The organism is Xanthobacter sp. 91 (assembly GCF_000702385.1).
Classification (GTDB): domain Bacteria; phylum Pseudomonadota; class Alphaproteobacteria; order Rhizobiales; family Xanthobacteraceae; genus Xanthobacter; species Xanthobacter aminoxidans.
In genome coordinates this window covers 1,517,334-1,572,127 of sequence record NZ_JNIB01000001.1, presented here as the reverse complement: position 1 = coordinate 1,572,127, position 54,794 = coordinate 1,517,334, and the positions used below count along the sequence as shown (strand labels likewise).

General features: G+C 68.6%; 58 protein-coding genes (1 of these 58 only partly in view). 30 read left to right on the top strand and 28 right to left on the bottom strand.

Translation table 11 applies throughout. The annotated features are described in order from the left end of the window. Window positions 1–10: 10 nt before the first annotated feature. The gene (locus tag A37E_RS0107535) at window positions 11–631 is read right to left on the bottom strand and encodes a ribonuclease D (RefSeq protein ID WP_024276851.1); all 621 of its coding nucleotides are present in this window, start codon (window positions 629–631) and stop codon (window positions 11–13) included. Between the two features lie 227 nt (window positions 632–858). Here A37E_RS0107535 and A37E_RS0107530 point away from each other — a divergent pair, with 227 nt between their 5' ends. The 4 genes from A37E_RS0107530 (at window position 859) to A37E_RS0107515 (ending at window position 5,116) form a co-directional block, all read left to right on the top strand. After that, a complete protein-coding gene (locus A37E_RS0107530) occupies window positions 859–2,019 on the top strand; it encodes an acyltransferase (RefSeq protein ID WP_029556041.1) in 1,161 nt (386 codons plus the stop codon). A 188-nt stretch (window positions 2,020–2,207) separates the two neighbouring features. After that, the gene (locus A37E_RS0107525) at window positions 2,208–2,864 is read left to right on the top strand and encodes a CVNH domain-containing protein (protein ID WP_029556040.1); all 657 of its coding nucleotides are present in this window, start codon (window positions 2,208–2,210) and stop codon (window positions 2,862–2,864) included. Window positions 2,865–2,942: 78 nt separating this feature from the next. Beyond that, entirely contained in the window at window positions 2,943–3,914 is a 972-nt protein-coding gene (locus A37E_RS0107520) for a CVNH domain-containing protein (protein WP_038192756.1), read from the top strand. Between the two features lie 71 nt (window positions 3,915–3,985). Next, window positions 3,986–5,116 carry a CVNH domain-containing protein gene (locus tag A37E_RS0107515; RefSeq protein ID WP_029556038.1) on the top strand — a complete coding sequence of 377 codons (1,131 nt, stop codon included), beginning with the start codon at window positions 3,986–3,988 and terminating at the stop codon, window positions 5,114–5,116. 201 nt (window positions 5,117–5,317) lie between these two features. On the opposite strand, the gene A37E_RS0107510 is transcribed toward A37E_RS0107515, so the two are convergent. Continuing rightward, window positions 5,318–5,725, bottom strand: a complete 408-nt coding sequence (locus A37E_RS0107510; RefSeq protein ID WP_024276855.1) for a response regulator — start codon at window positions 5,723–5,725, stop codon at window positions 5,318–5,320. Window positions 5,726–5,908: 183 nt separating this feature from the next. On the opposite strand from A37E_RS0107510, the gene A37E_RS0107505 reads away from it, so the two are divergent. Further along, window positions 5,909–6,607, top strand: a complete 699-nt coding sequence (locus A37E_RS0107505) for a protein phosphatase CheZ (protein WP_029556037.1) — start codon at window positions 5,909–5,911, stop codon at window positions 6,605–6,607. Between the two features lie 54 nt (window positions 6,608–6,661). Here A37E_RS0107505 and A37E_RS26365 read toward each other — a convergent pair whose 3' ends face one another. The 24 genes from A37E_RS26365 to motA form a co-directional block, all read right to left on the bottom strand. Next, window positions 6,662–7,483, bottom strand: a complete 822-nt coding sequence (locus A37E_RS26365; RefSeq protein WP_081837496.1) for a lytic transglycosylase domain-containing protein — start codon at window positions 7,481–7,483, stop codon at window positions 6,662–6,664. After that, a complete protein-coding gene (locus A37E_RS0107495; RefSeq protein ID WP_029556035.1) occupies window positions 7,431–8,861 on the bottom strand; it encodes a flagellar hook-length control protein FliK in 1,431 nt (476 codons plus the stop codon). Before A37E_RS0107495 ends, A37E_RS26365 begins: the two co-directional genes overlap by 53 nt. Next, a complete protein-coding gene (locus A37E_RS26360) occupies window positions 8,858–10,318 on the bottom strand; it encodes a chemotaxis protein MotC (protein ID WP_156026262.1) in 1,461 nt (486 codons plus the stop codon). The genes A37E_RS0107495 and A37E_RS26360 overlap by 4 nt, the downstream gene beginning before the upstream one ends. Before the next feature lie 790 nt (window positions 10,319–11,108). Continuing rightward, complete coding sequence (locus tag A37E_RS0107485) at window positions 11,109–12,260, bottom strand: flagellar motor protein MotB (protein WP_029556033.1); 1,152 nt, start codon at window positions 12,258–12,260, stop codon at window positions 11,109–11,111. Between the two features lie 12 nt (window positions 12,261–12,272). Further along, entirely contained in the window at window positions 12,273–12,938 is a 666-nt protein-coding gene (locus A37E_RS0107480) for a hypothetical protein (RefSeq protein ID WP_029556032.1), read from the bottom strand. Further along, window positions 12,935–14,602 (bottom strand): flagellar basal-body MS-ring/collar protein FliF, encoded by a 1,668-nt coding sequence (fliF, locus tag A37E_RS0107475; protein ID WP_029556031.1) that lies wholly within the window; start codon window positions 14,600–14,602, stop codon window positions 12,935–12,937. Before fliF ends, A37E_RS0107480 begins: the two co-directional genes overlap by 4 nt. A 439-nt stretch (window positions 14,603–15,041) precedes the next feature. Further along, window positions 15,042–16,085, bottom strand: coding sequence for a flagellin (locus A37E_RS0107470; protein ID WP_029556030.1), 1,044 nt, complete (start codon window positions 16,083–16,085; stop codon window positions 15,042–15,044). Window positions 16,086–16,335: 250 nt separating this feature from the next. Then, window positions 16,336–17,106: a flagellar type III secretion system pore protein FliP gene (fliP, locus tag A37E_RS0107465; RefSeq protein ID WP_029556029.1), complete on the bottom strand. Its 771-nt coding sequence runs from the start codon at window positions 17,104–17,106 to the stop codon at window positions 16,336–16,338. A 26-nt stretch (window positions 17,107–17,132) separates the two neighbouring features. Next, entirely contained in the window at window positions 17,133–17,642 is a 510-nt protein-coding gene (locus A37E_RS0107460; RefSeq protein ID WP_038192750.1) for a flagellar basal body-associated FliL family protein, read from the bottom strand. 4 nt (window positions 17,643–17,646) lie between these two features. After that, window positions 17,647–18,405: a flagellar basal body L-ring protein FlgH gene (flgH, locus tag A37E_RS0107455; RefSeq protein ID WP_245279284.1), complete on the bottom strand. Its 759-nt coding sequence runs from the start codon at window positions 18,403–18,405 to the stop codon at window positions 17,647–17,649. Continuing rightward, on the bottom strand, window positions 18,405–19,097 hold the full coding sequence (locus tag A37E_RS0107450; protein WP_156026261.1) for a MotE family protein: 693 nt from the start codon (window positions 19,095–19,097) through the stop codon (window positions 18,405–18,407). The genes flgH and A37E_RS0107450 overlap by 1 nt, the downstream gene beginning before the upstream one ends. Before the next feature lie 120 nt (window positions 19,098–19,217). Beyond that, on the bottom strand, window positions 19,218–20,336 hold the full coding sequence (gene flgI / locus A37E_RS0107445; RefSeq protein WP_029556025.1) for a flagellar basal body P-ring protein FlgI: 1,119 nt from the start codon (window positions 20,334–20,336) through the stop codon (window positions 19,218–19,220). Then, window positions 20,333–20,887 (bottom strand): flagellar basal body P-ring formation chaperone FlgA, encoded by a 555-nt coding sequence (flgA, locus tag A37E_RS0107440; RefSeq protein ID WP_051678861.1) that lies wholly within the window; start codon window positions 20,885–20,887, stop codon window positions 20,333–20,335. Before flgA ends, flgI begins: the two co-directional genes overlap by 4 nt. A 56-nt stretch (window positions 20,888–20,943) precedes the next feature. After that, entirely contained in the window at window positions 20,944–21,732 is a 789-nt protein-coding gene (gene flgG, locus A37E_RS0107435; protein WP_029556023.1) for a flagellar basal-body rod protein FlgG, read from the bottom strand. A gap of 10 nt (window positions 21,733–21,742) precedes the next feature. After that, on the bottom strand, window positions 21,743–22,069 hold the full coding sequence (locus A37E_RS0107430) for a flagellar hook-basal body complex protein FliE (protein ID WP_029556022.1): 327 nt from the start codon (window positions 22,067–22,069) through the stop codon (window positions 21,743–21,745). Next, window positions 22,069–22,491, bottom strand: a complete 423-nt coding sequence (gene flgC, locus A37E_RS0107425; RefSeq protein WP_029556021.1) for a flagellar basal body rod protein FlgC — start codon at window positions 22,489–22,491, stop codon at window positions 22,069–22,071. Before flgC ends, A37E_RS0107430 begins: the two co-directional genes overlap by 1 nt. Then, window positions 22,488–22,868, bottom strand: a complete 381-nt coding sequence (flgB, locus tag A37E_RS0107420) for a flagellar basal body rod protein FlgB (RefSeq protein WP_029556020.1) — start codon at window positions 22,866–22,868, stop codon at window positions 22,488–22,490. The genes flgC and flgB overlap by 4 nt, the downstream gene beginning before the upstream one ends. A gap of 92 nt (window positions 22,869–22,960) precedes the next feature. After that, window positions 22,961–23,416 (bottom strand): hypothetical protein, encoded by a 456-nt coding sequence (locus tag A37E_RS0107415; protein ID WP_051678860.1) that lies wholly within the window; start codon window positions 23,414–23,416, stop codon window positions 22,961–22,963. Further along, window positions 23,403–24,479: a flagellar biosynthesis protein FlhB gene (gene flhB, locus A37E_RS0107410; protein WP_024276875.1), complete on the bottom strand. Its 1,077-nt coding sequence runs from the start codon at window positions 24,477–24,479 to the stop codon at window positions 23,403–23,405. The genes A37E_RS0107415 and flhB overlap by 14 nt, the downstream gene beginning before the upstream one ends. Before the next feature lie 38 nt (window positions 24,480–24,517). Continuing rightward, window positions 24,518–25,540, bottom strand: a complete 1,023-nt coding sequence (locus tag A37E_RS0107405; protein ID WP_029556018.1) for a flagellar motor switch protein FliG — start codon at window positions 25,538–25,540, stop codon at window positions 24,518–24,520. 7 nt (window positions 25,541–25,547) lie between these two features. Further along, window positions 25,548–25,874, bottom strand: a complete 327-nt coding sequence (fliN, locus tag A37E_RS0107400) for a flagellar motor switch protein FliN (RefSeq protein WP_051679381.1) — start codon at window positions 25,872–25,874, stop codon at window positions 25,548–25,550. A gap of 51 nt (window positions 25,875–25,925) precedes the next feature. Continuing rightward, window positions 25,926–26,228: a hypothetical protein gene (locus tag A37E_RS0107395; protein WP_029556016.1), complete on the bottom strand. Its 303-nt coding sequence runs from the start codon at window positions 26,226–26,228 to the stop codon at window positions 25,926–25,928. Next, complete coding sequence (locus A37E_RS0107390; protein ID WP_024276879.1) at window positions 26,209–27,156, bottom strand: FliM/FliN family flagellar motor switch protein; 948 nt, start codon at window positions 27,154–27,156, stop codon at window positions 26,209–26,211. Before A37E_RS0107390 ends, A37E_RS0107395 begins: the two co-directional genes overlap by 20 nt. 3 nt (window positions 27,157–27,159) lie before the next feature. Continuing rightward, on the bottom strand, window positions 27,160–28,047 hold the full coding sequence (gene motA / locus A37E_RS0107385; protein ID WP_024276880.1) for a flagellar motor stator protein MotA: 888 nt from the start codon (window positions 28,045–28,047) through the stop codon (window positions 27,160–27,162). Window positions 28,048–28,466: 419 nt separating this feature from the next. Here motA and A37E_RS0107380 point away from each other — a divergent pair, with 419 nt between their 5' ends. The 23 genes from A37E_RS0107380 to A37E_RS0107270 all read left to right on the top strand — a co-directional run bounded on the left by A37E_RS0107380 (window position 28,467) and on the right by A37E_RS0107270 (window position 50,019). Beyond that, window positions 28,467–29,231: a DUF1217 domain-containing protein gene (locus tag A37E_RS0107380; RefSeq protein ID WP_029556015.1), complete on the top strand. Its 765-nt coding sequence runs from the start codon at window positions 28,467–28,469 to the stop codon at window positions 29,229–29,231. Window position 29,232: 1 nt separating this feature from the next. Further along, entirely contained in the window at window positions 29,233–29,955 is a 723-nt protein-coding gene (flgF, locus tag A37E_RS0107375) for a flagellar basal-body rod protein FlgF (protein WP_029556014.1), read from the top strand. Beyond that, window positions 29,952–31,289 (top strand): flagellar protein export ATPase FliI, encoded by a 1,338-nt coding sequence (fliI, locus tag A37E_RS0107370; RefSeq protein ID WP_029556013.1) that lies wholly within the window; start codon window positions 29,952–29,954, stop codon window positions 31,287–31,289. Before flgF ends, fliI begins: the two co-directional genes overlap by 4 nt. Before the next feature lie 105 nt (window positions 31,290–31,394). Beyond that, complete coding sequence (locus A37E_RS0107365; protein ID WP_029556012.1) at window positions 31,395–32,651, top strand: flagellar hook protein FlgE; 1,257 nt, start codon at window positions 31,395–31,397, stop codon at window positions 32,649–32,651. A gap of 32 nt (window positions 32,652–32,683) precedes the next feature. Beyond that, complete coding sequence (flgK, locus tag A37E_RS0107360) at window positions 32,684–34,138, top strand: flagellar hook-associated protein FlgK (protein WP_029556011.1); 1,455 nt, start codon at window positions 32,684–32,686, stop codon at window positions 34,136–34,138. Window positions 34,139–34,141: 3 nt separating this feature from the next. Then, window positions 34,142–35,191: a flagellar hook-associated family protein gene (locus tag A37E_RS0107355; RefSeq protein WP_029556010.1), complete on the top strand. Its 1,050-nt coding sequence runs from the start codon at window positions 34,142–34,144 to the stop codon at window positions 35,189–35,191. A gap of 14 nt (window positions 35,192–35,205) precedes the next feature. Next, on the top strand, window positions 35,206–35,553 hold the full coding sequence (gene flaF, locus A37E_RS0107350; RefSeq protein ID WP_029556009.1) for a flagellar biosynthesis regulator FlaF: 348 nt from the start codon (window positions 35,206–35,208) through the stop codon (window positions 35,551–35,553). Then, the gene (flbT, locus tag A37E_RS0107345) at window positions 35,550–35,963 is read left to right on the top strand and encodes a flagellar biosynthesis repressor FlbT (protein ID WP_029556008.1); all 414 of its coding nucleotides are present in this window, start codon (window positions 35,550–35,552) and stop codon (window positions 35,961–35,963) included. The genes flaF and flbT overlap by 4 nt, the downstream gene beginning before the upstream one ends. Before the next feature lie 90 nt (window positions 35,964–36,053). Then, window positions 36,054–36,461 (top strand): flagellar hook assembly protein FlgD, encoded by a 408-nt coding sequence (flgD, locus tag A37E_RS0107340; RefSeq protein WP_029556007.1) that lies wholly within the window; start codon window positions 36,054–36,056, stop codon window positions 36,459–36,461. 2 nt (window positions 36,462–36,463) lie between these two features. Beyond that, window positions 36,464–36,730: a flagellar biosynthesis protein FliQ gene (gene fliQ, locus A37E_RS0107335; RefSeq protein ID WP_024276890.1), complete on the top strand. Its 267-nt coding sequence runs from the start codon at window positions 36,464–36,466 to the stop codon at window positions 36,728–36,730. Window positions 36,731–36,757: 27 nt separating this feature from the next. Continuing rightward, complete coding sequence (gene flhA / locus A37E_RS0107330) at window positions 36,758–38,839, top strand: flagellar biosynthesis protein FlhA (protein ID WP_029556006.1); 2,082 nt, start codon at window positions 36,758–36,760, stop codon at window positions 38,837–38,839. Beyond that, complete coding sequence (gene fliR / locus A37E_RS0107325; RefSeq protein WP_051678859.1) at window positions 38,836–39,606, top strand: flagellar biosynthetic protein FliR; 771 nt, start codon at window positions 38,836–38,838, stop codon at window positions 39,604–39,606. Before flhA ends, fliR begins: the two co-directional genes overlap by 4 nt. Further along, entirely contained in the window at window positions 39,606–40,007 is a 402-nt protein-coding gene (locus tag A37E_RS0107320; protein WP_038192746.1) for a hypothetical protein, read from the top strand. The genes fliR and A37E_RS0107320 overlap by 1 nt, the downstream gene beginning before the upstream one ends. A gap of 50 nt (window positions 40,008–40,057) precedes the next feature. After that, window positions 40,058–40,642 (top strand): rod-binding protein, encoded by a 585-nt coding sequence (locus A37E_RS25855; RefSeq protein ID WP_051678858.1) that lies wholly within the window; start codon window positions 40,058–40,060, stop codon window positions 40,640–40,642. After that, entirely contained in the window at window positions 40,639–41,037 is a 399-nt protein-coding gene (locus tag A37E_RS0107310) for a hypothetical protein (RefSeq protein WP_051678857.1), read from the top strand. The genes A37E_RS25855 and A37E_RS0107310 overlap by 4 nt, the downstream gene beginning before the upstream one ends. After that, complete coding sequence (locus tag A37E_RS0107305) at window positions 41,034–41,591, top strand: hypothetical protein (protein ID WP_051678856.1); 558 nt, start codon at window positions 41,034–41,036, stop codon at window positions 41,589–41,591. The genes A37E_RS0107310 and A37E_RS0107305 overlap by 4 nt, the downstream gene beginning before the upstream one ends. Window positions 41,592–41,663: 72 nt before the next feature. Further along, window positions 41,664–44,348 carry a chemotaxis protein CheW gene (locus tag A37E_RS0107300; protein WP_029556000.1) on the top strand — a complete coding sequence of 895 codons (2,685 nt, stop codon included), beginning with the start codon at window positions 41,664–41,666 and terminating at the stop codon, window positions 44,346–44,348. After that, a complete protein-coding gene (locus A37E_RS0107295) occupies window positions 44,345–44,857 on the top strand; it encodes a chemotaxis protein CheW (protein ID WP_024276898.1) in 513 nt (170 codons plus the stop codon). The genes A37E_RS0107300 and A37E_RS0107295 overlap by 4 nt, the downstream gene beginning before the upstream one ends. Beyond that, on the top strand, window positions 44,858–45,235 hold the full coding sequence (locus tag A37E_RS0107290) for a response regulator (protein WP_029555998.1): 378 nt from the start codon (window positions 44,858–44,860) through the stop codon (window positions 45,233–45,235). Further along, window positions 45,235–46,383 carry a chemotaxis response regulator protein-glutamate methylesterase gene (locus A37E_RS0107285; RefSeq protein WP_029555997.1) on the top strand — a complete coding sequence of 383 codons (1,149 nt, stop codon included), beginning with the start codon at window positions 45,235–45,237 and terminating at the stop codon, window positions 46,381–46,383. Before A37E_RS0107290 ends, A37E_RS0107285 begins: the two co-directional genes overlap by 1 nt. Continuing rightward, complete coding sequence (locus A37E_RS0107280; protein ID WP_038192745.1) at window positions 46,380–47,225, top strand: CheR family methyltransferase; 846 nt, start codon at window positions 46,380–46,382, stop codon at window positions 47,223–47,225. The genes A37E_RS0107285 and A37E_RS0107280 overlap by 4 nt, the downstream gene beginning before the upstream one ends. 323 nt (window positions 47,226–47,548) lie before the next feature. After that, window positions 47,549–48,220, top strand: coding sequence for a response regulator transcription factor (locus tag A37E_RS0107275; RefSeq protein ID WP_024276902.1), 672 nt, complete (start codon window positions 47,549–47,551; stop codon window positions 48,218–48,220). A 122-nt stretch (window positions 48,221–48,342) separates the two neighbouring features. Further along, entirely contained in the window at window positions 48,343–50,019 is a 1,677-nt protein-coding gene (locus tag A37E_RS0107270; RefSeq protein WP_029555995.1) for a methyl-accepting chemotaxis protein, read from the top strand. 67 nt (window positions 50,020–50,086) lie between these two features. Here A37E_RS0107270 and A37E_RS0107265 read toward each other — a convergent pair whose 3' ends face one another. After that, the gene (locus A37E_RS0107265; protein ID WP_029555994.1) at window positions 50,087–50,860 is read right to left on the bottom strand and encodes a response regulator; all 774 of its coding nucleotides are present in this window, start codon (window positions 50,858–50,860) and stop codon (window positions 50,087–50,089) included. Window positions 50,861–50,885: 25 nt separating this feature from the next. Next, entirely contained in the window at window positions 50,886–52,181 is a 1,296-nt protein-coding gene (locus A37E_RS0107260; protein ID WP_081837490.1) for an EAL domain-containing protein, read from the bottom strand. A 223-nt stretch (window positions 52,182–52,404) separates the two neighbouring features. Here A37E_RS0107260 and A37E_RS0107255 point away from each other — a divergent pair, with 223 nt between their 5' ends. Together A37E_RS0107255 and A37E_RS0107250 are read left to right on the top strand one after the other, a co-directional pair. Next, window positions 52,405–52,788, top strand: coding sequence for a response regulator (locus A37E_RS0107255; RefSeq protein WP_029555992.1), 384 nt, complete (start codon window positions 52,405–52,407; stop codon window positions 52,786–52,788). Next, a protein-coding gene (locus tag A37E_RS0107250) for an ATP-binding protein (RefSeq protein ID WP_051678855.1) crosses the window boundary here: on the top strand, window positions 52,775–54,794 show its 5' portion. Its footprint extends 62 nt past the window's final position; 2,020 of the gene's 2,082 nt are visible here — the first part of the coding sequence; the start codon lies at window positions 52,775–52,777; the stop codon falls past the right edge of the window. Before A37E_RS0107255 ends, A37E_RS0107250 begins: the two co-directional genes overlap by 14 nt.

The following is a 54,794-nucleotide window of genomic DNA, read 5'->3' as shown; positions in this document are numbered from 1 at the left end:
TCGGGCCGGATCACGAATGGGCGAAGATGTCCTCTTCCGCCCAGCCGGAGAGGTCGAGGGCGGCACGGGCCGGCAGGAAGGCGAAGCAGGCGGCGGCGAGCCCGGTGCGGCCCTCGCGCGCCAGCATGTCCTCCAGCTTAGCCTTCACCGCGTGCAGATACAGAACGTCCGAGGCGGCGTAGGACAGCTGGGCGTCGGAGAGGTCGGCGGCGCCCCAGTCCGAGCTTTGCTGCTGCTTGGAGATGTCCACGTTGAGGAGTTCCCGCAGCAGCTCCTTCAGGCCGTGCCGGTCGGTGTAGGTGCGCACCAGCCGCGAGGCGATCTTGGTGCACCACACCGGCTGCGGCATCACCTTGAAGGTGTGCTGGAGCACGGCGATGTCGAAGCGGCCGAAATGGAACAGCTTGGTCACGTTCGGGTCGGTCAGCAGCCGCACGAGGTTCGGCGCGCTGCCGGGCCCGGCGCCCTGCGGGATCTGCACCAGGTCGGCGCTGCCGTCACCGTTGGAGAGCTGCACGAGGCACAGCCGGTCGCGGAACGGGTCGAGACCCATGGTCTCGGTGTCGATGGCCACGACGGAAGCGGCCACGAAATCCGCGGGCAGATCGCCGCGATGGAGGCGGATGGTCATGAGTGTATCGTTTATCCACGTTCAGGACTGGGCTTCTAGCGAAGGCGCGCAGGCCTGTCGATGGGGCCGCTCGCTATGCCCTTGCCCCGCCTGCCTTTGCCCGGCCGTGCAGGGAAGACACGCCCGGACAGATACCGCACGCGGCCGGCCCCGCCCGCCCGCTCCGGGCGCTTGGCCCATTGTGTGCGGTGCGGTATGGTTGCAGGTGATAGAGGAAGGGCTGGAACATGGCGGAAACGGCTGCGTCTCGCTATGAGGCGCTGGACGGCCTTCGTGGCATTGCGGCATTGATGGTCGCGATCCACCACATGCAGTTCAACAGCATCTTTCTCCATGTGGATGCCATCGTCTACGGCGAGTTGTTCGTCGATCTGTTCTTTGCGTTGTCCGGATTTGTCATTGCCTCCGCCTATCTGGAGAGGATCGACGACACCCGGGACATGAAGCGGTTTCTGACGCTGCGCTTTTTCAGAATCTACCCGTTGCACATTTTCATTCTGGCGCTGTTCCTGCTCAAGGAGCTGGCGCGGCTGGTGGCCGGCCTTTCCGGCGCCACGCTGAGCGGCACCGCCTTCACCGGGCGCACCAGCGTCGAGCTGCTGATGGCGACGATATTCCTGGTGCAGGCCTGGGGGCCGTTCGGCAAGAACGAGTGGAATGCCCCGAGCTGGAGCATCAGCTGCGAAGCGCTGGCCTATATCGTCTTTGCCCTTGTCGTGCCGCTCAAGCCCTTCCGCTGGAAATGGACGCCCTGGTTCATCGTCGCCTTCTCGATCCTCGCCTACACCTATGTGGCCTTCACTCCCGGTGGCATTGCCGACGCCACCTACGGCTTGCCCTCGCTGCTGAGGGGGCTCGCGGGCTTCTCGACCGGAGTGCTGTGCTATCAGGTGATGACGCGCAGGTCGGTGGCGGCCTACATGCAGAAGATGTCCGATCGCACCCTGACCGCGATCCAGTTCTGCGCCGTGCTGGCCTTCCTCGTTGTGCTGCACTATTTGCGCGGGCCGGCCATCGTGATCGCCGTGGTGCCGCTGGTTTTCCTGATCCTGTCCCTGCATCTGGATCGGGGCATGGGCTGCACCATCCTGAACACGCGGGTGTTCCAGTATCTGGGGAAGACCTCCTACTCCATTTACATGATCCACATGTTCATTCTGCTTATGACCGATTCCGTCCTCAAGCGCGTGCTGGGTTCGCTCACGGCCCACGTGGACGGCGCGACCTCGCTGGCGATCGGCACGGGCATCGCCCTTGTCTTGGCTGCCGTAGTCGTTGCCCTTGCCGATGTCACCTATCGCTTCATCGAGCATCCCTGGCGTGAATATGGACGGGGCGTGGCCCGCCGGATCGGGCGCGTGCTCAAGCCGAGCGCCGCTGCCGAGTGACGGCGCGACCGGGCTGAGGCGCTCCTCCTGGGTCCGCGCGCGGACCGCGAGGCGTCATCGGCCGCTTTTTACCTTGTCAGGCCACGGGTTGGGCCCTTGTCGATGCTGCGGCGTGCCCGGTGCGCGCCGCGGTCCGCCGTGCTAGAAGCGGCGCCGTTTCGACGTTACGAAAGCCTGGGGGGAAGAAGATGCGTTCGTTTCTGGCGACAGGCCTGCGCCTTGCGGGCCTCATTCTGGCGCTTGGCCTGATGGCCAGCACGGCGGCCGAGGCGCGGTCGGTGCCGCCCGGCAGCTACCTGCGCTCCTGCCGTGACGCGCAGGTGCGCGACGGCGCCGACCTCGCCGCCTTCTGCGCCACCCGCAACGGCCAATGGGTGGTGACGCGGCTCAACGATTTCCCGTCCTGCCGGGGCGACATCTCCAACCAGGACGGCCAGCTCTGGTGCCAGCGCCGCCCGGTGCCCCCGCCGCCGGCGGTGGGTCCGCGCGGCTCCTATCGCCAGACCTGCACCCGCGTGGAATTCCGCAACGGCGTGCTGAGCGCCTTCTGCCTCACCCGCGGCGGCAACTACCAGCCCTCCGTGCTGAACACGCTGACCTGCCAGCCCGGCTCGGACATCTCGAACCAGAACGGCCAGCTGTTCTGCCCCTCGCGCCAGCGGCTCCAGCCGCCTCCGGGCTCCTACATGCGCACCTGCCGCAACATCTCCATGGGCCTCGGCGGCGTGCTGCGCGCCCAGTGCCAGCGGGTGAACGGCTCTTGGAACCCGACCGCGCTCAACATGAACAATTGCGGCAATTACCGCGACATCTCCAACCAGAACGGCAACCTCGCCTGCTTCTGACGTTGACCTATCGCTAGGTGAGCCAACCCTGCGTCACTGGTATCATCGCCCCGATCGATTCGGTCGGGGAGTGATGCCATGGCGGGGGCGCTTGACAGGCTGCTGGGCGGGGCGCTGGCGGTACTGGGATTGATGCTGGCGGCGGGCCTCTCGCCCGCCGCGGCGCAGTCGGTGCCTCCGGGCAGCTATCTCAGCAGCTGCCGGCAGGTTCAGGTGCGGTTCGGGCACGACCTCGCGGCCTTCTGCCCGAACCGTGCCGGCCGGGATGTGGTGACCCGCCTCGACAATTTCCCCGCCTGCCGCGGCGATATCGCCAATGTGGACGGGCGGCTGACCTGCGCGGCCGGCGGCGGCGGGGGCATCCTCGGCCCCGGCGGCATCGCCCCCTCGCCCACGCCGTCGTTCCAGCAAGTGCCCGCAGGCCCCTATAAGGCGTCCTGCCGCAACATCCGCATGGATGGCCCGTGGCTGCGCGCCTCCTGCCGGGACGACTGGGGCGGCTGGCGGGATGCGAGCCTGATGCCGGCCGGCTGCATTCCCGGCAAGGGCATCGTCTATGAGGACGGACGGCTCTCCTGCGGCGGCTCCGGCTTCAGCGGCGATCGGCCCCCGGCGGGCTCCTACCGCGCGTCCTGCCGCGACATCAGCTATTCCGCCGGGCTCATCCGGGCCACCTGCCGCAACAGCTTCGGCAGCTGGGTGCCCACCACGCTCGCCACATCCTGGTGCGGCCACGGCCGCGACATCCGCAATGAAGGCGGCAGCCTCACCTGCCGGCCGGAAGGCTCGCCCGTGCCGGATGACCACAAATGGGGCGGCGGAAGCTGGGGTGGCACCGGCGGAAGCGGTGGCGGCAGTGGTGGCGGCAGTGCCTTGCCCTCCGGCTCCTACCGCGCCACCTGCCGCAATATCAGCATGTCCGCCGGTTGGCTGAAGGCCTCGTGCAAGAGTACATCGGGCACGTGGAAGGACAGCAGCACCTTCGCCAGCTGGTGCTCGGGCGGCTCCCACGACATTGCCAATGTGGACGGGCGCCTGACATGCCGTTAGGTTCGGTGCGGTAGTTCGGTGCCGCCCACGGGGCTGCGCCTCATCCTCAATCCTCGTGCGAAGGATGCCGCATGATGAACTTCCGGGTTTGGGCGGCAGCCCTGCTGTGCCTGTCCGCCACGCCGGCCGCGGCGGCGGGCGACATTCCGGTCGGTAGCTATCTGGAGAGCTGCCGGCAGGTGCAGGTGCGCTGGGGGCGCGATCTCGCCGCCTTCTGCGCCACCCGCGCGGGGGAATGGGTGGTGGCGCGCCTCGACGACTTCCCCTCCTGCGACGGCGACATCGCCAACCGCAACGGCCAGCTCATCTGCAAGGACACGCCCGCTCCGGGATCGCTCTACGGGACGCTCGCCCCGTCGCCGCCGCCCCGGCCCCAGCCGCCGGCCCCGCCGCCCGTGGTCCAGCGCCCGCCGGCCGGCACCTACACCTCGTCCTGCCGTGACCTGAGGCTTGAAGGCAGCTGGCTCTCGGCCACCTGCCGCGACGGCTGGGGCAACTGGCGCGAGGCCGGCCTCTCCCTCACCGGCTGCCCGCTGGGCGCCGACATCGCCAATGTGGAAGGCCGGCTCGCCTGCCGCTCCTTCACCTCCCAGCATGCGGGCGACTATCCCCCGCCCGGCTCCTATCAGGAGACCTGCCGGGACATCTCGCTCGACTCCGGCACCCTGCGCGGCAATTGCCTCAGCCGCCGTGGCGCGTGGCTCTCCTCCTCGCTCTATCTCTCCTGGTGCAGCAATCGTGAGGTGGTGAACGACGACGGCATCCTGCGCTGCGCCTCCTCCGCGTCCTCCGCGTCGTCCGGATCGGGCTGGAACACCACGCCCGCGCCCTACGGCTCCTATCGCTCCACCTGCCGGGACGTGACGGTGAGCGGCGGCTTCCTGCGCGCCATGTGCCAGGACCGTGGCGGCACGTGGCGCACCTCGGTGCCGCTCCAGCTCTCGCAATGCCTGCAGGGGGCGGATATCTACAACGACAACAGCGACCTGCGCTGCTCGCGCGGCGGCTCGTCCGGCTTCAGCGACCGTCCCCCGCCGGGCTCCTACATGGCGAGCTGCCGCGAGATCCGCGTGGTGGCCGGATGGCTGAAGGCCTCCTGCCAGGACCGCAACGGCCGCTGGTCCGAAGCCACCACCGCCGTCTCCTGGTGCAGCCCCGGCCGCGACATCGCCAACGACAATGGCCGGCTGACCTGTCGGTAGCAGGACAGGTCGCCGGCGGGTCTCATGGACTGGATTGCATGGCGCGCGCAGTCTGCCGCAAGGAGCGCGCTTCAGGCCCGTCGGCCCTCCTGGTGGTCGTCGACGATCCCTTTGGGGCGGTGAACGACCTCCGGGGCCCTCCCGGCCGCGACCATTGTCGTCGCGGCGCGGCCGGCGGACCGGATCGGGAGCCTAAAAGGCTCAGTCGACCGCCACCTCGGCCCCAAGGTTCTCGAACACCGCGTCGATCTTGCCCTTCAGCGTCTGGGCGTTGAACGGCTTGACGATGTAGTTGCTGACGCCGGCCTTCTTGGCGGCGATCACGTTCTCGGACTTGGCTTCCGCCGTCACCATGATGAACGGGATCTGGCCGAGGGCGCCGTCGGCGCGCACCTGCTTCAGCAGCTCGTAGCCGGTCATCGGCTCCATGTTCCAGTCCGAGATGACGAGGCCGTAGCTGCGTTCCTTCAGCTTGGCCAGCGCCTCGGTGCCATCGGAGGCCTCGTCCACATCCTCGAAGCCGATCTGCTTCAGAAGGTTTCGGATGATGCGCACCATGGTCTTGTAGTCGTCCACCACAAGGACGGGCATCCCAAGATCAACCCCCATGACACACTCCAGAAACGGGGACGATGAACACGCTCCATCCATGTTTGGCGAGCGCAACGACGAATGATGTTCTGATGTCCCGGGCTTGTGTGAGGCTTGCACCAAGAATTGGGGTCATCTTCCTCAATCATCTGGGACGATTTATAGGAGATCGGAAAGCATAGCGTGTTTCAGGAGGCCCTAATGTCGGCTGCCCGGCGACCCTTCAGGATTGAGACCCCGAGTTCCGCCGGCGCCGCCGTCGACCTCTTCGCGATGGATGGCCTCGACGACCATCTGCGCCGCATTTTCGGCGAGCTCGCCGAGGTGCGCGAGGAGATCGCGCGCTTCAAGACGCGCGATCCCGCTGTCGATCGCGAGCGCGACCGCAATGTGCTGTGGGCCGGCATCGAGACCATCCAGGATGCCATCCAGCACACCAAGCACGAGATCGCGAGCCTGCACGCCGAAGGCGCGCGGGGCGAGAAGCTGCTGCGCGCCACCAGCGAGCTGGAGGCGGTCGTCACCGACACGGAGGAGGCGACCGAAGCCATCCTCACCTCCGCCGAGCGGGTCGATGCCCTGATGATCCAGATGCACACCCTGCTCACCGGCGATGCGGCGGACCTCGCCACTGAAATGCAGAACGAGACCACCAAGATCTTCGAGGCCTGCAATTTCCAGGACATCACCGGCCAGCGCATCCGCAAGGTGGTGAAGCTGCTGCTGTTCATCGAGGAACGGGTGGCGCGCATGACCGACATCTGGGGCGGGGCCGATCTCGTGGCCCAGGGCGCCCGCATCATCCCTCGCGAAGGCGACGAGGCCCTCCTCAACGGGCCGGCGCTGGCTCACGACGTGGGTGTGGTCTCTCAGGACGATATCGACAGCCTGTTCGCCTGAGGCGCGTGGGGCAGGCGGGGTGCGGTCCGCATCCCGCCTGCTCCCGGCCAGGCCTCACTCGGTTCGCGCAGCCTCCGGCGGCACCGGCGGCGCGGCGCAGAAGGCCTCGGAGGTGGCGGTCCATTCCCCCACCCCGGCGGCCACGAGATTCTTCATCACCTTGCAGACATAGCGATGCTGTCCCACGGTGTTCTTCGGCCCGGCATTGTAGCGCGCGACCGCCATGGTCCAGCTGCCGTGCCGCTGTCGCAGCTCCTTCAGGAAGCGCGCGCCCTGCTCCACGTTGAGACGCGGATCGAAGATCTCCTCCAGCGTCCGGAATTCCTCCCGGTGCCAGTACCAGTTCACCTGCATGCAGCCGATGTCGATGAGCTTCACGCCGCGATCGTTGGCGGCACGGAACATGGCGAGGGCCTCGGGCAGCGAAGCGGGCAGATGGTCCTTGCCCTCGATGTGCAGCATCAGCGGCTGGAGGCCGCTGCCGGTGCCGCTCTCGGTGAGCGCGACGGCGTAAAGGATCTGCAGCGGAATCTGATACTTCGCCGCCGCCCGTGCCAGCTCGCGCTCGCAGATGCCGTGCGGGACGGGCTTTCGGCCAGCGTCCTTCTTCGGGGGTGAAGCCGTCGCCTGGCCGGAGACGGACGGAGCCGGCTCCGCCTTCTGGGGCGCCGCTTGCCGCGGCTCAGGCGGGCGCCGCTCCCCCCAGATGGGCCGTGCGGGCGCAGGGGGAGCGGAAATCGGAAGCTGAGGTTCGGCCGCCACATCCCCCGTCTCGTTGGCGGCGGGTGGGCCCAACGGGGCGGATGCGTCGCTGCAGTGCGCCTCAACCGGGGCCAGCGCGAGGCTCGTCAGCAAAAGAAGGCGCAGCGTCGTCATCGGGAAATGTCCTGTCCTGCCGGCCGTTGCGACCCTGCCGGCCGGGGTCGGTGCTGCCTCGCCCGCCGCCTTGTCCCTCGTCCGCGCTCTCTTGCGGCGGCGGGCCTTCCATCGCGGCAAGGCTGCGCACCGGCGCATCGAGTTGCGACAGGACGGGGCCGCCGACGTCCAGCTCCACGTCGGTTAGTCCGGCCGAGCCGAGGAGGGCGGAGAGATGGTCCTTGTCGGCCGCGAGCAGTTCGGCGGTGGCCGGGTTGTCCGCCTTGAGGCGCACGGTGAGGCCGTGCGGGGTGAGGCGCATGTGCACCACCACCCGCCCCAGCGTTTCCGGTGAAAGCGCGATGTCGAGCACGCGTACCGGGCCGGTCGGGGCACCGCTCTCCGGGACCTCGATCGCGCCCCCGGCCGGGGCGCCCGCCGCAGCGGGATCGATCTGCGCCACCTCCGCCGCGATGGCGCGGCCGACCTGCGCAAGGCTGGCGAAGGGCAGCGCGGGGGCTGCCTCCGCCTTGAGGGCGGGCTGGAGCTTCGGCGGTTCCGCCACGGGCACGGTGGGCCGGGCGGGTGCCTGGCGCGGGTCCGGGGCGATGCGACGGGGTTGGGTCGGGTCGCCCTGGGTGTCGTCGGGCGCGACGGGCGGCGGGAGCGGCCGGACCGGCATCCGGTTTTCGCTTGGGTCGAGGTCCGGGGAGAGGGCGTCCGCTGCGGGCGCGCCTGTCGCTTCGCGCGTGGACGCTGGGCGTTGCGTGTCGGCCCGCGCCAGCGGCAGGGGTGCCGATGCGGGCTGGGTGAAGGCGCGCACCGGCGCAAAATGCGTTTCCTGCCGCAGCACCACGAGCTGCATCGGCGGCGCATCCGCCGACCCCGCCGGTGCCGCCAGCGGAACGGGAGCCGGCCTCGCCTGAGCGCGGGGCGCGACGTCCGGGGCCGGCGTGTCCCGCGCGTCCATGGCTGGCGCGGGCGATATCGCGAGGAGCGGCATGGCGGGCGGCTGGAGAGGTGTGTCGGGCGTATCGGAGGGCGACTCGGCCTCGGACTCGGTGGCGTCGATGGGGTGTGTCTCCTGCGGCGGCAGGACCAGCGCGGCGCGCGGAGCGGGGGCGGTGTCGATCCCGCCGCGCTCCGGGGCGGGGCGTTCGCAGCGCGCGAGCAGCCGGTCGAGGCTCGCCGCCGGGAGGCGGGGCAGGGGCTCGGCGGGGAGCGGCTCCGTAGCATCGTCGCGGAGCGCCTCCCCCTCGCGGCGGGGCGCCGGGCGGACATCCTCCATCAGGCTGAGCAGGTCGCCGAAGGGCGGGCCGTCCTGCGGCAGGGGCTCGCGGCCGGCGGCGGTGTCGGGGGCCAGGGCGAAGGCTGCCAAGGTGAGGTCGGCGGTCCTCATCGCGGCGCATCCTTCAGCAGGGTATCGATCTCCCCGAGCTTCGCCTGCGCCTTCGCCAGCGCCGCCGAGGGCTTCTCGTTTCCCGCCGTCCGCACCGGCTGGGCGCTGGCGACGACCGCCGGAGCGGACGGGGTTGCTGCGGAGGAGGGGGCAGGAGCCGGGGAAGGTGCCTCATCGGCGCGGCGGATCAGCTCGGCGGTGCGGCTTGCGGCCTCCAGCAGCGCCTGGTCGGAAGGGTCGAGGCGGGCGCGGTCGATGGCCTTCAACGCCGCCTCTGCCGCCTGGTAGCGATCTGGCGTCGCCGCCTGCGCGGCGCTCAGATAGACGCGAGCGCGCTCGGCATCGCGGCTCGCGGCCGGTGCCAGCACCATGGCCCGCTCGGCGGCGGTGGTGGCGAGCGCGGTCTTGCCCTCCACGATGGCCGAGCGCGACACCAGCAGGAACACCTCGCGCCGGGCCTCTTCGTCGAGGGGCGCGAGGAGCGCGTCGAGCCGTGAAAGGCCGTCCGGCGTCGCCAGCACGTTCATGCGGCTCAAGGCAGCGGCGAAGCGCTGGCGGAAGTTGCCGGCATAGGCGGAATGGCGGAAGCGGCTGAAATACTGCCCCGACAGACGCTCGAACTGGTCGAGGTCGCCGGCCTGCGCCGCCACCAGCACGGCCCGGCGCAGGGCCGCCTCGTCCACCAGCGTGCCGGGCATGAGGAGGCGCGCCACCTCCAGCAGCCGCGACGCCTTGGCCGGGTCCGTGCGCACGGTGAGCGCCGCCTGGGCGAGGGCGATCTGCCCGCCGATGCCGTTGGGCAACTTGCGGGCGTCGATCTCGCCGAGCTGGCGCAGGGCCGGCTCCTCCCGGCCTTCGAGATAGAGCAGGCTGCCGGTGAGCAGCTTCTCGTCGATGTTCGGCTTCGGCTCACGCTGGATGATGCCGCGCAGCACCGCCGGATTGCCGCCGCCGAGGAAATACATCACCAGCGCGCGGGCGTTGGCGGGGTCCTGCCAGACGGAGGCATCGGCATCGCCGAAGGCCGCGTCCATCTCAGTGATCATCGCCCGCTGCTGGGCGATGCCGGCGGTGGAACCGGCGGCGATGAGATCCTGCAACCGCTGGAGCCGGCGCACGAGCGTGACGGGATAGATGTCGGTGCGTCCGGTCGGGTGCGTGGCCTCGGCCGGTGCGCCGTGAGGCGCGGATGCATCCGCATGGCTGGGCGAGGAGCCGGCCGGCTGATCCTGTGCGGGCGCTTGGGCGGGATGGGTATCGTGCGCCGGTTCGGCTGCGGCATGGGCGGCGGGCTCCGCCGGCGTGGCTGGTGCCGGCTCGGAAGCCGGGGGCGCGACGGCCCCGGTCGTCTCGGCGAGGGGGAGAGACAGGGACCCAGCCGGGATTCCGCCCGCCTCCGCCGCGACCGGGGGTGGCGCTAGAGCCGGCGCAGCGGCAGGAGCCCGCGCAGGTGCCATCGGCGCTATCGGTTCCTGCGGCAGGGGCCGGTGGGGCGGCAGCGGCATGGGCGAAGGCCCGAGCGGGGCATAGGCGGAGACCGCCGATGCAGGCATGGACGGCGCTACTGCCGGACGTGGGGCTGGTCCGGGCACGGGCTGTGGCGTCGCAGGGTTGGGCGCGGCGGCGGGGTTCGATCGGGCCGCGGGCTTGGGCGCTGCTGGCTGGGTTGCTGCCGCAGGCTTGGGGGTCGCAACCGGGACGGATGTGCCGGACGCAGCCGGGGGCGCTGGGGACGTTGCGCCCGGAAGACGCGCGGCCGGTGCCGGGGATGCCACGGGCTTGGGGGCCGGCGGCGGCGCAGCGGGTTTCGGGGCGGCGGTACCGTTCATTGCTTCGGCTGCGGGGGGCCTCGGCACGGTGCCGGAGGGGGCTGCCGCGTTCTGCGTCGCGGCGGACTTGGGCGGAGTGGGAGCTGCGGCAGGTGGCGCTGGCGCAGGGGCGGCCGCCGTCGGTGCCGGCTTCGGTGCGACAGTGTTGGGCGCGACAGGCTTCGGCGCCGGCTTGTCGGCGTTGGCCGCCGCAGCCGCTGGCGTGCCCGGGTCCCGGAGGTCGTCGTCGCTGTCGTGGGCTTCGGTGCGGCCGGCTTGGGCGTGGCCGGCTTCGCGGGCGCCGGTTTGGCCGTGGCGGGGCGCACGGGGGCGGCGGTCTCGCCACGCAGGCCGTCCCATGGGTCCGCGTCGTCCTCGGCGCGGGCGGTGCCGGGCAGCAGCAGGGCGCCGGCGAAGAGGAGGACAAGGCCGGGCCGGGTCATGAGGGCGCCTTCAGCAGGATCTCGATGCGCCGGTTCTGCGGCGCGTTGGGATCGGCAGTGTTCTTGAGGTTGCGGTCGGCGAGGCCCTCGATGGCGGTCACGCGCTTCTCGTCGAGGCCGCCGCGCACCAGCATGTAGAGCGCCATGTGCGCCCGCGCGCTGGAGAGCCGCCAATTGTCGTAGGTGTCGGAGCGGAACGGCCGCGCATCGGTGTGGCCGCGGATGACGATCTCACCCGGCCGCGCACCGAGCTTCTTGGCGATCTCGCCCATGGCCCGCACGAAGCGGGCGTCCGGCACCGCCGAGCCCACCGGGAACATGGTGAAGTCGAGATCGTCGGTGAGATCGACGATGAGACCTTCCTTCGTGGCGCGTACATCCACGCGCGGTGCTGCGCCGGGCGTGCCCACGGTGGCGGCGACCACCTGCTTCAGCTCGCTTTCCAGATCGCGTGCAGCCTTGCCGGCTGCCGCGGCCTGCGCCGCGGCCGCTTGTGCCTTCTCGGCCTGAGCCTTCTCCGCCTCCCCCGGCTTCGTGGCGCCGGTGGTGGCATCCGGGCGGCCGGAGGGCTGGTCCACCTTGGAGGGCTTGGCCTGCGGATTGCGCGCCTGCCGGCCGGTGGACATCTGCCAATAGGTGGGATCGAACGGATCGCGGTTCACGTCGCCGGCGCCCGTGCCGGGCGAGCCGGTATCACCGACGGCGGCGTCAGGCGTGCCGCCCGCCCGCGCGTCGGCATCGCCGGCCAGCTTGTTCAGCACCGCATAGGGATCGCGGAACGCGGCGCGCTCCTTGTCGCCCTGCTGGCGGTCGTCGCCGGCGCCGGTCTCGCGCCCCGTGGTGTTCTTCAGGCTGGATTGCTTGTCGCCGTCGGAAGACGTGCCCTTGGCCTTGGTGTCCTCGGGATCGTTCAGCCCGCGCACATCGGTGATGCTGGAGGCGAGGTCCACCGGGTTGAAGTAATTGGCGATGGCCTTGCGCGTATCCTTGTCGGTGACGTTGATGAGCCACATGATGAGGAAGAAGGCCATCATCGCCGTCATGAAGTCGGCATGCGCCACTTTCCAGGCGCTCGAATGGTGCTCGTGCTCCTCGTCATCGTGGCGCTTGACGATAATGATCTCGCCGTGGGGCTCCTTGCCGGACATGGCGCGCTCCCGTCAGTTGCCGCGGGCGGCGGCCGCCGCCCAGCCGGAGAGCTGGGTTTCCAGCACGCTGTCGTCGCAGGTGATGCGAAGGTCGCTCGCCGGTCCTTCCGCGAGAACGATGCCCTGCACGTCCGAGAGCCGCGCGGATAGTGCCGCAGCGAGGTCGCCCGAGCCTGTGATGGTGATGGACGGGCCAGCCGCCCCGCCGCGCAGAAGCTCACGCACCCGCCGGGCCAGTTCGTCGAGCGCGCGGGCGCGGGCGGCGCCGCTCACGAAGGGGCGCAGCACGGCGGCGATCGCTTCGGAGAGGCGCGCTTCCACTGTGTCGAGGCCGGTGCCGATGAGGCCCGCCAGCCGCGCGCTTTCTTCGGCGCACCAGCGGGCGCGGGCCTCGGTGATCTCCTCTTCGAGGCGCGCGGCGAAGGCGGCTTCGGCATCGGCGAGCTGCTGCTCGCAGGCGGCGAGGGCGATGGACGCCTCCTCCAGCGCCACACGGCGGGCCTCCTCGGCCGCCGCGCGGATGGCGTCGGCGCCGGGTTGCTCGTGCGGGCGCAAGGCGGGCGTCGGCGTGATCGCGGGAACGGGCGGCACGGCGCTCACCGGGGCGGAGCCTCTGGCTGGTCCGCGCGGCGCGACGCCGAAATGGGGCAGGTGGTTGAGAAGCGCGGTGGTGCTCATACGCGGGCATCCTGATGCAGCCACTGGCGCAGGATCGCGGCGACCTGCTCCTCATCGAACTCGACGATCTGCTCCAGCCGCTTCTGCGGCGAGCGGTTGAGCCGGCTGGTGAGATCCTCGATCAGGCTCAGCGCGCCCTGCGCCGGCTCTCCGGCGGCGGGGTCGCCCGGCACCATGGACGGGCCGGCGACGGCAGCGAGCGGGGCGCCGCCCGCCAGCATGGCGGCCTCGATGGCCTCGGCATCCTCCACCTCGTCGCGCTCGGGGCGGGCGAGGATGGCGCGCACGGCGGGCCTGAGGCCGAACCAGATCACCAGGCCGGCGACGATGAGGATGGTGGCGGCATTGATCATGGTGCCCGCCTGCCGCAGCAGCAGCTCGGACCACGGAAGCGGCGGCACCGGCTCCAGCGCCGCCCCGCCATTAGCGAAGGAGACCGCCGCGACCTTCAGCTTGTCGCCGCGTTCCTTCTCGAAGCCGGAGGCGGAGGCGACGAGCTGCTCGACCTCGTAGAGCTGCTGCTCCACCGGAATGGCGTCGGCGCCGCCGGCCGCGCCCATGAGGCGCTCCTTGTTCACCAGCACGGCGATGGAGAGGCCGCGCACCACGAAGGCCTCGCGCACGGTCTGCACGGTGCGGGTGGAGACCTCGAAATTGGTCAGCTCCTCGCGGCGGGAGGAGTTCTCGTTGGAATCCGTGCCGCCGTCGCCCTGCTGCTGCTGGCCGGGGATGTTCTGCTGAACGGACGTATTGGGCTGCTTGGTCTTGTTCTGGCTCTGGCCCAGCTCCTTCACCACCCGCACGGAGCGCTCCACCTTGGATGCGGGATCGAACGTGGTCTCGGAGGTGGTGACGCGATCGGTATCGAGGCGTGCCGACACCTGCACCTCGAAATTGCCGAGGCCGAGATAGGGGGCGAGCGTGCGGCGGACCTTCTCCTCGGTCTCGCGGCTCACCTGCTGCTGGAGCATGGCCTTCTTGCCGGCGGCGGCGCTGGCGCCGTCCTCGCTGGAGGAGAGCACCGCCCCCTCGGTGCTGAGCACCGTCACCTGGTCCATCTTGAGGCCGGGAATGGCGGCGGCGACCAGGTGGCGGATGGCCTGGGCGGTGGAGGCGTCCTCCGCCGTCTCGGTGCGGATGACGACGGAGGCGGAGGCGCTCTGCTGGTCGCGGCGGAACGAGCCGCGCTCGGGCAGGACGATATGGACGCGCGCCGCCTTGATGCCCTTCATGGTCTGGATGGTGCGGGCCAGCTCGCCCTCCAGCGCGCGCACCCGCGTCACCTCCTGCATGAAGGAGGTGAGGCCGAAGGCGCGGACATCATTGAACAATTCGTAGCCGGTGTTGCCGCTCTGCGGCAGGCCCTTCACCGCCAGCAGCATGCGGGCGCGGGCGGTGTCGGAATGGGAGACGAGGACGGTGGTGCCGTCCGCATTCACGTCGAACGGGATGCCCGCGTCCTTCAGCGCGCCGCCGATGCGGTTCACGTCCTCGCGGGTGAGGTTGGCATAGAGCGGCTCGCGCTCGGGCTGGCCGAGATACCAGGCGCCGAGCGCCACGGCCGCCACCGCGGTGAGGGCGATCAGCGCCAGCGCGATCAGGCGGCGCGCGCCGAGATCGCGCAGATTGCGCCAGAGTTGCTCCAACTGCTCTTTGCCGATCATCGGCGGATCTCGTCTGATTGCGGCCGGCGCGCGCGGGGCGCTGCCGGGAACAGGGACCGGGCACGCGCCAACCGGAAGATCCGGTCGCGCTCATGTGCCTCGGGCGGCAATCTCGACGGTCAAACTTGCATGGGCGTTGCGGGGGCTCTGCGTCTCCCCTCTCCCCTTGCGGGAGAGGGGGCGGGGGTGAGGGGTGAGGCCGGGCGCGATCCCCGCGTCCGCTCGTGCTGCGCCAGCACCCTCACCCGTCTCGCGGCTTTGCCGCGATCCACCCTCTCCCGCGAGGGGAGAGGGCAAAAAAATGGCCACGCTCCGGGGGCGGAGGTGGCCGAGGGGGGCGTCGGGGGGACGCAGAAACTCAGGGCGCGCCGGAGAGCCGCGGGAGGGAGCGGCGCCGGCGCGCGGACCGCCGCGCCCGGAGGCGCGGCGGCGGACGCGATCAGCGGAACAGGGTCATCACGTTCTGCGAAGAGCTGTTGGCGATGGACAGGGACTGCACCGCGAGCTGCTGCTGCGTCTGCAGGGCCTTCAGCTTGGTCGATTCCTCTTCCATGTTGGCATCCACGAGGGTGCCGATGGACGAGGTGTTGAGGTCGATCAGGCTCTGGGCGAAGGTCTGCTGCGAGTCGAGCCGGGTCGAGGTGGTGCCGAGCGTGGTGGCGCCGTTCTGCAGCTGCTGCATGGTGGCGTCCACGACCTTCACATAGGCCTGGATCTTCGCGAGGTCGGCATCGGTGTTGCCGAGGTCCGACACGTCGAAGTCCGTGATGGACTCGGTGCCGGCCGTGGCGGTGCCGCCGATGACGTACTTGGTGTCCATGAAGCCCTTGAGGCTGCCCGCGGTCGTGTCCACGGTCACGGTGGCGCCGCCGGTGACGTTCGCCGCCGTCGCCACGGCCGTGACGGCCTTGTCGAGGGTGGTGGACGTGCCGGTGGAGGTGCCGGCGGTGGAGGCGTCGTAGACAGTGAACGAGCCGGTGTCGATGGAGGTGGAGCCCACCGTCACGGTTTCGCCGGTGCGCGAGAAGGACGACAGCAGGTTCTTGGTGCCGTTGAAGCCCGAGGCGCTGGTGTCCACCGACAGCCAGTTGCTGCCGTTCATCACGGTGTTGTCGGCGGTGGTCTTGATCTCGCTGACGTAGGACGAGATTTCCGTCTGCAGCTTGGCCCGGTCGACGTTCGGCGAGAGGGCGGCCGTCAGGTTGTTCTTGATCTTCGCCAGCGAGGCGACCACCGCGTTGACGCCGCTGGAGGCCGCATCCACCGAGTTCTTGTCGAGGCTCATGGCATCCTTCACCGCACCCAGCGCCCCGTTGTCGGAGGTCAGGGTGGTGGCGATGGACCAGTAGGCCGCGCCGTCGTTGGCGGAGTTGATCCGCTTGCCGGTGGAGACGTGGGCGTTGGTGGTGTCGAGGTTGGAGTTGATCGTCCGCAGGGTCTGCAGGGCGACCATGGCGGAGTTGTTGGTGATCAGGCTGGTCATGGGAATGTCCCTCTGTGACTTGGAATGAAGGGGGACATGCCGGGCTCGCACCGGCATGGCAGGGCGGCATCATGCCTTTGGATGGCCGGCCCGCAGAGCACGCGCCGATCTGATTGCACCGCAATCAGATCGGATGATGCGTTCTCTTCGCTCTAGGGGTCCGGCGCCCGGCCCTCTCGGACCGGTCAACCTGCCATGGAAGAGACGTTAGAGCGGCAAGCTTGCGCGAGGCTTGCTCGCCTCGGGGCTCTCAGAAAAACGAGCGGATCAGCCCGCCGACCAGCAGGTTCCAGCCGTCGATGAGGATGAAGAAGAGGATCTTGAACGGCAAAGAGATGACCGCCGGCGGCATCATCATCATGCCCATGGACATGACCAAAGTCGCGACGATCATGTCGATGATGAGGAAGGGCAGGACGATGAGAAAGCCGATCTCGAACCCGCGCCGCAGCTCCGAGATCATGAAGGCGGGGATGAGCACCCGCATGGGCACTTTCTCTTCGCTCGCCTTCTCCGGCGCGGGGGACGTCGCTGCCTCCTCCGCCGGCTTGTCGCGCGAGGCGATGTCGGCGAACAGCTTCAGGTCCTTGCCGCGCACATGGGTCAGCATGAAGTCGCGGAACGGGTCGGCGATGCGTTGCAGCGCCTCTTCCTCGCCCATGCGGTTCTCGGTGAGGGGCTTCACCCCGTCCTGCCAGGCGCGGTCGAAAGTCGGCCCCATCACGTAGAAGGTCATGAACAGGGAGAGCGAGACCAGCACCAGGTTGGCCGGCGTGGAGGGCAGGCCGAGGCCCGAGCGCAGGAAGGAGAAGGCGATCACGAAGCGGGTGAAGCTCGTGACCATGATGAGCAGCCCCGGCGCCACGGACAGCACCGTGAGCAGGGCCACCATCTGGATAAGCCGCCCCGCCGTGCTGCCGCCACTCTCGGGCAGAAGCTGCTCCAGCGACGGCAACTGCGCGGCGCCCTGCGCAAGGGCCGGTGCGGCGGACAGGAGCAGGCCGGCGACGAGCGCGCACATCAGCGCCGACAGGCGCGCGGGCGCCCTCACTGCACCACCAGCGTGGAGAGGATCAGTTCGTCCACCTTGCCGTCGGAGCGGGCGCGGGCGCGCTCGTTGAGGTCCTCGCGCAGGTGCTGGAGCGCGCTCGGGCCTTCGAGCTGGCTGAGCGCCAGGGTGCGCATATAGGCCATGATGTCCTCGCGCAGCTCGGCGGCGGTCACGTCCGGGTTCACCAGCGCACCGTTCTTGAACACGATGGCCGTCTCGATCCGGATGAAGGTGGAGGAGGGCGCGGACAGGTTCACCACCACCGGTTTGAGATCCTTCAGCACCAGGTCACCGGAATGGCGCAGCGGCGCCGCCGGCTTCTTCTCGGGTTCGGCGGCGACCTTCTTCGTCACCGCCTGCTCCACTGTGCCGGCGAGCTGGAGCCCGAGCCCCGCCCCGGCGGCGAGCGCCAGCAGCGTGACGATGAGGAGGGGCACGAGGAGGCCGGGCTTCTTCTCCGGCGCTCCGTTCGGGCCGAGGGCTTTGGCGGGGGCTGAGGTGGCCATCACGTCACCAGGGCGTCACGACGTCGTAGATGCGCTGGCCCCAGGCGGGCTGCTGCACATCCGTGAGCCGGCCGCGTCCGCCATAGGAGATGCGGGCCTCGGCGATCTTGTCGTAGGGAATGATGTTGGTCGACGAGACGTCCAGCGGGTTGACGATGCCGGCGATGGTCAGTTCGCGCACCTCGTAATTGACGAGGATCTCCTGCGAGCCGCGGATGACGAAATTGCCGTCGGGCAGAATCTCCGTCACCACCACCGCCACGGAGAGGCGCAGTTTCTCGGAGCGGTCGATGTTGCCCTTGCCCTTGGTCTTGGTGTCGCCGTTGATGTCGAGATTGCCGGAGCCCGCCCCCGCGTTGGCGCCCTTGCCGAAACCGGAGAGGGTCAGCGCCGCGTCGAAGCCGAGATTGCTTTTCGATTCCCGCGAGCGGTCGGTGGCGTTGTCGAACTGCGCCTTGTCGTCGATGGCGATGGCCACGCGGATCACGTCGCCCACCTTGGCCGCCCGCAGGTCGCGATACATGCTCTGGGAGCGGTTGAGGTCCCAGGTGGAGCGGAAGGTGGTCTTCTGCGGCTGCTGGAAGGTCATCGGCAGCGGGTCGCGCTTGGCGGTGTCGAGGCCGTAGCCCACGGGCGTCAGCGTCGGCCCGGTGGCGAGATTGTCATAGGTGCTCTTGCAGCCGGCGAGGGCGAGGCAGGCGAGCGCCGCGAGGACGATCTGCGGGGCGGGGGGCATGGCGTGAGGGGCCTTTCTGGCGCGCATCAGCCCGGCCGTCCGGCGGTGCGGGGGGCATCCGGCCGCGCGTCCTGCGCGCGGCGGGCCATGCCCACCATGGTGGAGGTGAGGCGCGCCGCGCGGGCCGGCTCGCTCTCGTTGAGGATGGCGCTGGCGACGCGGGGCGAGAGCCGCGCCAGCACGGCGGCCGCCATGTCCTCGTTCATGGCCGCGAGCTGGGCGGCGGCGGCGTCCGGGCGCATCTGGGAGACGACCGCGATGAGGCTCTCGTCGGCCTTCTTCAGGAACGCCTCGCGGCGCGCCAGCCACTCCTGGTATTCGGCGCGCTTGGCCTCGAGCTGGGCGAGGCGGGCCTCGATCTCCTTCTCCATGGCGGCGAGCGCGGCCTGCTGGCGGGTGAAGCGGGCGTCGGCGGCGGCATCGGCGATGTTGCGGCAGTAGAGCGCCGCATTCTCGCCGGCGGCGGCATCGGCACCAGCGGCGGGTTCGGCGCGGCCATCGGCCGGGAGCATCAGGACGGTGCCGCAGAGCGCGGCGAGCGCCAGCGCGGTGACGCTCCTGGCCCGGGCGGCCCTGCGGCGGCGGGCTGAGACGACGAGGATGCGAAGTCGCGTGCAGGTCACGCGCCGGAGCGCGACAACGCCCACGAACAGCGAGCACGAGACCGAGACGATCGCATAGATGATGGCGGCGTCGATGAGGACCGTCGAGACGGACATGGAACCTCCTCCTCTTCCCCGAGGGGCGGCGCCGGGCGGGGGCACGGGCGCCTTGGATGGTCGAGGTCTAGGGGGAGAGACTTGCGCGACGCTTGCGGGAGATGGCGGCCGCGCCGCCGGTCACTGGAACACCAGTTCGGCCTGCAGCGCGCCGGAGGTCTTCACCGCCTGAAGGATGGAGATGATGTCCGAGGGCTTCAGCCCGAAGCGGTTGAGGCCGTTCACCAATTGCTGGAGATTGGTGCCGCGGACGATGCCGATGGGCCCGCCACTCTCGTCCGCCTGGATGTTGGTGCGCGGCACCACCACCGTCTCGCCGAAGGTGTAGGGCTCGGGCTGCGACACCTCGGGCGTCTCCGTCACCTGCACGGTGAGATTGCCCTGGGTGACGGCGAAGGTGGAGACCTGCACGTTGCGGCCGATGACCACCGTACCCGTGCGCTGGTCCACCACCACCTTGGCCGGCGTGTCCGGCGTGATGCGGAGTTCGCCGATTTCTGCGATGAAGCGGGCGGTGCCGGAATGGGGCGGGCGCTGCACCACCACCGTGCGCAGATCGCGCTCGCGGGCGAGGCGTTTGCCGTAGCGGGCGTGGGTATAGGCGTTGATGACATCGGCCATCAGCGCGGCGGTTCGGAAATCCGGGTTGGTGAGGTCGATGAGGATTTCCGGCAGCTCGGACAGCTGGCCGGGGATCTGCCGCTCCACCAGCGCGCCGTTGGCGATGCGGCCGGCGGTGGGAACGCCCTGGCTGAGCGTCTCCGCCTGCCCGGTGATCTGGATGCCGGACACGATCTGGCCCTGTGCTACCGCATAGGTCACGCCGTCCGCGCCGTTGAGCGGGGTCACCAGCAGCGTGCCGCCGCGCAGGGACGTCGCATCGCCGAGCGAAGCGATGGTCACGTCGATCCGCGTGCCGAGGCCGGCGAACGCGGGCAGGTTCGCGGTGACGGCCACGGCCGCCACGTTCTTGGCGCGCAGTGACAGGCCCTGCACGTTGATGCCCATGCGGTCGAGCATGGATTGCATGGCCTGCTCGGTGAAGGGCGAGTTGCGCAGCGTGTCGCCGGTGCCCTGAAGGCCGATGATGAGGCCGTAGCCGACGAGCTGGTTGTCGCGCACGCCCTGGATGGAGGAGATGTCCTTGATGCGCGTCGTCGCCTGCGCGGCGGCGGGGCCGGCGAACGTCAGGAGGGCGGCAAGGAGCGCGGCAAGGGCCGCGAGCGCGAGGCGGATCATCGCGTCTTCACCCATACGGTGCCGTCGCCCGCCACCTCGCCGACGATGATCTGGCCGGAATCCATGTTCTTGAGCCGGATGGTGGCGCCGGCCGCGCCGGAATCGAGCGGCATGCCGTAGCCGGAGATGGCGAGCCCGCCGTCCTTCAGCTGGATGCGGGTGGCGACGCCCTTGGTGACGAGGGTGACATCCACGAGCGCATTGAGCGGCACCGGCTGGCCGGCGGCGATGACCCGCCGGGCCGATTTGCCCACCACGGCGGAGGACTGAAGCGCGATGCCGCCGCGGTCGAGCACGGCATCGGACACCTCGCGCTGGGCGATCATGCCGGCGGAGATGACATCGCCCGGATAGAGGGTGACGGCGGCGACCGGAATGCGCGCCATCGGCACGGCCTCGGCCGGCGGACGTACGGGCGCGGCACGCGGCGGCTCGACCTCCTCGCGGCCGGCGGCGGCTTGCTGGGCAAGGGAGGAAATGCTCTGCGCCGTCGCAGGGGCGGCCACGGCGCAGAGCATGGTCGAAATGCCGGCAGCGATGCCGGCCCGCAACCACGCCCTCCTACGGACGGTCCGCCGCTGCGGATGAGTCATCTCCGCAACCCCGTTCACCGGATACCCTTGGAGACCACGCCGGCCATGTCGTCGGCGGCCTGGATCACCTTGGAGTTCATCTCATAGGCCCGCTGGGCCTGGATGAGCTGGGTGATCTCCTTGATGGGGTCCACGTTGGAGCCTTCCAGATATCCCTGCACCACGGCGCCGAAGCCGGTGGTGCCGGCCACGCCCGTCACCGGCTGGCCGGAGGCGGAGGTCTCGCGATAGAGATTGTCGCCCAGCGGCTCGAGGCCGGAATCGTTGGCGAAGGTGGCGAGCGTCAGCTGGCCCACCAGCGTCGGCGAGGTCTGGTTGGCGATCTGCGCATAGACCTGACCGCTCTCGTTGATGACGATGCTGCTGGCGTCCTGCGGCAGGGTGAGCGCAGGGTTTAGCGCATAGCCGTCGGCGGTCACGAGCTGGCCGGTCGGGCCCTTGTTGAACGAGCCGGCGCGGGTATAGAGCGTGTCGCCCGAGGGGCTGGTGATCTGGAACCAGCCGCGCCCGTTGAGCGCGAGGTCGAGCGGGTTTCCGGTCTGCGCCAGCGGACCCTGAAGATGGAGGTTGCGGATGCCGATGGTGCGCACGCCGAGGCCGACGAGGGCGCCCTCCGGCACCGGCTCGGCGCCGTCCTGATTGGGCACGCCCTGGGCGCGCTCGGCCTGATAGAGCAGGTCGGTGAACTCGGCGCGGGCGCGCTTGAAGCCGGTGGTGTTGATGTTCGCGATGTTGTTCGCGATCACCTCCACATTGGTCTGCTGGGCCGACATGCCGGTCGCGGCGATGGCCAAAGCTCTCATGTCACTCTCCTCAGATGGCCATCCGGCTGATTTCCTGATAGGCGGCGACCACCTTGTCGCGCACCGCGATGGCGGTCTGGAGCGTCTGCTCGGCCGACATCACCGCCTCCACCACTTGCTGCACGGACACCTTTCCGTGGATGCCGGAGATGGCGCTCACCTCCGCCGTCTTCACCTGATCCACGGCGTCCGATGACATGCGGGCGAGCATGGTGGAGAAGTCGGAAATGCTGCCCGCGCTCTGGGTCGCGCTCGCGGCCTCGGTGGCGCGGGCGGCGGTGGTGGCGCTCGTGGCGGTGGTGCGGCTCAGCGCATTGAGGGAAACGGCATCGATCATCACGGCGTCCTCAACAGATCGATGGTCATGGCGACCATGGAGCGCGCCTGCTTGATCATCTGGAGGTTGGCCTGGTAGCTGCGGCCGGCCTCCCTCAGATCCGCCATTTCGGCGAGCGGATTGACGTTCGGCACCTTCACCCGCCCCTCGGCGTCGGCGGCGGGGTTGCCGGGGTCGAACTCCACGGAAAAGGCGCTGCGGTCCACGCTCGTGGCCTTCACCTTCACCCGCGATGCGCCGAGGGCGCGGTCGGGCTCCTGGGTGAACTCCACCGTCTTGCGGCGATAGGGGTCGGCGCCCGGTGTCGTGCCGGTGGAGCGCGCATTGGCGATGTTCTCGGCGACGATGCGCATGCGCTGGGTCTGCGCCGCGAGGCCGCTCGAGGCGATGCCGGTGATGGTCTTGAAGGGATCGCCGATCATGACTTCACGCTCGCGAGGATCATGCGGTGGAAGGAGCGGACGATGGAGGTGTTGAGCGAATAGGCGCGGTTCACCTCGTCGGCCTTCAGCATCTCCTGCTCAAGGCTCACGCTGTTGCCGGAATGGGACGTATCCCAGCCGTCGCGCGGCGCGACCTTGGCGGCGCCGATGCCGCCCGCCGCCACGTCCATGTGGCTGCCGGAGGTGCGGGCGACGGCGAGGCGGGTGCGGTCGAGGATGGCGCTGAACGGCTCGGCGTCCACCGCCTTGTAGCCGGGGGTGTTGGCGTTCGCGATGTTCCCCGCGATGGCCGTCTGCCGCACCGTGGCCCACTGGGCATGCCGCGAGGCGAGATTGAACAGGAACAGGGGCTCCATGGCACATTCCCCGGATGGTTCGCGCGCCTTCGGAAGGGGCGAGGGATGACGGTTTCCTAGCGCGCGAACCTTGCCCGAGGCTGGCCGCCCCCTCACGCACTCAGGCGCACGCCCTCCAGCGTCGCCGTGAGGTGTTCGAGGAGGGCATCGGGCGCGGGTTCATCGCCGTGGTAGAGGATGCTGTCCATCTCCACGCCCACGGTGCCCGCATCGAAGATGATGCGGAAGTAGAGCGAGCAGTCGGCACAGCCGAGCTCCATGTCCATGGCGACGGTGGGGGCGACGCCCCAGTCGGCCTGGATCATGGCCTGCCCGCCATAGCGCAGCGCGCCCGGCTTCAGCGAGCGCTCGGCGCAGGAGGCGACGATGTCGTCGATGATGTTGGTCTGCCCGGCATGGATATAGGCCATGAGCAGGCCGGCATTGGTGAAGAACAATTCGGTCATCACCTCGCGCAGCGCGCCGGCCAGAACGCGCTCGCAGGCGAGCCGCTCCATCTTCGGCCGGGCGGCGAGACGCTGCAGGCGGAGGAACTCATTTCGCGCCATGGCCCGGCCTCGCATAGATGTAGTGCAGGATCTTCGCCACCGGCCGGTAGAAGTCCTGCGGAATCCACTGGTCCACCTCCACCGCCGCGAACAGGGCGCGGGCGAGCGGACGGTCCTCGATCACCGGCACGCCGTGGCGCTCCGCGATCTCGCGGATCTTGAGGGCGATGAGGTCCACGCCCTTGGCCACCACCAGCGGTGCGCCGCCGGTCTGCCGGTCGTATTGCAGGGCGACGGCGTAATGGGTCGGGTTGGCGATGACGACGGTGGCCTTGGGCACGGCGTTCATCATGCGCTGGCGCGCCCGCTCGCGGGCGACGGCGCGGATGCGCGCCTTCACCATGGGATCGCCCTCGGCCTGCTTGAACTCGTCCTTCACCTCCTGCTTCGTCATGCGCAGGTTGGTCTTCCAGCTCACCCGCGACCAGACGATGTCGGCGGCCACCAGCCCGATGGTGACGACGCACACCGTCGCCACAAGCCGCATGGCAAGGGCGAGGAGCACGCTGGGCAGGCGCAGGGGATCGGTGAACATGGCATTCACCACCTCATGTTCCTGCGCATAGAGCACGAGGGCCGCGACGACGCCGATGGCGAAGAGCTTGAACAGCGCCTTGCCGAACTCGATGTGACCCTGCGTCCCGAAGATGCGCTTGAAGCCGGCGGAGGGGGACACCCGCGACCATTGCGGACGGATGCGCTCGGTCACCAGCGACGGCACGTTCTGGAAGCCCGAGGCCACGAGGCCAGCCAGCATCAGCACGATCACCATGGGCATCAGGAAGCGTCCCGCCCCCGCCAGCGCCCCCCACAGGATGGACACCGCATCGTTGCCGGTGGCGATGGGAAAGCCGGCGGGATCGTCGATGAGGCGGGAGAGGTCGGCGGTCAGCAGCCGCACCGGGGACGCGACGAAGAAGGCGAGGATGGCGAGGATGCCGAGGAGCGAGGCGAACAGCGTCGCCTCCCGCGAGAACGGCACGTTGCCCTTCTCCACGGCGTCGGAAATCTTCTTCTCGCTCGCCTCTTCTGTCTTGCTCTCCTTGTCCTGTTCCTCAGACATGGCGCCCCCGCAGCGGCGGGGTCAGAAGGGCATGGTGGTCAGCGCACATAGGCGTCCTCCTCCGTGCCGGAGGAGATTTCGATCTCGCCGCGCCCCGCCATGTCGAGGGCGAGGTCGGTGACGGTGCGGCGGGCCTCCATCACGTCCTTGGCCGGGGCCGGCTCGCTGCCGGCCATCTCCTGCTCCACCATGCGGCGCACGCGGGCGCCGAGGGACTGGAGGATGATCTCGCGGAATTCGGGATCGGTGCCCTTCAGCGCCAGCACCAGTTTGTCGGTGGGCACCTGGTCGAACAGCGCGGTGCGGGCGCGCGGCGTCAGCTTCACGATGTCGTCGAAGGTGAAGAGCAGGCCCTTCAGGATTTCCGCGGATTTCGGGCGCGTCGAAGCGAGGCTCGCGAGCACCGTCTCCATGGCGTCGCGGTCCATCTTGTTGATGATGTCGGCCATGCGCGCGTGCGGGTCGGCGCCGGCATTGCGCGAGAAGTTCATCATGAAGTCCTCGTGCACCGTGCGCTCGATGACCTGCATGGTGGCGTCCACGATGGGCTTGAAGGTGAGCATCCGCCGCATGATGCCGTTGCGCTTGTCCTCCGGGATGAAACTCAGCACCTTGGCGGCGCAGGCGGGCTTCACCTTGGAGAGCATCAGCGCCGCGGTCTGCGGGTGCTCCTTGGCGACGTAGGTGGCGAGCACGTTCTCGTTGACCGTGGAGATGCGGTCCCAGATGGACTGGTTCGCCGCGCCCATGATGTCGTTCATGATGTCGGCGATCTGCTCGGGCGGCAGAACGCCCTGCAGCAGCCGCTCCACGTCGGCGACCGTGCCGACGAGGTTCGCCCCGCCGGCGAAATTGCTGGCGAAATCCTCGACGAGGCTTTCGATCTGAGCCGTGCTGACCGGCTTCAGCGACGCGATGGAGCGGGTGATGAGGCGGATTTCGTCCGCCTCGAAATGCTTCATCACGCGGTTGGCCGCGGGCGTGCCCATGGCCATCAGCAGGGCCGCCACGCGATCGATGCCCTGGAGGGGACGCGGCTTCGCCGCGCTCGCAGCCGCCATGGCCGCCTCAGCCGGCGTCGGCGTCGTTGGGGCCGACGATCTCGGTGAGGGAGACGCCGAAGCGGGAATTGTCGTCCTCCACCACCATCACCTCGCCGCGGGCGATGACGCGGCCGTTCACCACCACGTCCACCGGCTCGCCCACCCGGTGATCGAGGGGCACGACGGTGCCGCGATTGAGCTTCAGGAGGCTCGACACCGGCATGGAGGCCGAGCCGAGCACGACCTGCAGCAGCACCGGGATGCGCTTGACGGTCTCAAGCCCCGCGCCGGAGCCGAGCGTCTCGCCGGCCTTGGCGAGCAGCGCTTCGTCCAGCGCGCTGGAGGGGGTCATGGTTTCGATGTCGGGAGCGGGCATGGCTTTGATCCGGATTCGAGAGGGCGGTCAGCGGTCGCTGAGTTCAGGGGCCAGGGACGCGGGGGATTTCCGCGCGTCGATCTCGGCGATCAGCTCGTGGGCGGTGTCGATGCGGCCGGCGAGCAGCACCAGCACCTCGCGCCCGTCACGGCCGAAGGTGTCGAGCGCATCGCGGGCGCAGATGAGGGCGGCGGAGGCCTCCGCCAGCGCCTTCCCATAGTCCGCATTCAGCCGGTCCACCGCCTTGAGCCGGCGGTTGAGCAGGGCGACCGAGGCGGTCGTGACGACCAGCGCCGCGAGCAGGATGAGATCAGCGGGGAAGGATGTCATCGATGAAGTCCTGATGCTGGTTGATCTGCTCGTCGAGGCGCACCACGTAGCCGCCGTCCGACTGGCCGAGATGGCACCAGAAGAGCGGCTGGGCGGCGCTCTCCAGCTTCACCCGGCTGGCGGGGGTGGCATCGAGCTTGAGGATCTGGCCGACCTTGAGGGCGGCGATGTCGCCGAGCGTCACCTCGTGCTCGTCCAGCACGGCGCGCAGCTCGACCTCGGTGCGGTTCACTTCGTCGCGGATCTTCTGCGCCCATTTCGGGTCCCGCCCGCCGGTCTCCGCCTGGCTGGTGCTGGCGAGCGCGCGGCGCAGCGGCGTGAGGGCCGACTGCGGGATGGTGACGAACATCTCGCCGCCGCGGTTCAGCGCCTGCAGCAGGAATTTCGCTGTCACCGCCAGATTGTTGCGCCGGCCGATGACGGCGAAGTCCATGCGGGTTTCCTGCCGCTCGAACTGGAAGCTGGTGTCGCTGACGAGGGCGAAGGCGGATTTCAGCGCCTTCGTCATCTGCTCGAACAGCAACTGCGCCACGCGCCCCTCGATGTTGGAGAAGGAGCGCTCGTCCTCCACCGGCGGCTCGGACCCGTCGGCGCCGAACAGCACCTCGATCATGGTGAAGATGAAATCGCGGTCGAAGCCGACGATGAGCTGGCTGTCCCACGACGGCGCGTTGAAAATGCCGGCAATGGCCATGCCCTCATAGGCTTCCAGCACGTCGCCGATGCGCCCGCTCTCGACGCTGGAGAGCGAGTAATAGGCCTGCGAGGCCGCCACCTGCCGGAGCCCGTCGGCGCAGAAGGTGGCCATGCGGTCGAACAGCACATGCAGCATGGGCAGCCGGTCCAGCGAGAGGCCGGCGGCATCCAGCAGCATGTCGCGGATGTCGTGATGCTTGGAGGCGGATTTGGCGGCGGATTTGGCGTTCATGGCTCAGGCCGCCTGCTGCACGGTGCCGTTGGCAGACGGCGCGGCCTGGATGGCCTCGCTCTCCACCTCGTCGATGGTGGGGCGTTCGCCGGCGGAAATGGTCTTGCGGCCGTGCTCCAGCGCGATGGGCGGCAGCGCGCCGTTCATGAAGGCGATCAGCGCCTGCTTGGTGATGATGAAGGGCTGGCATTGCTTCTCGCGCGTGCTCTTCACCTTGGCGGCGAGGGGCGAGATGATGGCGTAGGACGAGTAGATGCCGACGAAGGTGCCGATGAGCGCCGAGCCGATATAGTGGCCGAGGATTTCCGGCGACTGGTCGATGGCGCCCATGGCCTTCACGATGCCGAGCACCGCGGCGCAGATGCCGAGCGCGGGCAGCGCTTCCGCCACCGTGCTGAGGGCGCCGGCGGCCTTGGTCTTGTGCTTCTTGATGGTGGAGATCTCCTGCTCCATCAGCGCCTCGATCTCGTGCGACTTGGCGTTGCCTATGAGGATGAGGCGGGCGTAGTCGCAGATGTACTGGGTCAGTTCCTTGTCCTTGAGCAGGCTCGGGAAATGGCCGAACAGCGCCGAGCTTGCCGGATCGTCGATATGGGCCTCGATCTCGTTGCGCGGCTTCTGGCGCATGTCGCGCATCAGCGCGTAGAGGAGGCTGAGGAGGGCGAGGAAATCCTTGCGCTTCGGCCCGGTCCCCATGGCCGCCTGCATGATGCCGGAGCCCGTGTCCTTTATGACCGAGAACGGGTTGGCGATGATGAAGGTGGAAAAGGCGATGCCGCCGATGATGAGGAACTCGAACGGCTGCCACACCACCTCCGGGTGTCCGCCCATGGCCATGAAGCCACCAAAGGTAGCGGCCAACCCCAAAATGATTCCGATGATGACGGCCACGGCTTCCCCCGTTCTGTCCAGTGTCCGGTGGTAGGGGGCGAGGATTGTGCGAGGCTGTGCTCTGTCGATCCTTGCAATGACCCGCGTTCACTCCATAATCACCGCCAAAATGGAATGGATTGTTCTGCCCTCTTTGGGTTGTGCGTGCTACACAACTCGCGTCTTGGCTCGCGGGCCTTTCTGGTTGCATGTTCGGTCGTTGCGAAGCCTTCGATATCCCGTGCCTAGCCCTGACCGGCACGGGGTGGCCGGACCGGGGGGTGTCAGAGATGACGTCTTCCGGTCCGCGCTGGGCTGATCCCGAAAATCCTCACATATTGAGCGCCTTAAGCCCGCAAGGCTCACGCAAGGCAGGGCATGCGGAATAGGCCGGCCGCCGGCCTCCCGCCGCGCGCTCCCTGTTCCCCGCGGATGCTCCCATGGAAAGCACGCTCCTCACCTACCGCCTGCTGGCGCGCGACATGACGCGCTCCTTGTCGACCAAGGCGGCCGAGAAGCCGGTGGCGCTCGAATCGGGCTACTATCTCAAGCACATCGGCAAGGTGACGAGCATCGACGGCTTTCTGAAGGATACCCGGCTCTTCACCTATGCCATGAAGGCGTTCGGCCTCGAGGACATGGCCTATGCCAAGGGCTACATGCGCAAGGTGCTGAAGGAGGGCGTGACCGATCCCAAGAGCTTCGCCAACAAGCTCAACGACGATCGCTTCAAGGCCTTCGCCAAGGTGTTCGATTTCAAGGGCCTCGGCGCCGCCGCCACCCAATCGCCCGAGGCGGGGCAGAAGGTGGTGGACCGCTACGTGCGCCAGGCGCTGGAGGCGGACCAGGGCGCCAGCAACGAGGGCGTGCAGCTCGCGCTCTATTTCCAGCGCCAGGCCCCCGCCGTGAAATCCGTCTACGGCCTGCTGGCCGATCCCGCGCTCTGGAAGGTGGTGAAGACCATCTACGACTTTCCCGACGCCATGGCGGCCGCCCCCATCGAGAAGCAGGCCAAGGCGGTGAAGGCGCAGCTCAACATCGCGGACCTGAAGGAGCCGGCGAAGCTCGATGCGCTGCTGCGCCGCTTCAGCGCCAAGTGGGACGTGGCGCAGGGCGTGGATGCCGCCCCGGTGCTCGATCTTTTCTCTGTCCGCACGTCGAGCGCGGCCTCCTTCTCCATCCTCAACCTGAAATACGGAGGCTGAGATGGGCTCAGGTCTCTACGTCTCGCTCTCGGCGCAGCTGGCCGCCGACAAGCGCCTGACCACCATCGCCAACAACGTGGCCAATCTCAACACCGCCGGCTACCGGGCCGAAGAGGTGCGGTTCGAGGAGATGGTCTCCAGGGCCGGGGGGCAGGGCGTGTCCTTCACCTCCACGGGCGAGACCTACACCTCGCGCAAGTCGGGACCGATCAACCCCACCGGCAATCCGCTGGACATCGCGGTGGAGGGCAAGGGCTGGTTCGCGGTGCGCGACGGTGCCACCACCGCCTATACCCGCGACGGGCGCATGAGCATGAGCCCGGAGGGCGAATTGCGCACCCTCTCCGGCCGGCCCATCCTCGATGCCTCCGGCGCGCCGGTGGTCATCGATCCCACCGGCGGGACGGTGCGCATCGGCACAGATGGCTCCATTTCCCAGAACCGCCGCGCCATCGGCCGCATCGGCCTGTTCCTGATCCCGGAGGACGCGAAGCTCGCGCGCCGCGACGGTGCGCTGGTGGTGCCGGACAAGCCCGCCGCGCTGGTGCAGGACTACACCCGCAACGTGGTGCGGCAGGGCTTCGTGGAAGGCGCCAACGTGGATGCCGTCACCGAGATGACCCGCCTCATTGCCCTCCAGCGCGCCTTCGAGATGGCCGCCTCCGCCGTGTCGCAGACCGAAGATTCCACCTCGCAGACCATCCGCGAGCTTGGCCCCGGATGAGCGCGCCCCCGGTCAACGCGCTCCAGCGCCTGCGCCACGCCGTGGAGAGCGGGCTGGAGGACAATCCCATCGTCCGCGTCGGCGGCATCGTGCGGGAGGTGGCGCCCACCCATGTGCGGGTCTCCGGCCTCTCCAGTTTCGTCACGCTGGGCGAGCGGGTGGGCTTCGAGCAGGCGTCGGGCACCAGCATTGGCGAGGTGGTGCGCATCGATCCGACGGGCGCGGTGGTGAAGCCGTTCGATGAGCGGGTGTCGGTGGGCATCGGCACGCCGGCCTTCCGCATCGGCCCCCTCGCGCTCCGCCCGGATCGTTCCTGGAAGGGCCGCGTCATCGATGCGCTGGGCCGGCCGCTGGACCGGTCCGAGCCGTTGGCCCATGGCCCGTGCCGGATGCCGCTCGATGCCGAGCCGCCGCCCGCCATGGCGCGGGGGCGGGTGCATCGGCCGCTCGTCACCGGCGTGCGCGCGGTGGATATCTTCACCCCCATCTGCGAGGGCCAGCGCATCGGCATCTTCGCCGGCTCGGGCGTAGGCAAGTCCACGCTGCTCTCCATGTTCGCGCGTTCGGCCGGTTTCGATACGGTGGTGGTGGCGCTGGTGGGCGAGCGCGGGCGCGAGGTGCGGGAGTTTCTGGAAGGCCCGCTCGCCGCCAGCCGCGACCGGGCGGTGGTCATCGTCTCCACGTCCGACCAGAGCCCCATGATGCGCCGCCTCGCGCCGCAGGCGGCGCTGGCGGTGGCGGAACATTTCCGCGATGCCGGGGAGAGCGTGCTGCTCATCGTCGATTCCGTCACCCGCTACGCCCATGCCGCGCGCGATGTGGCGCTGGCGGCGGGCGAGCCGGCGGTGGCGCGGGGCTATGCGCCGAGTGTCTTCTCCACGCTGCCGAAGCTGCTGGAGCGGGCCGGGCCGGGCATGGAGGGGGAGGGCGCCATCACCGGCATCTTCTCCGTGCTGGTGGATGGCGACGACCACAACGATCCCGTCGCCGACGCCATTCGCGGCACGCTCGACGGCCACATCGTGCTCGACCGGGCCATCGCGGATCAGGGGCGCTTTCCCGCCATCAACCTGCTCGGTTCGATCTCGCGACTGGCCGGCGAGGTGTGGAGCGAGCCGGAGCGCGATCTGGTGCGGCGGCTCAAGGCCATGATCGCCCGCTTCGAGGACACGCGCGACCTGCGCCTGATGGGCGGCTACCAGCCCGGCGCCGACGGCGAGCTGGATCAGGCCGTGGCCATCGTGCCGCGCATCTACGACGCCCTGCGGCAGGACCCCGGCGATCCGCCGAGCCTTGCCGCCTTTTCCGATCTCGCGGCCGCGCTGAAGAGCTGAGACCAGCCCCGCGCAAGCCATCCGCCCTCAGATGCGGCGATGACACTGGCGCCGGCTCCCCCTTCCGGCGGGCGCGCCCTTACAGACCGCGACGAGGACCGAGCCATGAGCCTTTACGGAATGCTGCGCACCAGCGTGTCGGGAATGACCGCGCAATCCAACCTGCTCGGCACGGTCTCCGACAACATCGCCAATGCGGGCACCGCGGGCTACAAGCGCGCCGACACCCAATTCTCCTCGCTGCTGCTGGAGACCGGCGGCACGGAATATCAGTCCGGCTCGGTCAATACGGACGTGCGCTACGCCATCAGCCAGCAGGGCGCGCTGAACTACACCTCCTCCTCCACCGATCTCGCGGTGCAGGGCTCCGGCTTCTTCCTGGTCAACGACCCGTCCGGCCAGACGCAACTGACCCGCGCGGGCTCGTTCCAGGTGGATGCCAGCACCGGCAACCTCGTGAACAGCGCCGGCCTCACCCTGATGGGCTACGATGTCTCCGCGGGGGATCCCAACGTGGTGCTGAACGGCACGGCCGGCCTCGTGCCCATCAACCTCCAGAACACCAAGCTCGCGGCGACGCCCTCCACCGAGGGCACGTTCGCGGCGAACCTGCCGTCCAATGCGGCGGTCGCCACCGCCCCCACCGCCGGCGCCAACGTGGCGGGCGCGAGCTTCACCGACAAGTCCTCGCTGGTCGCCTACGACAACCTCGGCAATGCGGTGACGCTCGATCTCTACATGACCAAGACCGCCGAGAATCCGGGCGTGTGGGAGCTTGCGGTCTACGACCAGGCCGCCGCCCCCGCCACCGGCACTTTTCCCTATGCGTCCGGCCCGCTTTCCACCCAGACGCTGACCTTCGACGCCAACGGCAAGCTCGCCTCCGGCGGCAGCATCTCGCTTGCCGTGCCGAACGGGGCGACGCTGACGCTCGATCTCGCCGGCATGTCCCAGCTTGCGGCGCCCTACACGCCCTTCACCGCCAGCGTGAACGGCAATGCGCCGAGCCCCATCTCCGACTTTTCCATCGCCAAGGACGGCACCGTCTACGCCACCGATGCCAACGGCCGGAAATCCGCCATCTACCGCATTCCGCTGGGCACCGTGCAGAGCCCGGACCGGCTGGAGCCTTTGACGGGCAACGCCTACAGCACCACGCTGGATTCCGGCGCCATCCAGATCGGCTTTCCCAACGAGGGCGGCGTCGGTTCGCTGCTCTCCGGCGCCACCGAGCAGTCCAACGTGGACATGGCCTCCGAACTCACCCGCATGATCGTGGCGCAGCGCGACTACACCGCCAATTCCAAGGTGTTCCAGACCGGCACCGAGCTGCTCGACGTGCTGATGAACCTGAAGCGCTGATCTGACGCCGCCGCGCCGCGCACGGGTGCATCATGAGCCTCTCCCTCGCCTTCAACACGGCGCAGTCCTCGCTCGCCGCCAATTCGGCGAAGATCGCCCTGTCCAGCCGCAACGTGGCGGGGGCGGGCGAGGCTTCCGCCTCGCGCAAGATCGCCGTGACCACCACGGCGGCGGACGGCTCGGTGCGGGTGGTTTCCATCACCCGCGCCACGGGCAGCGCCCTGTTCGAGCGGATGCTCGGCGCGACCTCCGACAGCGCCGCCCAGCAGGCCCTCGCCGATGGCCTCGGCCGCCTCGCCCAGACCGTAGGCGACCCGCAGGACCCGACCTCCCCCGTCGCCCGCCTCGGCACGCTGAAGGATGCCCTCGCGCGCGCCGCCGACACGCCGGACGACATGACGCTCGCCCAGGCGGCCGTGACCGCCGCGCAGGATCTCGCCTCCTCCCTCAACACCGCCACGGATACCGTGCAGCAGGTGCGCACGGATGCGGATGCGGCGATTGCCACGTCGGTCGGGACCGTCAACGACCTGCTCCACCAGTTCGAGGCGGAGAACAGCGCCATCGTGAAGGGCAGCGCCGCCGGCGCCGACATGACCGACGCGCTGGACCGCCGCGATTCCATCCTCGCCAGGCTCTCCGAGGAGATCGGCATCTCCACGGTGACGCGGGCCAACAACGACATCGTCATCTACACCGAGGGCGGCGCGACCCTGTTCGAGACCACCGCCCGCACGGTGGGCTTCACCCCCGCCCATACGCTCGATGCGACGACGCAGGGCGGCAGCGTGTTCGTGGACGGCGTCTCGGTGACGGGGCGCGACGCCACCATGCCGGTGCGCACGGGCCGCATCGCCGGTCTCACCCAATTGCGCGACGACGCCGCCTCCACCTACCAGACGCAGCTGGACGAGCTTGCGCGCGGGCTCACCGACGCGTTCAAGGAGGCCGACGGCGCGGGCAACGTTCGCGCCGGTCTGTTCGTGCCCGCTTCGGGCAGCGCCACCGTGCCTGGGGCTCTTGCGCCCGGCCTTGCCGGAACGCTCGCGGTGAACGCAGCCGTGGACGTAGCGCAGGGCGGCGACATCCGCCTGCTGCGCGACGGCGGCATGAACGGCGCGGCCTTCGCCGCCAACACCACGGGCGCCGCGAGCTTCGCCGGTCGGCTGAAGGCGCTGTCCGCCGCGCTCGACGCTCCGCGCTCCTATGACGGCGCGGCGCAACTCTCCGACAACCAGAGCCTCGTCTCCTTCGGCACCGCCTCGGTGAGCTGGCTGCAGGGCGCGCGCAAGGCGGCGGACACCCGGCTCGATTCCCAGAAGACGGTGCTGGCGCAGGCGTCCAACGCGCTCTCCGCCGCCACCGGCGTGAACCTCGACGACGAATATGCCAGCCAGCTCGAACTGGAGCGCGGCTATCAGGCCACGTCCAAGCTGATGGGCGTGGTGAACCAGCTCTACGACAGCCTCTTCCAGATGATCGGCTAAGCCATGCGCAGCACCTACATCTCCACCCTCGCCTGGACCTCTCCGTCCCGCGCGGCGCTGCCGAAGCTGCAATCGGACATCTCGAAGGCCACCACCGAAATCGCCACCGGCCGGCAGGCGGACGTGGGCCTGACGCTGGGCATCGCGACGGGGGAGAGCGTGGCGCTGCATCTGGCGCGCGGCGCGATCCTGTCGCAGAAGCAGGGCAATGCGCTGGCTTCGAGCCTCCTCGGCCACAGCCAGGTGGCGCTCTCCCAGATCTCGGACGACGCCAACCAGTTCCTGAAGGACATCCTCGCCGGGCAGGCGGGCAATGCCTCCGGCGCTATCCTCGCGGATCAGGCGAAATCGGCGCTCGATGCCTTCACCGCGCATCTGAATGCCACGGACGGGCAGCGCTACCTGTTCGCCGGCATCAACAGCGCCGAAAAGCCCATGGTGGACTATGCCGCCGGCCCCAAGGCCGCGGTGGATGCGGCGTTCGCCGGCGCGTTCGGGCTTGATCCCGCGAACCCGCAGGCGGACCCGCAGGTGGCGGATATCTCCGCCGCCGACATGTCGTCCTTCCTCGACGGCGCCTTCAAGGACCTGTTCGCCGATCCCGCGTGGGGGGCGAACTGGTCCGGCGCGTCGGACGAAGCGCTGACCAGCCAGATCTCCGACACCGCGCGCGTGCCCGTCACCACCACCGCCAACACGACAGCCATGCGCAACCTTGCCATGGCATTCACGATGGTGTCGGAGCTTGGCACGGCCTCCCTCTCGGAGGCGACCCGCAAGGTGGTGCTGGACAAGGCCGTCACTGTTGCCGGCGCAGGCGCGAGCGGCGTCGTTGCGCTGTCCGCGCAGCTCGGGGTGTCCAAGTCCCGGGTGGACGCGGCGGACGAGGCGCTGGCCAAAGTGTCCGATCTCGTCGACCGGAGGATCAACGTCCTCGAAGGGGTCGATCCCGCCGAGGCGAAGACCCGCCTCGACACCCTGACGACGCAGTTGCAGATGTCCTACGCGACCACGTCAAAGGTGATGCAGCTGAGCATCCTGAACTACATCTGACATGAGGGTGCGTGATGTACCGATTCTCCTACGCGGAAATACTTGACGAGTCCGCGACGCTCAACCGCGAGCGTGAACGCCTCGCCCTCGACCAGGCGGTGAATCTGCTCACCCTCGCGGCCAAGGCGGAGCCCGGCTCGCGCGAGGTGCTGGCGGCGGTCGCCTATCTGCAGAAGCTCTGGGGCTTCTTCATCAGCGATCTCGCCGACGCCAACAACGAGCTGCCGCGCGAGCTGCGCGGAACGCTCGCCTCCCTCGGCCTGTGGGTGATCCAGGAGTGCGACCGCCTGATCTCCGGCACGGGCGGCGACATTCCCATGCTCATCGACGTCAATCGTGCGATCCGGGATGGCCTGAAATGATGAAGTCCATGCACATCTCCCTCAAGGCCGGCGAAAAGCTGTTTCTCAACGGCGCCGTCTTCCAGGTGGACCGCAAGGTGACGCTGGAACTGCTCAACGACGCGACCTTCCTGCTGGAAAGCCACGTCATGCAGCCGGAAGACACCACCACGCCGCTGCGCCAGCTCTATTTCGTGGCGCAGTCGCTGCTGGTGGACCCGGCGAATGCCGATGCCGCACGCGGGCTGTTCTTCCGTCAGCTGGCGTCGCTGATGACCACCTTCACCAAGCCCGCGATCCTGATGAACCTCGACGACGCGGGCCGCCTCGTCGGCGAGGGGCGGACGTTCGAGGCGCTGAAGGCGCTCAGGGGCATGTTCCCGCTGGAGGAGGCGATCCTGAACTGCGCCGTGCCGCCGAAAGTCGCCTGACGCGTTCCGCGCGGTTGCCCGCAAGGCCGCCCGCAAGGTCGGCCTCGCGCAATCCTCGCGGGCGAGAAGGGTGGGAAAGGAGATCGCAGCATGACCCAGGTCCAGAGCGTCGCGTCCGCTGCCACCGCGACAACCGCGAGCAAGGCGGCCTCGGCCGGCAAGGCGAACAGCATCGACTACAACGCCTTCCTCCAGCTCCTGGTGGCGCAGTTGCAGAACCAGGACCCGACCCAGCCCATGGATTCCACCGCCTACATGTCGCAGCTCGCCTCCTTCTCCCAGGTGGAGCAGCAGGTGGCGAGCAATGCGAAGCTGGAATCCCTGCTGGCCGCCAGCGCCTTGCAGTCGGCCAACCTCGCGCTGGGCCACACGGTGACCTCCGCAGACGGCAGCATCAGCGGCAAGGTCTCCTCGGTGGAGATCACCAGCGACGGGCCTCTGGCGCAGCTCTCCAACGGCAAGAGCCTGCTCATCGGCCCCGGCGTGACGGTGAGCTGAAGATGAACGAGGCGGATGCGCTCGGCATCGTCCATTCGGCCATCTGGACCATCCTTGTCGCCGCCGGCCCGGCGGTCGCCGCGGCCATGCTCATCGGCATTCTCGTCGCGCTGTTCCAGGCGCTGACGCAGATCCAGGAAGTCACCCTCACCTTCGTGCCCAAGATCGTCGCGGTGCTGGTGGTGGCGGCGGTGACGGGCTCCTTCATGGGCGCCCAGATCATGGCCTTCACCGAGGAAATCTACGGCCGCATATCGAGCGGTTTCTAAGCCAACGTCTGCGGGGGAGCCTGACGCATGTCCGACATCACGGTGCGCGATCCGGCGCAGGGCTCGCGCCGCGACATCGGCTTCGCCATGGGCATGGTGGCGATCCTCGCCATCCTCTTCCTGCCCATTCCGCCGGCGCTCATCGATATCGGCCTCGCGCTCTCCATCGCGCTCTCCGTGCTGATCCTGATGGTGGCGCTGTGGATCGACAAGCCGCTCGAATTCTCCGCCTTTCCCACCGTCCTCCTCATCGCGACGCTGCTGCGCCTCGGCCTCGGGGTGGCGACGACACGCCTCATCCTCGCCCATGGCTCGGACGGCGTGAGCGCGGCCGGTCATATCATCCACGGCTTCTCGCAGCTCGTGATGAGCGGCGATTTCGTCATCGGCATCGTGGTGTTCCTGATCCTGGTGACGGTAAATTTCCTCGTCATCACCAAAGGCGCCACCCGCATCGCTGAGGTCGGCGCGCGCTTCACGCTGGATGCCATCCCGGGCAAGCAGATGGCCATCGATGCGGACCTGAACGCCGGCCTCATCGACGACAAGCAGGCCCAGAGCCGCCGCGCCGAGCTGGAGGAGGAGAGCGCCTTCTTCGGTTCCATGGACGGCGCCTCCAAGTTCGTGCGCGGCGAGGCGGTGGCGAGCCTCATCACCATCGCGGTGAACATCTTCGGCGGCATCATCATCGGCGTCACCCGGCACAAGATGCCCATCGGCGACGCGGCGGACATCTTCACCCGCCTGTCCGTGGGCGACGGCCTCGTCTCGCAGATCCCCGCGCTCATCGTCTCCCTCTCCGCCGGCCTCCTCGTCTCCAAGGGCGGCACAAGGGGGCGGGCGGAAAAGGCGGTGCTGGGCCAGCTCGGCGCCTATCCCCGCGCGCTGTTCGTGGCCGCCGGCCTCCTCTTCGCCCTGGCTCTCGTGCCCGGCCTGCCGTTCCTGCCTTTCGCGCTCATCGGCGGCATGATGGCCTTCGTCGGCTGGTCGGTGCCGCGTCAGCTCGCGAGACAGAAGGCGGACGCCGACGCGCGTGACGCCGAGGCGAAGCAGCAGGCGGACCGCGAGGCGCGCGAGTCCGTCAAGGAGCAGCTGAAGACCGCCGAGATCGAGGTGTGCGTCGGCAAGCAGCTGGCGACACAGGTGCTGCGCACGCCCTCGGAGCTCGGCAACCGGCTCGGCAAGATGCGGCGCAAGTTCGCCCTCCGCTATGGCTTCGTGGTGCCGGACATCCGCATGACGGAGAGCCTCGCCGCGCCGCCCAAGGGCTACCAGATCAAGATGCACGGCACGGTGCTGGCGGCGCAGGAGATGCGCATCGGCGAGTTGCTGGTCGTGGTGGGCGACGGGCCGCCGCCGGACGTGCCCGGCGACGAGGCGCGCGAGCCGGCCTTCGGCATGAAGGCCATGTGGATTCCCGAGGCCTACGCCACCGAGGTGAAGCGCGAGGGCTTCGCGCCGGTGGACAACCTCACCGTCATCCTCACCCACCTCTCCGAGGCCATCGCCAACAATTTGCCGCAGCTTCTCTCCTACAAGAGCATGCGGTCGCTGATCGACCGGCTCGATCCCGAATACAAGCGCCTCGTGGAAGACATCTGCCCGGCGCAGATCTCCTATTCCGGCCTTCAGGCCGTGCTGAAGCTGTTGCTGGCGGAGCGCGTCTCCATCCGCAACCTGCATCTCATCTTGGAGGCCGTGGCGGAGATCGTGCCCCACGCGCGCCGCTCTGAGCAGGTGGCGGAGCATGTGCGCATGCGCATGGCGCAGCAGATCTGCGGTGATCTCGCCGAGGGCGGCGTGCTGAACGTGCTGCGCCTCGGCAGCCGCTGGGATCTCGCCTTCCACCAGAGCCTCAAGCGCGACGCCAAGGGCGAGGTAATCGAGTTCGACATCGATCCGCGCCTCGTGGAGCAGTTCGGCACCGAGGCGGCCACCGCCGTGCGCGAGCGCATGAAGGCGGGGGCGCCCTTCGTGCTCGTCACCGCGCCGGATGCGCGGCCCTATGTGCGGATGATCGTGGAGCGCATGTTCCCCTCGCTGCCCGTGCTCTCCCATGTGGAGATCGCCCGCGGGGTGGAGATCAAGGCGCTGGGTGCCATCTCGTGACTTCCGGCGCCGTGAGCCTCCTCGCCCGCGAGGCGGTGCTCGCCGCTTTCCTCGTCTTCTGCCGGGTGGGCGGCGCGCTGATGCTGATGCCGGGCATCGGCGGCCGGCATATTCCCATGCGCGTCAGGGTGTTCCTGGCGCTCGCCCTCTCCTTCGCCTTCCTGCCGCTGGTGCTGGATCAGGTGGCGCCGAAGGTTCGGACGGCGGGCTCCGGCGATTTCGTGTTCATGATCGCCGGGGAGCTTCTGACCGGCCTGCTCATTGGCCTTCTGGCGCGGCTCTATGTGACGGCGCTTCAGTTCGCCACCAGCTTTGTCGCCCAGGCGGTGGGCGTCTCTCCCATGCCGGGCGCGTCGGTGGAGGAGGACGAGCAACTGCCCATCCTCGCCACCCTCATCGTCTTCTCCGCCACGGCCCTCATCTTCGTCGCCGATCTGCATCTGGAGTTGGTGAAGGGGCTGGTGGACAGCTTCGCCCGCGTGCCGCCGGGCAGCCTCCTCGCCGTGCGGCCGGCGCTGGTGGACCTCGTGGACCAGATGTCGGCGGTGTTTCTGGTGGCCGTGCGGCTCTGCGGCCCCTTCATCCTCTATTCGGTGATGGTGAATTTCGCCGTGGGGCTCATCAACAAGTTCACGCCGCAGATCCCGGTCTATTTCGTGGCGACGCCCTTCGTCACCGCCGGCGGGCTGCTGCTGCTCTATGTGAGCGTGGAGCCGCTGCTCTCGGCCTTCCTCGTCGCGTTCTCCCAATGGCTGAGGGCGGGCTGATGGAGAAGGAGCGCCACAGGAAGGCCCAGCGCCTCGTTGCCGTCCAGCGCCAGTTGAAGCGCGCCGCCGAGACCCGCCATGGGGAGGCGGTGCGCGAGAGGGTGAGGCTCGATGGCGAGACGGCGGACCTCATGGCCGCCCTCGACGATGGCCGCTTCGCCCCGCTGATGCTGGAGAATGTCGCGCGGCGGCTGGAGCGCGTCGCCCTTGCCCGCCAGCAGGCGCACGCCGCCGAAGTGGCCGCCGCCGATAAGGTGAAGGCCGAGAGCTTCACCCTGAAGCGCGCCGAGCGCCATGCCGAAGGGACCGGACGCCTCGCCCGCGCCGAGGAAGAACGCGCGGCCACCGACGCCATCGCCGAGGCGAGCCTCGTCTCCAGCGGGCGTGCAAGCCTCGCATAAGCATGGCGGGGCAGGGTGGCGTCCGAACCGTTCTCGATGGAAGCCGCACCATGGGCATCTCACCGCCGACCGACCTCGTCTTCGACGTGATGCAGGCCGCCGATGCCGCCCGCGCGCGGCAGGTGATGGGCAAGCTTCAGGCGCTGACCCCCGCGCCCGACGGCGCGTTCCGCACCGAGCTGGACACGGTGGCCGAGGCGAAAGCGGTTGCGCGGACTGAAAAACTGGCGGCCCGAGGCGACAAGGATGCGGCCGCCGCCGCTGCGGCGCTGATCCCGCCCGGCGTCGCCTTCTCCGGCGCCAGCCTCACCGGGCTGAAGAACGCCCATGCCCTTGGCCCCCACCACGCGGGGGGCGCCACCGGGGCGGCGCCGCTGGCTGGAACGCCGGGTGCCGCCTCGCTCCAGAAGTTCGAGGCCATGGTGCTCTCCCAGTTCCTCGACACCATGATGCCGGCCAAGGGCGCCACCTCGAAATCCTCCATGTTCGGCGCCGGTACGGCTGGCGACACCTGGAAATCGCTGCTCACCCAGAAGGTGGGCGAGGAGGCCGCCCGCGCCGGCGGCATCGGGCTTGCCGCGCGCCTCGGTCAGTCCTCCGCCGTCTTCGCCAGGGCGAAGGGAGGGGCGGCATGAGCTTCGATAGCGAGCTGAATTTCGCCCGCCCGCCGGCGGTCGTCGCCCTCATCAGCGCCCTCGACCGGCTGGAAGAGACCATCGATATGGAGAATGCCGCCTTCGAGGAGCGCGGCGCCCTCGATCTCGTGGAGATCAACCGGCGCAAGAGCCGCGCCTTGCTGGAGCTGAGCCGGGTCGCCCGTGGTCTTCCGGACCAGCTCGACGCCGCCGCAGCCGGACGGCTCGCGCGGCTGAAGGCGAAGCTCGACCGCAACCAGTATGTCATCGCCCTGCGCATCGCCGCCGCGCGCGAGGTGGGCGCCATCCTCGACCGGGCGCTGGCCGAGGCGGAGTCGGACGGCACCTATTCGGCGCACTCCGCGCAGGCCGCGCGAGCGGGGGCGGGGGCATGATCCGCTTCGTCATCATCGGCGTGTGGGCGTGCCTCGTGGGGCTCGGCTCCAGCTATGCCGCCGCCTGGTATGCGGCCGGTGTGCCGCGCAAGAGCGAAGAGCCCTATCTCGCCGGCCTCGAATATCGCCGCCTGCCCGCCATCACCGTGCCCATGATCGTGGACGGCAAGCTGCAAGGCTATGTGCTGGCGAAGTTCGTCATCACCGCCGACGCGGCCGAGCTGCGCAAGCTGCCCATGGAGCCCACCGTGTTCGCGGTGAACGCCGCCTTCAGCGAGATCTATGTCAACGGCCGCATCGAGAGCGGCAAGATCACCAAGTACAATCTTCCCGAGATGCTCGGCCGCATCAAGACGAGCACGAATACCTATCTCAATGGCGAGGTCGTCCGCGAGGTGCTCGTGGATTCCCTCAACTATATCGACAAGACCGATATGCGCACCGGCGTCGGCGTCAATGTCGCGAGCTCCTCGGGCGAGAAGCCGGCCGGCAAATCCGGCGGCCACGGCGATGACGGTGCCAAGGCCGACGCCAAGCCGAAGGGCGGGCACTGAACATGCGTGCCTTCCCCCTCGCCCTTTCCCACCTCAGCCGCGGCCCCGCCGCATCGCCCCGGAGCCAGGATCATGGATGATCTCTTGCGCGAGTTCCTGACCGAGACCAGCGAGAGCCTCGACGTCGCCGACGTGGAGCTCGTGAAGTTCGAGCAGGACCCGAACAACGCGCAGATTCTCAACAACATCTTCCGCCTGGTGCACACCATCAAGGGCACCTGCGGCTTCATCGGCCTGCCGCGCCTCGCCTCCCTCGCGCACGCCGCCGAGACGCTGATGGACCGCTTCCGCGAGGGCCGGCCCGTGACCACCGATGCGGTGGGGCTGGTGCTGTCCACCATCGATCGCATCAAGCTCCTGCTCCAGCACGTGGAGGAGACCGAGGGGTCCGAGCCCGAGGGCGAGGACCGCGACCTCATCTCCCTCCTCGAAGCCATGGCGGAGGCCGTGGACGCCCCCGCAACTCCGCCACCGGCACCGCCATCTCAGCCGGCGCAGACGCTGGAACGCCCGCTGCTGCCCGGCGAACTGCCGCTGGACGAGCTGGATCGCATCTTCCGCGAGACCAAGGTGGACCCCATCACGCCCCCGGCCGCCGCCCCGCCTGTCGCCAAGGCCGCCCCGCCCAAGTCTGCGCCGGCCATGCCCAAGGCCGACGTTGAGGCCGCCCACGGCGCGGCTCAGGCGGGCGAGGCCCATGGCGTCGCCGCCCAGTCCATCCGCGTCCACGTGGGGGTGCTGGAACAGCTGATGACCATGGTCTCCGAGCTGGTGCTGACCCGCAACCAGCTGATGGAGATCGCCCGTCGCCACGACGAGCCGGAATACAAGGTCTCCCTGCAGCGCCTGTCCAACGTCACGGGCGAGTTGCAGGAGGCGGTGATGCGCACGCGCATGCAGCCCATCGGCAACGCCTGGCAGAAGCTGCCGCGCATCGTGCGTGACCTCGCGCAGGAGCTGGGCAAGCAGATCGAGCTGGAGCAGGTGGGCGCCGACACCGAGCTGGACCGGCAGGTGCTGGACCAGATCAAGGACCCGCTCACCCACATGGTCCGCAACTCCGCCGACCACGGCCTCGAGATGCCCGAGCAGCGCCGCGCCGCTGGCAAGTCCGAGCGCGGCCTCATCCGCCTCTCCGCCTATCACGAGGGCGGTCATGTCATCGTCGAGATTTCCGACGATGGCCGCGGCCTCGACGTCGCGCGCATCAAGCAGAAGGCTCTGGAGAACGGCCTCGCCACCGAGGCCGAGCTGGCGAAGATGCCGGACTCCCAGGTGTTCCGCTTCATTTTCCACGCCGGCCTTTCCACAGCGCAGAAGGTGACAAACGTCTCCGGCCGCGGCGTCGGCATGGACGTGGTGCGCTCCAACCTCGAATCCATCGGCGGCACCGTCGATGTGCGCTCGCGGCAGGGCGAGGGCTCCACCTTCGTCATCAAGATTCCGCTGACGCTCGCCATCGTCCCCGCCCTCATCGTGCGTGCCGCCGGCGAGCGCTTCGCCCTGCCGCAGAGCGCGGTGGAGGAACTGGTGCGGGTGCAGGCGGGGTCGGACCACGAGATCACCTGGCTGAACAACTCGCCGGTGCTCGGCCTGCGCGATCGCCTCCTGCCCATCGTCAGCCTCGGCGCCCTGCTCGGCCTGTCGCCGGAGCGCGACGGGCGCGACGAGGCGCTGTGGGAACGGGCGCTCATCGTGGTGATGAAGGTGGGCCACCAGACGTTCGGCGTGGTGGTGGAGGCGGTGTCCCACACCGAGGAAATCGTGGTGAAGCCCATGGCCTCGGCCCTGCGCCAGCTGCCCATGGTGTCGGGCAGCACCATCCTCGGCGACGGGCGGGTCATCATGATCCTCGATCCCGCTGGCCTCGCCCAGCATGCGGCGGCGCGCGGCGGAGCCGCGGAGGAGACCAGCCATCACGGCGCCGGCCGGCAGTCGCGCGCCAGCCAGAAGCGCTCGTCCCTGCTGCTGTTCCGCGCCGGCTCTCGCGATCTCAAGGCGGTGCCGCTCGGCCTCGTCACCCGTATCGAGGAGCTGGAGGTGGCGCGCATCGAGCGCGTCAACGGCTACCCGGTGCTGCAGTATCGCGGCGCGCTGATCCCGGTGCTTTACGCCAACGAGGAGGTCCAGCGCGTGGCCGCCGGCACCCAGCCCATGCTGGTGTTCGCCGATGGTGGGCGCGTCATGGGCCTCGTGGTGGACGAGATCGTCGACATCGTGGAGGCCGAGCTCGACCTGGAGCTGTCGCCGTCCAACATGCCGGAGGTGCTCGGCGCGGCGGTGCTGTCGGGCCAGGCCACCGAGATTCTCGACGTCGCCTTCTACGTGCAGGTGGCCTTCGGCGAGCGCTTCCGCCACCTGGTCCGCGCGTCCGAGCGGCCGCGCCTGCTCCTGGTGGACGAGAGCCCGTTCCACCGCGACCTCTTGGCGCCCATGCTCAATGGCAACGGCTACGAGGTCACGGCCTGTGCCTCCGGCGGCGAGGCGCTGGCGCGGCTCGGCACGGAGGACGGCTTCGACGCCATCGTCAGCGACGTGGACCTGCCGGACATGGACGGCTTCGCCCTCGCCGCCGCGGTGCGTGGCGATCCGCGCATCCGCGAGGTGCCGATCATCGCGCTCGCCACCGCGCAGGACCGCGATGCGCTGGAGCGGGGCCGCGCCGTCGGCTTCACCGACTGCGTCGCCAAGTTCGACCGCTCCGGCCTCATCGCCGCGCTGAAGGAATTCACCGGCCGACAGGGAATTGCCGCATGAACGCCCACACGCCACTCACGAAGGATACGGCCGAAGCCGCCGCGCACGATGTGGTCCAGTACGTGACGGTGCGCATCGGGCCGCAGCTGTTCGGCCTGCCCATCGCGCTGGTGCACGAGGTGTTCGTGCCGGAATCCATCACCCGCGTGCCGCTCGCCCCCGGCGAGATCGCCGGCGTGCTGAACCTGCGGGGACGCATCGTCACCATGGTGGCCATGCGGCGCCTGCTGTCGCTGCCGGACGCGGAGGGCGCGCCCATGGCGGTGGGCATCGAGCACCACGGCGAGGCCTTCGGCCTCATCATCGACGAGGTGGGCGAGGTGCTGTCCCTCGATGCGGCCCGCCGCGAAGCCAACCCGGCCAACCTCGACCCGCGCTGGGCGCAGGTGGCCGCCGGCGTCCATCGCCTCTCCGGCGACCTGATGCTGATCCTCAACGTGGACCTGGTGCTCGATCGGGCCGGCTCGGCCGTCGCCCGCCAGGATGCCGGCAAACGCGCGGAGCTTTGAATGAAGACCTGTCTCGTGGTGGACGACTCCAGCGTCGTCCGCAAGGTTGCCCGCGGCATCCTCGAAGATCTCGGCTTCTGCGTGGAGGAGGCGGCAGACGGCGCCCCGGCGCTGGAGATGTGCGCCCGCGCCATGCCGGACGCCATCCTGCTCGACTGGTCCATGCCGGTGACGGACGGCCTCGCCGTGCTCGAACAGCTCAGGTCCACCGAGGCCGGGCGCACGCCGAAGGTCATCTTCTGCACCGCCAAGAACGACATGGAGCATATCGCCCGCGCCGTCTCGCTGGGGGCCGACGAATACATCATGAAGCCCTTCGATTCCGAAATCCTGCGCGAGAAGCTCGAGGCCGTCGGCCTCCTGGACAGGGTGGACTGATGCCCCAATCCCCAGCCCCCGCCGCGTCCGCGCCGGGCGCGGACGCCCGAATCCGTGTGATGGTGGTGGACGACAGCGTGTTCGTGCGCGGCATCGTCTCGCGCTGGCTCTCGGAAGATCCCGCCTTCGAGCTTGTCGGCACCTTCTCCAACGGGAAGGCGGCGCTGGCTGATCTCGACCGGGTGCAGCCCGACGTGGTCATCCTCGACCTTGAGATGCCGGAGATGGACGGGCTCACCGCCCTGCCGCTGATCCTGCGGCAAAGGCGAAACACCACCGTCATCGTCGCCTCGGCCCTCTCCCGCCGTGGCGCCGAGGTCAGCCTCAAGGCGCTCACGCTGGGCGCCGCGGACTATCTGCCGAAGCCCGACGCCACCAAGGGCACGTTTGCCACCGACGACTTCAAGCGCGAGCTGATGGAGAAGGTGCGCAGTCTCGGCCTGAAGGTGCTGCGGCAAGCCGGCCGTGCGCCCGCCCTGCCGCCGCCCTCCACGCAGCCGCAGGCGGCGGCATTGCCCAGCCAGCCGAGGGGGCCCATCCGCTTGCGACCCTATTCCGTGTCCGATGTCTCGCTCATCGCGGTGGGCAGCTCCACCGGGGGGCCGCAGGCGCTGACCCGCCTGTTCGCGGTGCTCGGTCCGTATATCGACCGCATCCCGGTGGTCATCACCCAGCACATGCCGCCCACCTTCACCGCGCTCCTCGCCGAGCACGTCACCCGCGCCGCGGGGCGGCAGGCGGCGGAGGGGCAGGATGGCGAGGCGCTGTGCGCCGGACGCATCTACATCGCCCCCGGCGGCAAGCACATGCTGCTGGAGCGCGACGGGGCGCGCACCGTCATCCGCCTGTCCGACGGGCCGGCGGTGAATTTCTGCAAGCCGGCGGTGGACCCCATGTTCGACACGGTGGCGCAGATCTACCGCCGCAACGCGCTGGCCCTCGTGCTCACCGGCATGGGCAGCGACGGGGCGCGCGGGGCCGGCATCATCGCCGATGCGGGTGGTAGCGTCATCGTGCAGGACGAGGAGACGAGCGTGGTGTGGGGCATGCCCGGCGCCACCGCCAACGCAGGCAACGCCAGCGAGGTGCTCCCCCTCCAGGCCATCGGTCCCAAGGTCATCGCCATGCTTGCCAGGAGGCGCGGATGATCCGCCCCGCGGACTACGACTTCTTCGCCCGGTTCCTGAAAGAGAGATCGGGGCTCATCCTCACCGACGACAAGCACTATCTCCTGGAAAGCCGCCTCATCCCGCTGCTCAACCGCTTCGCGATTCCCGATTTCGCGCGGCTGGCGGAGATCCTGAAGAGCAACGAGGCGCCCATCATCGCGGAAGCGGTGGTGGAAGCGATGACCACGAACGAGTCCTTGTTCTTCCGCGACAAGGTGCCGTTCGAGGACATGGCCCGCTCGCTCCTGCCGGCCCTGTGCGCGGCGCGGCTGAAGACGCACACGCTGCGCATCTGGTGCGCCGCCGCCTCGACGGGGCAGGAACCCTATTCCATCGCCATGATGCTGGCCGAGAAGCCGGAACTCACAGGCGGGCGGCGGGTGCAGATCATCGGCACGGACATCTCGAGCGAGGTTCTGGAGCGGGCGCGGGCCGGGCGCTACAACCAGTTCGAGGTGCAGCGCGGGCTCTCGGTGCAGCAACTGCTCAAGTATTTCGTGAAGTCGGGCGACTGGTGGGAGGTCGTCCCGCAGCTGAAAGCCATGATCGAGTATCGCAAGTTCAACCTGCTCGACCCCTTCGGCGGGCTCGGCACCTTCGATCTCATCATGTGCCGGAATGTGCTGATCTATTTCGACGTGCCCACCAAGGCCGACATCCTCGCGCGCATGTCGCGCCAGCTCGCGCCCGACGGCTTCCTCCAGCTCGGCGGGGCGGAGACGGCCATCGGCATCTGCGATGCCTTCCGCCCGCTGCCGGACCACCGCGGCACCTACGTCCACACCCGCGCGCCGGCGACCATCGTCGCCGCCCGGCGGTAGCAGGGACCAGACCCCGCGACCCGGAGCTTGCGCCGGGCGGCTGAGGGATCATTCCGGATCGGAGCCAATCCGGAGCAAGAGGGGTCGATCAATCCGAAGCCGGCGCCGCGGATCCAGCATCCGCCGCCGGCTTCGGCGTTTCCGGGGCCGGAAATCCCGCGGCTACTCCGATTTGGCAATGAATTCGCTCCCAAACCCGTTTCTCTTCAGATTGCTCGCTCCCCCGCCGCGTCATAGGGATTTTGTGTCGTTCGGATCGTCAATAAGTCAGTAAGACATCGACGCCGACTGCGCGGAAATGCTGTGACATGATGGAGGGTATCATGTACGTGGTCGTTGATGAGCGTGCGTCTGTTGCGGAAAGTTATGTGTCGGCGTTCTCTCGCGAAGGTTTTTCTTCGCAGAGCTTCTCGGGTAACGAGTTCCGGGACTGGATCGAGACCACCTCGGACCAGGATCTCGGCGCGGTCGAAAGCTTCCTGATCGGGGAGTCCGAGGCGCGGATCACTTATCCCGACCTCATCCGCTCGCACAGCAAGGCGCCCATCATCGCGCTGGAGGACGTGAAGTCCCTCACCCAGACGCTGGAACTCTTCACCGCCGGCATCGACGACGTGGTGCGCAAGCCTGTCCATGTGCGTGAGATCGTGGCCCGCGCCGATGCGGTGTGGCGGCGGGTGCGCTCGGGCGACATCCAGATGCCGCTCGACGAGCGCCTGCGCGTGTTCTTCGATGGCCGTGATCCGGAAGTGGATGGCGAGCCGCTGGCCCTGCCGCGCCGCGAGCGGCACATCCTCGAATATCTCGTGAAGAATTCGAAGCGCCGGGTCACCAAGACCCAGATCTTCAACACCATCTACGGCATCTTCAACGAGGACGTGGACGAGAGCGTGGTCGAGGGCCACATGAGCAAGCTGCGCAAGAAGCTGCGCCTGAAGCTCGGCCGCGACGTCATCGATGCCCGCCGCTATCTCGGCTACCAGTACGTCGGCTGAGCGGGCGAAAGAGTCCCGCAGAATTGCAAGCTACAACCCAGCTTGATTGGCTAGGACGGGACGGATCTTTGTCTTTCAAATCCGAGACAAGTTCGAGACAACCCGAAAATGGGGAGACAAAAATGCGTCTGACCGTCAAGAGTACATTGATCGGCCTCTATCTTGTCCTGGTCGCTCTGGCGGCCGGACAGGGGGTTCTGGCCCTCACCAAGCTCAGCCACCTCAACGACAATACGACGGAAATCACCACCAACTGGCTCCCGAGCGTGCGCGCCGTGGGCGAGGTCAAGTATACGATGACCCGGGTTCGCGTCGCGGCCATGCGCATCCTCCTTGTGACGGACCCCAAGGAAAGCGCGGCCCTTCAGTCGCGCATGACACGTCTCCTCGCCGAGAACGGCAAGGCGATGTCGGACTATGAGAAGCTCATTTCCAGCCAGGAAGAGCGCAATCTCTGGAACTCGGTGATGGTGCACTGGGCCGACTACACGCAGGCCCAGGCGGAATTCCTCGGCAAGCACCAGTCCGGCATGGTGGAAGAGGCTGTCGAACTGGCGAGCAAGACCCTTGTCTTGTTCGATTCGGTCGTCACCGGCCTCGACAAGAACGTTGAACTCAACGACCGGTCCGCCGAGGCTGCCGCTGCCTCTTCTGTTGCGGATTACAACGAGGCGCGCTTCGTCCTGCTCGTGTCCATCGGCGTCCAGATCGTGCTCGGCCTTGCCGCCGTCGCCTTCATCGTCATCGGCATCACCCGCCCGCTCAACCGCGTCACCGACGCCATGGGCAAGATCGCCAGCGGCGCCCTCGAGACCGATGTGCCGAACCGCGAGACCAAGAACGAGATCGGCGACATCGCCCGCACCCTCGAGGTGTTCCGCGACGGCCTCGTCGAGACCGAGAACCTGCGCGCCGAGCAGAAGCGCAAGGAAGAGGAGATGGCGCAGCAGCTCGTCGCCGAGCGTGTCTCCATCGCCAATTCCTTCCAGAGCCGCATGGGTGCCCTCGCCGAGCGCTTCTCCGGCTCGTCCGGCGAGGTGGCCGACGCCGCCCGCAACCTCTCCGCCACGGCGGAGGAAACGTCCCGCCAGGCGCAGTCGGTGACGATCGCCGCCGAGGGGGCCTCCGACAACGTGCAGACGGTCGCCGCCTCCGCCGAGGAGCTGTCCGCCTCCATCCGCGAGATGAGCGACCAGGTGTCGAACTCCGCCGTCATCGCCCGCTCGGCGGCCGAGGAGGCCGAGCGCACCAACGACAACATCCGCCAGCTCTCCGAGGCGGCCCAGTCCATCGGGCAGGTGCTGAACCTCATCAAGGAAATCGCCGAGCAGACCAATCTCCTCGCCCTCAACGCCACCATCGAGGCGGCGCGGGCGGGCGATGCGGGCCGCGGCTTCGCGGTGGTCGCCTCGGAGGTGAAGGAACTCGCCGCCCAGACGGCGAAGGCCACCGACGAAATATCCATGAAGATCGGCGAGATCCAGCACGCGACCTCGGCCACGGTGACCTCGATCCAGAGCATCGTGACCACCATCAACAACGTGCGCGACCTCACCGCCATCATCGCCGGTGCGGTGGAGGAGCAGCGGGCCGCCACCAGTGAGATCGCCGCCAACACCCATCGCGCGGCCCAGGGCGCCACGCAGGTGACGAACAACATGAGTGGTGTCGGCCAGGCCGCCGGCATGACCGGCTCCGCCGCGACCCAGCTCATGAGCCTGTCCTCGGCGCTCTCCGAGCAGTCGCAGGATCTCCAGCGCGAGGTGACGAGCTTCGTCTCCACCCTGCGCGCCGCCTGATCCGCGCCGCACAAAAACAAGGGCCGGTGTCGGGAGACACCGGCCCTTTTCATTTGCGGAATGAGGTTCAGTCGAGCTTGATGCCGAAGCGGTCGGCCTGGCGCCGCACGAAGGCCTCCATGCGGCCGCGGCCCTGCTCCGTCAGCACCACCAGGATGCGCCGCCGGTCGCGGCCGTCCGGCACGCGCTTCACCAGCTCCGCCGTCTCCAGATCGTCGATGCGGCGCAGCGCCGTGGTGGTCGGCGCGCCGGAGGCGATGCACAGGCTGGTGACTGAGATGGGGCGGGCGCTCGCCTCGGCCACCGCGAGGTCGAGCATCATTTCCCATGCGGGATCGGAGAACAGGCCGGCCTGAAAGATGGCGTCGCGGTCGGCGCGGGCGGCGACGAGCGCCTTCATGTAGTTGGGACGGGCGATCGTGGCGGGTGGATCGTCCTCGCCGTTCGCCGTCAGCGCCTCGTCCTCGACGATGGCCAGCGCGCGCTGGATGGCATGGGCCACCTCCTCGGCGGCGAGCGGTTTCTGGAGGAAGTCCACCGCCTGGAGGCGCAGCGCGCCCACGGCGCGATCGAGGGAGGCATGGCCGGTGATGACGATGGCGGCCATGGGATGCTTGCGGCGCCGCACCGAGAGCTTCTGCAGCAGCTCGATGCCGTCGATGCGCGGCATCTGCAAATCGGTGACGATCACCTTCAGGGGATCGTTGCGTTGCACGAGGTCCAGCGCTTCCACGGCTGTGGTCGCGGTGAGCGAGGGAATGCCGAGCATCGAGAGGCCGTCGTGCAGCTCTTCCAGCACGTCGGGATCGTCATCGACCAGAAGCACCTGCGGCTCGGCCATTTCGCCTGGGCCATGCTTGGGGCTGTCATTGCGCATTATCTGGCTTGGCGTCCTCGCGTTGGGCTTCCTCGACCTTGACGTCCCCGGTTGTGGTGTCCGGTTTGTTCCATTCCTTGAACATCGCAATCAGTTCGGCAAGGGCAAGTTTGCGCGATATCAGAAAACCTTGAACCAGATCGGCCCCCATCGCCTTGACCCGTGACAAATCCTCTTCGGTCTCAATGCCTTCGGCTACCACCTTCAGCCTGAGCTGGTGGCCGAGCTGGATGAGCGCCTCGAGGATCTTGCGCGACTTCTCCGTGTGCCTCGACTTGACGATGAGCGCACGGTCGACCTTCATCTCGGTGATGGGGAGGCTGGCGAGCTGGAGCAGGCCGCTCTGCCGCTGCCCCACGTCGTCCAGGGCGATGCCAAATCCCGCCATGCGCATCTGGGCGAGTGCCATCAGCGCATCGCTGGAGGAGCCGTAAAGCGCGTCTTCCGTCAGTTCCAGGATGACGTCGGCGGGGGTGAGGCCGGCATTGCGGACCGTGGTGGCGAGCAGATTGGACGCTTGGCGCTCGGTGAGTATGTCGAGCGGCATGTTGATGCTGACCGGGCCGCGAAGGCCGGCCGCCTGCCACGCCGCGGCCCCCCGCGCGGCGGTCTCGACCACGCGAAGCGTGAGCCGCCGCATCAGATCGGGATTGACTGATGCGGCCGCGATCACGGCAGACGGCGAGATCCGGCCGAGGCCGGGCCACACGTCGCCGAGCAGCGCCTCGGCTCCTGCGAAGGTGCGGTGGTCCGGGTGGCACTTGGGCTGGAACTTCACGGGCACGGTGTCGGCTGCGAGAGAAGCTTCCACCGAGGCAATCACCTGCGCCTCGGACGGCGCGCCGCCGGGGGCGCCGCGATCGAACTCCTGGGCCGCATCACCACCGATGAGAGCCAGCAGGTCTTCGGGGTCGAACGGCTTGTGCAACGTGCCAAGGACGCGGATGTTGCTCATGCGCCCGGCCTCCGCGGCGGCCGCAATCACATCTACGTCACTTCCGCTGATGAGGACCACTTGAGGGCTCAGCACGCAGCGACAGAGATTGCGCAGCACGTCCACGCCGTCGATTCCCGGCATGTTCAAATCGAGCAGGAGAATGTCGGTCTGGCACATGCGGGCGGGGGTCAAAGTCTCCGGTTGGGAGGTATGATCCACTTGGTGGCCGGCGAATGTGAGGTATTCTGCTAAGTCTTCCCGGAAAGCGTCGTCATCGTCGAGGATGAGGATCCGCCGAAGATTTGCGCGTCCGGCACGATGATTGACCGGATCGCGTTCCGCCGACATGGAGCACCTCTTTTCACGGCGCCCGAATATTTTAGATTGCCCAAGGCGTTCCGCTCTTGTCTTTTATATTTCACTCCGGTTGTCACATTGCAAGGCGGCAACTGATCCGGATTTCGCTCCAAAACGGAATGAGTTGGCCTTGACGAAAAGTCAGGCCAAGCGTGGAGTGCGGCGCAGCACCGATAGCCGCCAATTGATACCGTCCGAATAGGTCCGACGGCAGATGAATCACGTTCTCATTGTCGATGACGAACCGGAATATCTCGACGAACTGGTCGAGGCCCTTGGCTTTCGCGGCCTGTCGACCTGCTCCGTGGGGCGCGGCGTGGATGCGCTCGATGTGCTCTCCCGCGATCCCGATATTCGCGTGGTGCTCACCGACATGCGGATGCCGGACATGGATGGTGTCGCCCTGGTGGAAACGATGCTCGGGCGATTCCCCACCCGCGATCTGCGCTTTCTGATGATGACGGGCCATGCCGCCGAGGCCGACATGGCGCGGGCCCGGGAGGTCGGCGTGCTGCGCTGCTTCCCGAAGCCGCTGGCCTTCGATGCCCTGTGCGAGGCCCTGGTCGAGCTTGGAGGGGGCGCCGATGCCCGCAACTGACGCCCCCTCACGCCTGGACGGCCGGGGCTTCAACCGCGTCACGCTGATGCTGGGGGGGCTCGTTTTCCTCGTCGGCGTCATTCCGCTCGTCGCGGCGCTGGTGCTGTTCCAGCTGCACAGCCAGGCCGAGATGGAGAAAGCGGAGATCTCGGCGCACCGCATGGCGACGCTGCTGATGCGCAGCTTCGAGCAGGCGGTGGAGCCCATCGACGCCCTGCTGCAGAACTTCGCCAGCGGCCACGACACCACCGCCGCTCCCTACCAGATCTACGAGCAGCTGAAGGACTTCAACGTCCCCGCCTCGCTGGTCCAGCTCGCCGTCACGGACAAGAACGGGGTCATGGTCGCCACCAGCCTGGCGCCGCCCGGGCCGGAGAAGGTGGATCTCTCCGATCGCGAGCATATCCGCGTGCACATGGGCAAGGACCCGGCGAAGGGGCAGCTCTTCATCAGCAAGCCGGTGCTCGGCCGCGTCTCCAAGAAATGGACCATCCAGCTCACCCGGCCGCTGAGCGACGCCCAGGGCCAGTTCGCCGGCGTGGTGGTCGCCTCCTATGCCATCAGCGATTTCATCGACTTCTACAAGCAGCTGCGCACCGAGGAGGGCGAGCTGATTGCCCTGATGGGCACCGACGGCATCGCCCGCGCCCGTGCCACCAGCAAGACCAGCTTCGGCGACGACATCTCCAAATCCGCGGCCTTCATCGCTGCCATGCAGAATGGTGGCGGAACCTATCACCAGGCGAGCACCATCGACGGCGTGGAGCGGGTTGGCTACACCGTGCGATCCGGCAAATATCCCATCCTCGTCTCCGTCGCCTATTCAACCGATTTTGTCCGCGGCCAGACGGCGGACTTCAAGGCGGCGATCTGGAGCACGGCGGCCGGCCTCTCCATCGCCCTCCTGGTGATGGTCGCGGTGGGCGGCAGCTACCTCAACCTGCAGAAGCGGCTGGAGGCGCAGGAGGTGCAGGCGCTCGCCCGCCTGCGCGAAGCCAACGTGCTCGATGCCATCAGCCGGGTGCCCGGTGTCTCGGTGATGCATGTCACGCCGGACGGCGCCACCGAGATCGGCTCGCCGCCCGACGGCGCGCTCGGATGCCTCATGCGCAACTATCTGGGCAGCCGACGCTTCCGCAACCTCGTCGACGACATCAAGGAACCCCGCCACATCACCGAGCACCTCTCCGATGGCGGGACCGACCTGGAGGCGGAGATCGTCGTCGCACCCCTGCAGGGCATGGACAGGGGCGGTTCCGGTGGCCAGGAGGTGGTGGTCGTCGCGGTCGACCAGACCCAGCGGCGGATGGAGGAGCACAAGCTCTACCAGATGTCCAAGCTCGCCTCGCTGGGCGAGGTGGCGACCGGGCTGGCCCACGAGATCAACCAGCCCCTCGGCGTCATCCGCCTTGCCGCGTCCAACGCGCTTACCGGCATGAAGATGGGGCTGCCGCCGGAGCACCTCGTCTCCAAGCTCGACCGCATCGTGCAGCAGACCGTCCGCATGAGCCGGATCATCGACCATATGCGCATCTTCGGCCGCAAGAGCGACGAGCACCTCCAGCCCTCCGGGCCGCTCGATGCGGTGGAGGGCGCATTGCAGGTAGTGGGGGCGCATCTGCGCCTCGACAATGTCGAGGTCCGGACCGCGCAGGGGTCGGACATCCCGCAGGTGCTGTGCCGGCAGGACCAGCTGGAACAGGTCATCATCAACCTGATCCAGAATGCCCGCGACGCCATCGTCGAGCGTCGCACCCGCACCGGTGAGGACTTCCCCGGCCTCATCCAGCTCAGCGTCGGTTCCGAGCCCGGCAAGACGGGCCGCGTGCTGCGCATCCGCGTGGAAGACAATGGCGGCGGCATCCCGGACGAGGTGCGGGAGCGCATCTTCCAGCCCTTCTTCACCACCAAGCCGCCCGGCAAGGGCACGGGGCTCGGCCTGTCCGTGAGCTTCGGCATCATCCGCGACCATGGCGGCGCGCTCTCCGTCGAGAATGGGGAGGGCG

Bases quoted from the DNA above. Each gene is read 5' to 3' on its own strand.
- A37E_RS0107535 (WP_024276851.1), bottom strand. From the start codon at position 631: ATGACCATCCGCCTCCATCGCGGCGATCTGCCCGCGGATTTCGTGGCC.
- A37E_RS0107530 (WP_029556041.1), top strand. From the start codon at position 859: ATGGCGGAAACGGCTGCGTCTCGCTATGAGGCGCTGGACGGCCTTCGT.
- A37E_RS0107525 (WP_029556040.1), top strand. From the start codon at position 2,208: ATGCGTTCGTTTCTGGCGACAGGCCTGCGCCTTGCGGGCCTCATTCTG.
- A37E_RS0107520 (WP_038192756.1), top strand. From the start codon at position 2,943: ATGGCGGGGGCGCTTGACAGGCTGCTGGGCGGGGCGCTGGCGGTACTG.
- A37E_RS0107515 (WP_029556038.1), top strand. From the start codon at position 3,986: ATGATGAACTTCCGGGTTTGGGCGGCAGCCCTGCTGTGCCTGTCCGCC.
- A37E_RS0107510 (WP_024276855.1), bottom strand. From the start codon at position 5,725: ATGGGGGTTGATCTTGGGATGCCCGTCCTTGTGGTGGACGACTACAAG.
- A37E_RS0107505 (WP_029556037.1), top strand. From the start codon at position 5,909: ATGTCGGCTGCCCGGCGACCCTTCAGGATTGAGACCCCGAGTTCCGCC.
- A37E_RS26365 (WP_081837496.1), bottom strand. From the start codon at position 7,483: ATGACGACGCTGCGCCTTCTTTTGCTGACGAGCCTCGCGCTGGCCCCG.
- A37E_RS0107495 (WP_029556035.1), bottom strand. From the start codon at position 8,861: ATGAGGACCGCCGACCTCACCTTGGCAGCCTTCGCCCTGGCCCCCGAC.
- A37E_RS26360 (WP_156026262.1), bottom strand. From the start codon at position 10,318: ATGGCACCTGCGCGGGCTCCTGCCGCTGCGCCGGCTCTAGCGCCACCC.
- A37E_RS0107485 (WP_029556033.1), bottom strand. From the start codon at position 12,260: ATGTCCGGCAAGGAGCCCCACGGCGAGATCATTATCGTCAAGCGCCAC.
- A37E_RS0107480 (WP_029556032.1), bottom strand. From the start codon at position 12,938: ATGAGCACCACCGCGCTTCTCAACCACCTGCCCCATTTCGGCGTCGCG.
- fliF (WP_029556031.1), bottom strand. From the start codon at position 14,602: ATGATCGGCAAAGAGCAGTTGGAGCAACTCTGGCGCAATCTGCGCGAT.
- A37E_RS0107470 (WP_029556030.1), bottom strand. From the start codon at position 16,085: ATGACCAGCCTGATCACCAACAACTCCGCCATGGTCGCCCTGCAGACC.
- fliP (WP_029556029.1), bottom strand. From the start codon at position 17,106: ATGTGCGCGCTCGTCGCCGGCCTGCTCCTGTCCGCCGCACCGGCCCTT.
- A37E_RS0107460 (WP_038192750.1), bottom strand. From the start codon at position 17,642: ATGGCCACCTCAGCCCCCGCCAAAGCCCTCGGCCCGAACGGAGCGCCG.
- flgH (WP_245279284.1), bottom strand. From the start codon at position 18,405: ATGCGCGCCAGAAAGGCCCCTCACGCCATGCCCCCCGCCCCGCAGATC.
- A37E_RS0107450 (WP_156026261.1), bottom strand. From the start codon at position 19,097: ATGTCCGTCTCGACGGTCCTCATCGACGCCGCCATCATCTATGCGATC.
- flgI (WP_029556025.1), bottom strand. From the start codon at position 20,336: ATGATCCGCCTCGCGCTCGCGGCCCTTGCCGCGCTCCTTGCCGCCCTC.
- flgG (WP_029556023.1), bottom strand. From the start codon at position 21,732: ATGAGAGCTTTGGCCATCGCCGCGACCGGCATGTCGGCCCAGCAGACC.
- A37E_RS0107430 (WP_029556022.1), bottom strand. From the start codon at position 22,069: ATGATCGATGCCGTTTCCCTCAATGCGCTGAGCCGCACCACCGCCACG.
- flgC (WP_029556021.1), bottom strand. From the start codon at position 22,491: ATGATCGGCGATCCCTTCAAGACCATCACCGGCATCGCCTCGAGCGGC.
- flgB (WP_029556020.1), bottom strand. From the start codon at position 22,868: ATGGAGCCCCTGTTCCTGTTCAATCTCGCCTCGCGGCATGCCCAGTGG.
- A37E_RS0107415 (WP_051678860.1), bottom strand. From the start codon at position 23,416: ATGGCGCGAAATGAGTTCCTCCGCCTGCAGCGTCTCGCCGCCCGGCCG.
- flhB (WP_024276875.1), bottom strand. From the start codon at position 24,479: ATGTCTGAGGAACAGGACAAGGAGAGCAAGACAGAAGAGGCGAGCGAG.
- A37E_RS0107405 (WP_029556018.1), bottom strand. From the start codon at position 25,540: ATGGCGGCTGCGAGCGCGGCGAAGCCGCGTCCCCTCCAGGGCATCGAT.
- fliN (WP_051679381.1), bottom strand. From the start codon at position 25,874: ATGACCCCCTCCAGCGCGCTGGACGAAGCGCTGCTCGCCAAGGCCGGC.
- A37E_RS0107395 (WP_029556016.1), bottom strand. From the start codon at position 26,228: ATGACATCCTTCCCCGCTGATCTCATCCTGCTCGCGGCGCTGGTCGTC.
- A37E_RS0107390 (WP_024276879.1), bottom strand. From the start codon at position 27,156: ATGAACGCCAAATCCGCCGCCAAATCCGCCTCCAAGCATCACGACATC.
- A37E_RS0107380 (WP_029556015.1), top strand. From the start codon at position 28,467: ATGGAAAGCACGCTCCTCACCTACCGCCTGCTGGCGCGCGACATGACG.
- flgF (WP_029556014.1), top strand. From the start codon at position 29,233: ATGGGCTCAGGTCTCTACGTCTCGCTCTCGGCGCAGCTGGCCGCCGAC.
- fliI (WP_029556013.1), top strand. From the start codon at position 29,952: ATGAGCGCGCCCCCGGTCAACGCGCTCCAGCGCCTGCGCCACGCCGTG.
- A37E_RS0107365 (WP_029556012.1), top strand. From the start codon at position 31,395: ATGAGCCTTTACGGAATGCTGCGCACCAGCGTGTCGGGAATGACCGCG.
- flgK (WP_029556011.1), top strand. From the start codon at position 32,684: ATGAGCCTCTCCCTCGCCTTCAACACGGCGCAGTCCTCGCTCGCCGCC.
- A37E_RS0107355 (WP_029556010.1), top strand. From the start codon at position 34,142: ATGCGCAGCACCTACATCTCCACCCTCGCCTGGACCTCTCCGTCCCGC.
- flaF (WP_029556009.1), top strand. From the start codon at position 35,206: ATGTACCGATTCTCCTACGCGGAAATACTTGACGAGTCCGCGACGCTC.
- flbT (WP_029556008.1), top strand. From the start codon at position 35,550: ATGATGAAGTCCATGCACATCTCCCTCAAGGCCGGCGAAAAGCTGTTT.
- flgD (WP_029556007.1), top strand. From the start codon at position 36,054: ATGACCCAGGTCCAGAGCGTCGCGTCCGCTGCCACCGCGACAACCGCG.
- fliQ (WP_024276890.1), top strand. From the start codon at position 36,464: ATGAACGAGGCGGATGCGCTCGGCATCGTCCATTCGGCCATCTGGACC.
- flhA (WP_029556006.1), top strand. From the start codon at position 36,758: ATGTCCGACATCACGGTGCGCGATCCGGCGCAGGGCTCGCGCCGCGAC.
- A37E_RS0107320 (WP_038192746.1), top strand. From the start codon at position 39,606: ATGGAGAAGGAGCGCCACAGGAAGGCCCAGCGCCTCGTTGCCGTCCAG.
- A37E_RS25855 (WP_051678858.1), top strand. From the start codon at position 40,058: ATGGGCATCTCACCGCCGACCGACCTCGTCTTCGACGTGATGCAGGCC.
- A37E_RS0107310 (WP_051678857.1), top strand. From the start codon at position 40,639: ATGAGCTTCGATAGCGAGCTGAATTTCGCCCGCCCGCCGGCGGTCGTC.
- A37E_RS0107305 (WP_051678856.1), top strand. From the start codon at position 41,034: ATGATCCGCTTCGTCATCATCGGCGTGTGGGCGTGCCTCGTGGGGCTC.
- A37E_RS0107300 (WP_029556000.1), top strand. From the start codon at position 41,664: ATGGATGATCTCTTGCGCGAGTTCCTGACCGAGACCAGCGAGAGCCTC.
- A37E_RS0107295 (WP_024276898.1), top strand. From the start codon at position 44,345: ATGAACGCCCACACGCCACTCACGAAGGATACGGCCGAAGCCGCCGCG.
- A37E_RS0107290 (WP_029555998.1), top strand. From the start codon at position 44,858: ATGAAGACCTGTCTCGTGGTGGACGACTCCAGCGTCGTCCGCAAGGTT.
- A37E_RS0107285 (WP_029555997.1), top strand. From the start codon at position 45,235: ATGCCCCAATCCCCAGCCCCCGCCGCGTCCGCGCCGGGCGCGGACGCC.
- A37E_RS0107280 (WP_038192745.1), top strand. From the start codon at position 46,380: ATGATCCGCCCCGCGGACTACGACTTCTTCGCCCGGTTCCTGAAAGAG.
- A37E_RS0107275 (WP_024276902.1), top strand. From the start codon at position 47,549: ATGTACGTGGTCGTTGATGAGCGTGCGTCTGTTGCGGAAAGTTATGTG.
- A37E_RS0107270 (WP_029555995.1), top strand. From the start codon at position 48,343: ATGCGTCTGACCGTCAAGAGTACATTGATCGGCCTCTATCTTGTCCTG.
- A37E_RS0107265 (WP_029555994.1), bottom strand. From the start codon at position 50,860: ATGGCCGAGCCGCAGGTGCTTCTGGTCGATGACGATCCCGACGTGCTG.
- A37E_RS0107260 (WP_081837490.1), bottom strand. From the start codon at position 52,181: ATGTCGGCGGAACGCGATCCGGTCAATCATCGTGCCGGACGCGCAAAT.
- A37E_RS0107255 (WP_029555992.1), top strand. From the start codon at position 52,405: ATGAATCACGTTCTCATTGTCGATGACGAACCGGAATATCTCGACGAA.